Origin of the sequence: Stackebrandtia soli, assembly GCF_965137155.1 — a bacterium.
In the GTDB taxonomy this organism is placed as follows: domain Bacteria; phylum Actinomycetota; class Actinomycetes; order Mycobacteriales; family Micromonosporaceae; genus Stackebrandtia; species Stackebrandtia soli.
Genome location: NZ_CBCRZX010000020.1, coordinates 2,510 through 58,869 on the forward strand (window position 1 = coordinate 2,510; position 56,360 = coordinate 58,869).

Genomic DNA, 56,360 nt, shown 5'->3' on the forward strand with positions numbered 1-56,360 from the left:
GGCGCGCCGGGTGGCGCGCCCCACGCCGTCAAGCGGCGACGCGGTATCCGGCCTCGGTGACGGCGGCGGAGATCGCCGCGTCGTCGGCGGGGCCGTCGGTGGTGACGGTGACCTGCCCGGTGGCGACGTCGACCGCGACGGAGAGGACTCCGGGTACGCCGGTGACGTGCTGGTCGACGGTGTTGGCGCAGCCGCCGCAGGTCATGCCCTCGACGGTGTAGCTGGTGACGACGCCGACGGGCGTCTCGGTCGCGGTGGCGTCGGTGGCGGTCGTCTCACAGGTCTGGCACATGGCATCTCCCACATTTCTCGGATACCCCCCTGGGGTATCTCCTGGACGTCCTGAAGTTAACACCCCGACCGACTCGCCCGCAAGCGTTCGGCCGCGTGACGCCCATCATACCCCCTAGGGGTATCCACGCGTCGCCTGGAGATCGACCGATTTGCCCATGTCACGGGCTTGCCGGGCATGGATATGGTGGTTTCGCCCGCAAGAATCAGAAGAGAGTTGTCCCGGTGGATGCCATGACCACGGTGTTCCTGATCATGGGCAGCGTCGGAATCGCCGCCCTCGTCCTGTCGATCCTGCTCGGCGACCTGTTCCACGTCGACGTCGCCGACGGCGTGTTCTCCCTGCCCGTCGTCGCGGGCTTCGTCTCCGCGCTCGGCTTCGGCGGCATGATCGGGTCGTATCTCGCGCCCGGCTCGAGCAGCGTGCGGGCGTTCATCGGCGTCGGAATCGGCCTGCTGTTCGCGGTGCCCGCCGCGTGGCTGACCTGGCGACTCACGCGCGCCGCCATGCACATGCCGACCGACACGACCCCCGACCAAGACAGTCTGTTGGGGACCATCGGGGTGGTCGTCACCCCGATCACGGCGGAACGTCCCGGCGAAGTCCGCGTCCTGCTCGCCGGCCAGCCCGTCAAACTGCGCGCCCGCGCGGAAACCCCGATGGAACAAGGGACACAGGTCTTCGTGATCGAGGCGGAGTCGGCCACGACCGTACTCGTGGAACCGACGACACCGGCTCTGCCGACCAGCTGAAACACACGTCAACAGAAAGCACGGAAAACATGGAACCGTTCTCCTGGGCCATCATCGGCCTGGTCGTCCTCGCCTTGATCCTGGTGTGGTTCGTCCTGTCCCGCATCAAGGTCGCCGGCCCGAACGAGGCGTTCATCGTCACCGGCCGCAAGGGAAAGAAGACCGTCACCGCCGACGGCACCATCGCCACCGACCTGTCCGGCCAGAAGGTCGTCATGGGCGCCTCGGTGTTCGTCCTGCCCGTCGTGCAGCGGCTCTACCGACTCGACCTGTCGAGCCGGAAGATCCACGTTCGGGTGGCCGGTGGCGTGTCGAAGCAGGGCGTTCGCATAAGCGCGGAGGGTATCGCGATCGTCAAGGTCGGCGGCACCGTCGAATCGATCCGGGCGGCCGCCCAGCGGTTCCTGCACCAGCAGTCCGAGATCGAGGAGTTCACCGAGCAGGTCATGTCCGGCGCGCTCCGCTCGATCGTCGGACAGCTCACCGTCGAGGAGATCATCCGTGATCGGGCCGCCGTCGCCAGCAACGTGGCCGACGAGGCGGAGAGCTCGCTGACTCACCAGGGCCTCGTCCTCGACACGTTCCAGATCGAGGACATCACGACCGACGGCAGCTACCTCAACGACCTCGGTCGTCCCGAAGCCGCCCGCGTCGCCAAGGAAGCCGCGATCGCCGAGGCCCAGGCGAGGCAGGCGTCCGAGCAGGAGCGCATGCGCGCCGAGGAGAAGATCGCCGAGTCGGAGCGAAACCTCGCGCTGAAGCGCGCCGAGGTTCAGGCCGAGATCGACGCCGCCAAGGCCAGGTCGGCCGCGGCGGGACCGCTGTCCCAGGCCGAGCAGGACCAGAACATCCTCCAGGCGCAGCAGACCGTCGCCGAACGCAACGCCGAGCTGAAGGAACGCCAACTCGACACCGAGATCCGCAAACCGGCCGACGCCAAGCGGTACGAGATGGAGACCGACGCCGAGGCGCGCAAGAACACCGCGATCCTCGACGCCGAGGCGCGTCGTCAGGCCGCAGTCGCCGAGGCGCAGGCCGAGGCCGAGACCGCGCGACTGCTCGGTGAGGCCGAGAAGGCCCGCCGTACCTCGCTCGCGGAAGCCGCCGCGATCGAAGGCGCCAAAGAAGGTGAAGCCGAACGCGCCCGCCGTGAGGCGATCGCGGAGGCCGTGATCGCGGAAGGCGCCGCCGAGGCGAAGGCCGTCCTCGCGAAGGGACAGTCCGAGGCCGAGGCGATGCGGGCCAAGGCCGACGCCTTCGCGCAGTACGGCCAAGCCGCCATCCTCGACCTGCTCATCAAGGTGCTCCCGGCCGTCGTCGAGCAGGCGTCGAAGCCGATGGAGTCGATCGACAAGCTCACCGTCATCTCCACCGACGGCGCGTCGAGCCTGACGAAGAACGTCGCGAGCAACGTCGCCCAGGGCCTCCAGCTCGGCAAGGACCTCACCGGGATCGACCTGAGTCGTCTGCTCGGCGACCTCGGGCTGCTCAGCGACGACGCCGAGACGGCAACGGTCCCCAAGCAGACCGAGAAGAACCCCGACGACGTCAAGGTCATCGACGCCGACTGACCCGGCCGAGCGCGTGCGGGGCGACCGACGCCGCCCGTTCGCTTCGACCGGGAAACGAACGTCCGGCTACTCGAACCCTTCAGCACGTGCTCGACTTCTCCGGCCGACCCCCTCCGAGTTACCACCCGGAGGGGGTTCCGCTTGGTTGGTTAAACACTCCGCTTGGTTGGGCAAATTGCGAAAACGCGCCTGTTTCCGACATTTGCCCAACCAAGCGGAACTTTTGCCCAACCAAGCGGAGTGGGCGGGGGGAGCCGTGGGCGAAGGCGAGAGGCAACGGAACCGGGGAACAGGTGCGGGAACGGAAAAGGAAGGCGGGGCAAGGCGTTGAGGCGTGGCTGGACCGTCGGTGACGGCGCTGAGATCGACTGGCTCGTCGAGCTCACCGGACCGGAGGTCACCGGCTTCGATCCCGGTGGCACGCCCGACGGGCTGTGGATTCTCAACGCGATGTACGAGAACGAGACCCCGAGCGCACGAACCCATCACGAACGGCACCGGGCCGACTTGGCCGACGGTACGACCGAGCCATGGAGATTCGGCTCGTACGACGAGAGAGACCACCCCGAACTGATCGTGCCGGGTGGCGGTCTCGGCTGGTCGGCACATCCCGGTGCCGGATGGCGGCGGCTCCTCTGGAGCGAACTCGCCGAGCGGATCGGCGACCCGATCGTCCCGCCGGGCCTGTATCCCTCGTATCGGGCGTTCCCGTCGGTGAGACGGGACGGGTCCTGGCCGGAGTCGATCCTGCCGCCCACCGAGGGCAGCATGGATCGGGACAGTTTTCGGCGACTGGCCACCGTACTGGCGCGCTTCGACGACCCCCGGACGACGGTGTTCGCGCACTACTGTCCTTGCGTGACAGGCGAATACGACGAGTACCGGGTATACCGCGGTCGGCTCGGGGACCTCGACGCCCTCGAAGAACTGAACGGTGAGTTCGGGCCGTCGAACCTCTGGCCGGCCGATCGTGCCTGGCTGACTTACACCGACTACGACCTGTGGGGCACCAAGGTTTCCGGACCGCCCGAACTCCTGCGCCTGATCGACCAGGACGACGTACTCGAGACGGTCCGCCTGCCACTGTCCGTCGACGGTTGAGACGAACTGGACCGACGACTCGCGGCGTCGGTCCAGTCGGATTTTCCGCGTTACTGGCCCGTGCGGCCGTCGACGCGCTCGCGGATCAAGTCGGCGTGTCCATTGTGTCGAGCATATTCCTCGATGAGATGGATGAGCACGTCTCGCAGCGACACCTCACCCTTCGGGTCGACCATCCCCATGTCCGGGGCGTTCGCCACGAAGGCGTCCGTGAACTCGCATTCGGTGCGCCACTTCGCCCACGCCTCGTCGACGACGACGGGGTCCGCCACGGCGCCGTTCCAGTCGGCGTCGCGGTCCTCCGGATCGAAGTACAACCGGGGGATGTCCTGACCGTCCATAATGCGCCGCATCCAGGAGTGCTCGACGTCGGCCATGTGCCTGACGATGCCGAGCAACGACATCGTCGACGGCTCGACGGACCGCTTCGCCATTCCTGCGGCGTCCAGTTCGGAGCACTTCAGTTCCAGCGTCAGTCGCTGTGTGCGCATGTACTCCATGATCGTCGCGCGTTCGTCCCCGAGCGATACGGCGTCGCTTTCGCGGGGATCGTCCTCGGGGTCCACCCACATGTCGGGGTACTTGGTTCCAGCCATAACGGTCATGCTCACCTACCGAGGATTCCCCCGCAAGGCGTTTTCGCAAGTCAGGATTGCCGGGACGCGATCCCGCGATCCGGGTTGACCGGTCGGCGAGAGCGTTCCGGCTGGGCCCGGCCGAGCGGGCGGGCGTCACGACCCGAAGCCGTCGGGCCCGGATCGCCCCGATTCCAGCACCAACGCCGGGGATGGGCCAGGCGGGTTGGACGGAACATTCCGCGATCCGCGCTCACCGATCATTCGATCCATAAAAGACGGATGAACGACGCGGCGCGGACGCCGCGAACCGGGCTAACGTGATCGCATGGACCCGCACCCCGACCCCTCCGCCGCGCTCGACGCGCTGCTCACGGCGGAGATCGACGACGCCCTGCCACCGATGCTGCCGTTCTGGGGACACACCGCCCGAGCCGACCACCCGGGGCAGTGGGTGCTGAGCCAGTGGTGGCCTGTCGACTTCGACGTCCACGGAGTGCGCTACCACCACGCCGAGGGCTACATGATGGCCGAGAAGGCCAGGCTCTTCGGCGACGACGCCACCCGCGAGAGAGTCATCGACGCGCGAGAACCGTTGCACGCCAAGCGACTCGGACGTCTCGTGAGCGGTTTCGAGGAGGAACTGTGGATCCGGAATCGATACGAGATCGTCGTCGCGGGCAATCGCGCCAAGTTCGGGCAGCACCCGGACCTGCGCGACTATCTCGTGTCGACCGCTCCCCGCGTCCTCGTCGAGGCCAGCCCCGTCGACCGGATCTGGGGCGTCGGACTCGCGCCGACGGACCCGGCCGTCGCGACTCCCTCGGCCTGGCGCGGCGAGAACCTGCTCGGCTTCGCCCTGATGGCGGTGCGGGACGCGTTGACGTCCGAGACAGACGATCCCTAAGGGGTCATCCGGCGACACCTGTTCAGTTCCGCGCGTCCCCCGGGGACACGAGCCGAGTCTCATAGGCCAGGACGACCGCCTGAGCGCGATCACGCAGGTCGAGCTTCGCGAAGATGCGGGCGACGTGCGTCTTCACGGTGGCCTCGCTCAGCGTCAGCTCCTCCGCCAGCTCCGAGTTGGACAGTCCGCGTCCCATGAGCGTCAACACCTCTCGCTCCCGAGGCGTGAGCGCGGTCAAGTCCCGGTGGATCACTCCCGAACCCGAACCGGACGCGAACCGCTCGACCAGGCGACGCGTGATCGACGGCGCCAACAGCGCGTCACCCGTGCAGACGAGCCGCACCGAGGCGGCCAGATGCTCCGGAGTGACGTCCTTCAGCAGAAATCCGCTCGCTCCGACGGCGAGCGCGGCGTAGACGTACCGGTCGAGGTCGAAGGTCGTCAGCATGATGACCCGGCATTCGGGGTGACGGGCGAGGATGCGGCGGGCGGCCTCCAATCCGTCCATGGTGGGCATGCGGATGTCGAGGAGGGCGACGTCCGGGCGGACCCGGTCGGCCACCGCGACCGCCTCGACTCCGTCGGCGGCCTCGCCCACGACGTCGATGCCCCGCGCTGTCAGGATCAGCCGGAAGCCCGTGCGCACGAGGGCCTGGTCGTCGACGACCAGAACACGCGGCGAGGGTGCGTCCATCATGGCCGCCCCAAGGGAAGTCGCGCCCGAAGCCGGAATCCGCCGCCGAGTCGACGCCGGGCGTCGAGGTCACCGCCGTAGACGGCGACGCGCTCGTGCAGGCCGATGAGGCCACGTCCCGCCCCATCGACGGAGGGTCGTGACGGTGCCGAGCCCCCGGTCAGCACGCTGGGACCGGTGTTGAGGACCTCGACCCGCAGCGAGTGGTCCGTGTATCGGACCGTCACCTGCACCGGCGATCCTCCACAGTGTTTCAACACATTGGTCAGTCCCTCCTGGATTATCCGATACGCGGTCATGTCGATCCCGGCGGGCAACGGTCGCGGTTCGCCCATCACCCGAGCGCCGATGTCGAGACCGGCGAAGGAGAACCGGTCGACGACGACGCTCGCGATGGGGCTCGCGGCATCCGTGACCGAACTCAACACCCTGGCGAAGCGGCACGAGTCGGCACACGTGGTCGTCCAGGTCGACGCACGACCGGGAGAGGCCGCCCCGGGGTACGAGAACGAGGACGTGGAAAGGCTTCTGGCGTCGCTGCCGGGCGCGTCGAACGTCACCACGAACGCCCGCGTCCCGGCGACGACCATCGGATTCGCCGATGTGGACACCTGGTTCATCCGGGGCGACTCCTCCGACATGGGGTTCACCGAACAGCTCGTCCACGGACGCTGGCTCGACGACGCCGACGACGCCGTCGTGACGTCCAGTTTCATGACGAGGAACGACATCGAGCTCGGTGACGTGCTCACCGTGCAATGGGAGGGCCGCAGCACGACGGTCACGGTCGTCGGCGCGATCGTCGGCAGCGCCAACCAGGTCGTCTACGCCGACTGGGACACGATGGACAGACTCGGCGTCGACTCGGGACAGTTCGACGCGGGCATGCGGTACGAGGTCCGGCTCGACCCGGGGACCACGACCGAGGAGTACGTCGCGGCGGTGACCGAGGCGGATCCGAACCTGTACGCGGAATCGATGGATCAGACCAGTTCGTACACGGTCACCATCATCGGCCTCTCCACCGCACTGACCATAATGCTCGGAGCGAGCGCGGCCCTCGGCGTCTTCAACACCGTCGTCCTCAACACCCGGGAACGCCGCCGAGACCTCGGGATGCTCAAGTCGATCGGAATGACGCCACGCCAGGTCGTCACCATGACCGTCTCCTCGATGACGACGCTCGGCGTCCTCGGTGGAGTGATCGGCCTCTGCCTGGGAGTACTGGCGCACCGCCTCATCGTCCCGGTCGCGGCCGCCGCCGCCCGATCGAGATTCCGCCGTCACTCGTGGACACATGGAACGCACCGACGCTGACCGGGCTCGCCCTCGCCGGGGTGGTGATCGCCGCGCTCGGCGCCTGCGTGCCCGCCCGATCGGCCGCGCGGCTGAGCATCGCGGAGGTGCTTCGTAGCTGATGACGGCGCGACGTCGGGCCGGTCTCCGAGACGGGGACCGGCCACGACGTGCGTTCACGGCCGTCCGCATCGACCGATCGGTTGATTCGGCCGTCATCACCTCGCCGTCCGAAACGAAGCCCGCCAGTCGATTCGATTGCGAGGGAACCGAACGACGCTTGAGCCATGGCAATCATCGACGTCACCGACCTGACGAAATCGTACTCAGGAAAGACCATTCTGGACGGAGTGTCGTTCTCCGTCGAACAGGGCGAGATCTTCGGGATCCTCGGCCCCAACGGAGCCGGGAAGACCACCGCGGTCGAATGCGTGGAGGGCCTGCGGCGCCCCGACGGCGGAACGATCCGCGTCCTCGGGCTCGACCCGCACCGCGACCGCACGATCCGCGAACGCATCGGCGTGCAGTTGCAGCAGACCCAACTGCCCGAGAACATCAAGGTCGCCGAAGCGCTCGACCTGTACGCGTCCTTCTACGGCAAACCCGCCGACTGGCGTCGGCTGCTCGACCAATGGGGCCTCACCGAACACCGCAACGCCCGATTCGGAAAGCTGTCGGGCGGCCAGAAGCAGCGCCTGTTCATCGCCTTGGCGCTCGTCGGCGCCCCGACCGTGGCATTCCTCGACGAGCTGACGACCGGGCTCGACCCGCAGGCGCGCCGGGCGACCTGGGAGCACATCAAACGCATCCGCGACACCGGCGTCACGACCGTCCTCGTCAGCCATTTCATGGACGAGGTCGAGGAACTGTGCGACCGGGTCGCCGTCATCGACCGGGGCCGCGTCATCGCCGTCGACACTCCGACCGGGCTCATCGAGCGAGCCGGTGGGCGCCAACAGATGCGGTTCACGCTCCCGATCGACGCCACCGGCGACCCGATCGCGCTGTTGGCGGACCTGCCCGGCGTCTCCGAGGTGTCCGTCGACGGACGCCACGTCACCGTCGCCGGCACCGACGACTTCGTCACCACCGTGACGGCGAGCCTCGCCCGCCACGGGCTTCCCGTCACCGAACTGCGCATCGACAGCCGTTCCCTCGAGGACGCCTTCATCGCGCTGACCGGCCACTCGCTCACCATCGACCAGTAAGGACCCGCCATGACCGCCCTGCTCAAACTCACCACGATCGAGACCAAACTCCTCGTACGGGACCCCGGTTCGCTGTTCTCCATGCTCATCCCCCTGTTCATCCTCGTCATCTTCGGCAGCTCCATACAGGCCGGTGACACGGTGCTGCTGCCGATGACACTCGCGATCGCGATCGGCATGGTCGGCCTCTACCTGCTGCCGACGACGCTCGCGACCTACCGCGAACGCGGCATCCTCCGCCGACTCTCGACCACCCCGCTGCGACCGATCAACCTGCTGATCGTCCAACTGGTCCTGCAACTGGTCCTGGCCCTCGTCGCGTGCCTGCTGCTGCTCGGCGTCGCGGGCGGCGTCCTCGGAGTCCATCTGCCGCCCCGGATGCTCGGCCCGGTCGTGTTCTTCCTCATCGGGACCGCCGCGATGTTCTCGATCGGACTCCTCATCGCGGCCCTCGCGTCGAGCGGACGGACCGCGAACGGCATCGGCGTCCTCATGTACTTCCCGATGGCGTTCCTCGCCGGGCTCATCCAGCCCGCCGATCAGATGCCCACCGTCATGGCCAGGATCGGCGAGTACACTCCTCTCGGCGCTTTCCGGCTCGGTCTGCAGGAAACATGGGCGGGCGGATCGCCCAGCATTCCGCTGATCCTCGTCCTGACGGCGTACACGGTGATCCTCAGTACCGCCGCCGCGCGGTTCTTCCGGTGGGAGTGACAGTGACGACGATCGGGCGCCTCGACCGTTGGGAACGCCACCTCGATCTCCAGATCCGGCTGACACCGTACGTACTCCTGGTCGTCTCCTTCGGGCTCTACTGGCTCACCGAAGACGAGACCTGGGACCACCGGTTGACCACCCTGGGGATCACGACGGCCGCCGCCGCGTGGGTCTCGGCGGAAGGACGCGTCAAGTGGAAGAGCGTCTACATCGCCGGACTCGTCGTCCTGATCGCCGCCCTGTCCGCGCGCGGCGTGTGGTTCGCGGGCTTCTTCGGCTTCATCGGCTACCTGCACTCGTGGCGGTATCTCAACGGGCCGTGGCGTTTCGTCGGAGTCGTCGCGACCGCCGCCGTCAGCGTCCCCGCGTATACCGGCGGCCTTCCCGACACGATTCCCGGGATCCTCACCTACCTGCTGTTCACCGCCGCCATCACCGCGCTCGTCACGATGTTCAGCTTCTTCGGCGACGTCACGAACGAACGCAGCTCCGAACGCAAACGGACGGTCGAGCGCCTGGAGGAGGCGCTCCGCGAGAACGCCGGCCTGCACGCGCAACTGCTCGTGCAGGCCAGGGAGGCCGGGGTGCTCGACGAGCGGCAGCGCATCGCCGCCGAGATCCACGACACCCTCGCGCAGAGCCTCGCCGGTATCGTCGCGCAGATTCAGGCCGCGAACGGCGCCGACGACTGGCGCCCGCACACCGACAAGGCGCTGCGGCTGGCTCGCGCCGGTCTCGCCGAAGCACGACGCACGGTACGCGCGGTCGGCCCGGCTCAGCTCGACGCGGCCCCGCTCACCGGCGCGCTCGGTGAGATCGTCGAGCGCTGGACTGAGGGAAACCCCGGCCGGGCCGGGTTCACGGCCACGGGAACCGTTCGCGATCTGCACCCCGAGATCGAGGCAGCGCTGCTCCGAATAGCCCAAGAGGCCCTGAAGAATGTCGCCAAGCACGCCGGAGCCGCCCGCACCGAACTGACCCTGTCCTACATGGAGGATGTGGTGGTGCTGGACGTCTGCGACGACGGCATCGGCTTCGACCTCGAGAACGCCCCCGACACCGGCGGTTTCGGCCTGGTGTCGATGCGCAAACGCGCCGAACGCCTCTCCGGAAGCCTGACCGTCGAATCCCACCCGAACGACGGAACCGCCGTCTCCGCGACCCTCCCCGCGATCGCCCGAGAGGACCCCCATGCCTGACACGCCGATCCGGATCCTGATCGTCGACGACCACCCGGTCGTCCGCGACGGATTCAGAGGCATGTTCGCCGCCGACTCCGACTTCGAGGTCCTCGGCGAAGCGGCCGACGGTGCCGAGGCCGTCGAGCGCGCCAGGACGCTCCGACCCGACGTCATCCTCATGGACCTACGCATGCCCACTATGGATGGCGTCTCGGCCATCCGGGAGCTCGGCCGACTCGGCGTCCCCTCGAAGGTGCTCGTCCTGACCACCTTCGACACGGACAAGGACGTCCGGCCCGCCATCGAGGCCGGAGCCACCGGTTACCTGCTCAAGGACACCGGCCGCGACGAACTGATCCGGGCCGTCCGCGCGGCGGCGCGCGGCGAAACGATCCTCTCCCCCTCCGTCGCCACCCGGCTCGTCAGCCAGGTCCGCGCGCCCGCCGACACCCTCAGCGCGCGCGAGATCGAGATCCTCGAACTGATCGCGCGGGGCGCCACCAATCGGGAGGCGGCCAAACGCCTGTTCATCAGCGAGGCCACCGTCAAAACCCACCTGCTGCACATCTACACCAAGCTCGGCGTCAACGACCGTGCCGCCGCCGTCGCCACGGGCTTCCGCCGGGGCCTCCTCGACGTCAACGACACCCCCTAGCCCCCACACTCCGCTTGGTTGGTTAAACGTCTCGCTTGGTTGGGCAAATGTTCGAAATAGGCGTGTTTTCGCAATTTGCCCAACCAAGCGGAACTTTTGCCCAACCAAGCGGGCAGTGGTTCACCGGATTGGCCGGGCTCACGTTAGTTGCCGACCGGGTTAGGGCTCGTCGACCTGACTGAACCGGAAGCGGATCATTCGGTCTGTTCCCACCCTGAGATAGGCGTGGCCGGGGGCGTCGGGGAGTTCGTGCGCGTCGGCCACACCCATCACCATTTTGGACTCGTCCGCGGAGAGGGTCCGCATTCCGATCCGGTACCGGAGGTAGCCGTCGAGGCCCCGAATTCGAAAGAAGTCGAGGTGGTCCGTGGCCAACAGCATGTGAACGCCGAGCGACCTGCCCAGCCGCCCGATGTTGATGAGCGAGGACATGAAGTCCGGGTTCTCACCAATCAGATCGGAGAATCCGTCAATGACGATCAGCAGGCTCGGCAGTGGATTGAGGGGTTGCCCGGCCTCTCGGGCGTTCTCGTACTCGGTACGGGTCGCGAAGTTCCCTTTGGCGAGCAACTTCTGACGCTTGTCAAACTCGGCGTAGATGCCGTAGTCAATCCAATCCAGCATGGCCGGCTGCCATTGAAGATTGCGGACGATCGCGCGGATGTGCGGAAGCCGTTCGAACCGTTCGAAACCGGCCCCGTCCTTGAAGTCGATGAGCAGGAAGGTGACCTCTTCGGGAGTGTGCGAGACCGCCAGCCCGCTGACGATTCCGCGCAACGCCTCTCTCTTTCCGCAGCCGGGGGTCCCTATCATCATGCCGTGGGGCCCCATGCCGTTGTCGCTGTATGTCTTGAGGTCGAGCTCGAGAGGTTCACCCTCAGGAGTCAGGCCGATCGCGACACGTAGGTGCCGCTCCAACGGCTTCGGCGCGAGATCGGCAGGCTCGTGAGCACTGCGCACGTCCGCGTTCTCCTGATGTTCCACTGTGACCCTTCCCGGTCGGGGCGAACGACGCCGCCAATCACGGCGTTCGATCGTGAATGGTGGGGCGGTCCGGCCTCAATCGCTCCCGGCCGACTGCGTCGAGACGGGAACGGCGGACGCCAACCGGACAGCCTCCGCGACGACGAGCCGGCCGGCACGTGGCCCCACGGACGTGACGGCGTCGACCAGATTGAACTTGAGGCGTCGCAACACGAGCCGCACCGCGGGCTCGGCGTCGAACAGTTCGAGGAACCCGGCCTTCACGCCTTCCCCGACCTTGAGAACACACAGCTCGATGTCGTCCGGAAAGTCCTCGGCCCAGTCCGGCACATCGATCAGACCGTCGACGACCTCGACGCCCTCGGCCGTGCCGGGCTCGAGATCGACCACGGCGATGATCACGCCGCCGCAATTGCCGTACGACCCGGCGCGGACCCTGATTCCCCGGATCGGCAGTGCGCGCAGCAGCTCGTCGGCGGAGGTCATGCGGGCAATCATAGGGCGGGACGTCAACCGGGACAACGCAAAGGCCGTCCGCGCGAAGCACTCGCCGTACGACTTCGAGCCCTCGGTCCGCCCGGAACGAATCGACTCCGACAGGGCGATACGACGTCAGCACGAGTGCGCCCCAACGACGAAAAAGCCGGTCTTCACATGGAAGACCGGCCTTGACCTGGTCGGGATGACAGGATTTGAACCTGCGACCTCTTCGTCCCGAACGGAAACGATCGCTGTTCCGACCGGATTGCCCGTCATTTCAGAAGTTCTCGTACCACGTCGGTTCGTTCACTGTCGTTCAGGGTCGGATGTGGAGTTAGGCCACCCGTTAGGCCACCAAAGACGGGGAGGCTCCGAGTCACGGTCGATCATCGACGTTTATTGTGAACTGATCGATTCACCCCGATCGACGTCGTGATATGTCGAGGAGACTCGGCTATTTCGCGTTTCCTGCATGTCTTGCCCCCCATCGTTCCCCGTTCGGCGCTCTACGGGCTTCTGAGGACGTTTTACCTGGTAGATAGGCCTCTCTTTTGGCTTGCATGGAAGTGCGAGGCGCCGATCGGGCGCCGCATTACACCAGGGAAGTGTTGCGGGGCAGGCGATGGCGGTGCTCGTCGTGGATCGTGGACGATGGTGTGATGAGTCGTGGCTTTGTGTCGGGTGGGGTTCGTCGTGTGCTGGTCGGTGTCGGGTGGTTGCTGGCGGGAACGCTCGCGTTGGCGTTCATCGGCGCGGTCGGCTGGGCGACGTGGCAGTTGATCAACGCAAGCATCGTCGACGGTTCAAGCAGCCAGGAACCGCCAGCCGGGCAGGCGTCGGGGAGCGTTGAGGAGATTCGGACGGTCCTGACCGCGATGGTCGGTGCTGGCGGTTTGATCACGCTGATCGTGATGATCCGCAAGCAGTGGAGCGAGGAACGCACCTCCACCGCGACCCGTCATGATGCCGACGAACGCCGCATCACCGACCTGTACAGCCAGGCCGTCGAACAGATCGGACACGAGAAGGCCCCCGTCCGCCTCGGCGGTCTCATCGCCCTCGACCGGTTGGGGCGCAACCACCCTGCGCACCGCCAGGACGTCGTCGACGTGTTCTGTGCCTACCTCCGCATGCCCTACACCCCGCCCGCTCCCGAGACCACGATTAACGAGGGCGGCCCGTGGTACGAGCGGAGCGTCGAGGCGTCGCCAGCCGACGAGCACGAGGTGCGGGCCACCGCCCAACGCCTCCTCGCCGGCCACCTGAAGGACCCGCGTACGAAGCGGCGACGCTTGTTCAAGCATCGGATGCCCAAGGCATCCGCGACGTTCTGGACCCCCGACCTCACCCGCATCGACCTCACCGCCGCCACCCTCATCGACGCCGACTTCGAGCGATGCCAGTTCCCGCTGGCAACGTTCACCAGAACCCGATTCGTCGACGTCACCAAGTTTAGTGAGGCGACGTTCACCGGGGACGCCTGGTTCGGCGAGGCGACGTTCACCGGGTACGCCGGGTTCGACAATGCGACGTTCACCGGGGACGCCTGGTTCGGCGAGGCGACGTTCACCGGGTACGCCTGGTTCGGCGAGGCGACGTTCACCGGGTACGCCTGGTTCAAAAAGGCGACGTTCACCGGGGACGCCTGGTTCGGCGAGGCGACGTTCACCGGGCACGCCGGGTTCCACGAGGCGACGTTCACCGGGCACGCCGGGTTCGAAAAGGCGACGTGCGATAAGACGATGAAATTCATTGAATCCAGGTTCGCCGGACACACCGACTTCACCAGCCTCGTGCTCGGTAGGAAGGCAACACTGAGCCTGGAACAATCGACGGCCGTGCTGACTCCCCCAACAGACGCGGAGTCGGAACCCGAACAGCATGTATGGCCGCAGGGCTGGCGCCTGGTGCCGTTCCCGGCCGGTGAAGGTGAGAAGGGCTGGGGTCGTCTGGAACCCGCGCCTGAGGACGCATCTTCCGATTCGGCCGTACCGGACGTGCCCTCGCCGCGGCCGCCTGTGGCGGAACAAGATACTCCGGTCGTCTGACGTCGCCCGGTCTTGCCTGTACCAGAAACACCACAACCGTGTTGTGGTGAACAGGAACTGACGTCGACGCATATCGTCTCTACTCTCCAGTGAGGCCACCGAATCAGCTGGCTCGGCGCGGCCTACGGAGATATGTGCGAGCGATCGACCAAGCACCTTCGGGATAGCCTGCTCGGCCCTCCACGACCTTCTGAGACTGTTTTGCCTGGTAGATGCCCGTGTCAATCCTTCTTCTGCTGCCTGTTTCAGAGTTACCACTGCTCTGCGAAGGTGGCCCGTTGACAATGCTGACAAAAGTGACAGAAGTCTGTTGTTGCAGGTCAAGGCGGGTGTGTTCGCGTTGACAAAAGTGTGACAGAAGTCAGGGCGTTGACAGAAGTCAGCTTGCGGGTGGTATCGAACGGAGATCACTAGGCAACTCGTAGAGTGAAATGATGGACAGTCGAACCAGGATCCCCAGTCAGCGTTCCTCCGTCATCGCGTTCCAGGATCTCCAAGCTGAACGCGACATCCTGCGAGCCATGCTTGCGCACGTGAACCGCGAGAACGCGGGCAACACACTTCAAGTCAGCGACTTCAGCCACGACTTGCACCGCATCATGTTCGACTTTCTCTCGAATATAGACACGAACAAAAAATGGTTGAGCCCGTCAGACGTCATCATGGCCCTCAACAAGGCAGATCTCCTCGCTACATGCGGCGGCGAGGAGACTGTTCAGGATCTCCTGGAAGGGAAGCCATCACAGTCTCTGAAATCGGCGTTGGCCTCAGTACACGGCGCTGCGCTTCGTCGAAGGCTCGACCACGTCGCCACGGTTATTGCCGACGGTCTAGCCGATGAAGATGCCGATCTCGAACGGCTGATCGACACAACGACAGCGGAATTGACGGCCGCCGGAGACCCCACGAGGAGCACCGCTGGTCCAACGGTGCTCATTGATCTGCTCCAGTCGGCCCTCGATGAGATCGAAGCTGTCGGAGAGGCTGGCCGCGCCATGTCTGGAGTTCCGACAGGATTTGCCGACCTCGATCGACTCCTCAACGGACTGCAGCCCGGGCAGCTCATCATTGTCGGCGGACGCCCGGGCATGGGAAAGACGACGTTTGCAATGGACGTTCTTCGTCACGCCTCACTGCGACATGGACAAGCTGCGGCTATGTTTACTCGGGAACTCTCCAAGACCGAAGTCACCATGCGAATTCTGTCGGCCGAGACGCGAGTGCCACTCCACGTCCTTCGATCCGGCGGCCTGTCCGAGGACGACTGGACCCGCCTTGCGCGGCAGATGGGTGAGATCGCCGCAGCTCCCCTGTTCATTGAGAAGGACATCAGCACCATCGACGAACTTCGCGCGACGGCTCGTCGCCTCATGAGCCGTCTGGACTTGCGGCTTATCGTGGTCGACTACGTACAGCTCTACCACGAAGGGCGCTGGGATCGATATCGCGAGGCGGCTGGACTGAGCAGAGCACTAAAGAGCCTAGCGATGGACCTCGAGGTGCCCATTGTCGTGACCAGCCAGCTCAACCGTAACCTCGAGTCCCGCACAGACAAGCGTCCACAGCTGTGGGACCTACGCGACACCGGCACTTTCGAAGAAGACGCCGACGCCGTCATCTTTGTCCATCGCGAGGATTACTACGACAAAGAATCCCTTCGCGCAGGCGAAGCCGATCTCATCGTCGCGAAGCACCGTAACGGCGCAACCGACACCATCACCGTCGCCGCACAGCTCCACCTCAGCCGCTTCGTCGACATGGCCGTGTGAACCGGCTGGCTTTTGTCAACACCCCGACTTCTGTCACACTTTTGTCAACGCGAACACACCCGCCTTGACCTGCAACAACAGACTTCTGTCACTTTTGTCAGCATTGTCAACAGGGGCAGTCTGGCAGTGCTGCATCGGACCTGGCAGCCCACGCCGACGATGACAACTTAGTGCCTGACTGAGAACCCACTAATCCCATCCGCCGAGGGCTTCAGGGCTGGCGTCTGGAACGTTGGCGGAGGCAAAGGTCCGCAGGGTTGGGGGCGCCTTAAACAGATCCCAGCGATAGGTGGATCTCAACCCGACCCGTCCATGGCCGGTTTGCTCAAGCGCCAGTGGATTTCCCCTGCCATGAACTGCTGACCGCGGTTGGGGCGTTGAGAGCTACACCAGGTTCAGCATCATTCAATGGCCAAATTGTGCGTATAGGGTGCCTTGGGTGGGTTCCCGCTCCACGGGACATGATGACTGGGTTGGCGAACAGAGAGGGAACCGTGATGTCTGAGCCTGATCCGAACGATGAGTGGTGGACGACCTCCCAGGTGGCGGCCTTTTGCGGGGTCTCAATCTCCGCCATCAGCGGGTATCGACGGAAGAACCTCATGCCAGCGCCTGATGAGACGTTCGGTCGCACGCATGTCTGGCGTCCACAACGGATCATCGATTGGCAACAGCAGCGACCTCGGCCAGGCGTCGGGGGTCGACCAGTGAAGCAAAAAAGTCCGACAGAACGGGAGAGCAACGATGACCACAGTGGCTGAGGCGAAGGCGATCGCGGAAAACCTGCTCGCCGAGGTTCTGCCGCGCCGGTGGGCGCATGTTCAATCGGTTGGTGCGCATGCCGGCTGTATCGGTCTGAAGTTGCTGGAAGAAGCGGACGCCGAGACCGTCGAAGCGGCTGGCTGGCTGCATGACGTCGGTTATGCGCCAACGATCGCGATCACCGGGTTTCACCCGCTCGACGGAGCACGTCATCTTCGCCAGATCGGCGTGAGGACAGACATCGTCGACCTGGTCGCTCACCACACTTGCGCCGTCAGGGAGGCTCGACTACGCGGCCTTGAGTCCGAATTGCTCGCTGAGTTTCCATGCGGTGGAGAACAGAGCCTCATGCGTGATGTCCTTTGGTTCGCCGACCTCACCACCGGGCCGGACGGGCGGCGCCTTGCGGTTTCCGATCGCTTTGACGAGATCATCAGCCGGTACGGGCCCGAAGACCTCGTGACTCGATTCATCACCGACGCCCGACCGGAACTCACGACGGTGACAGACCGGGTTGAATCCCTGATCAGCCAATGTACGGCGCGCGGTTAGCGAATCCGTGTTCGATGCGAAGGCGCATTGACGGGTTGATATCGAGGTCATCCAGGTTGCTCTCGGATACCCAACGAACCTCACTTGACTCATCGCTCGTCGTGAGGGTTCCCCCAACAGGGTCGGCACGGAAACAGAGCGAGAATTGTTGACGGACCTCGCCATCGCTGTACTCGACGACGTGGTGTGGGGACGAGTAAACGCCGACAATCGCTGTGACCCGAACCGAGATTCCCGTCTCTTCCAGCGTCTCTCGTTCCGCAGCACTTGCGACAGTCTCACCAAAGTCTTGAGCACCACCGGGTAGCGCCCATAGGCCGTTGTCGGTGCGTCGGATCAACAAGACACGATGGTCTTTGTCCAGTACAAAGGCTGTTGCGGCGACCACAATGCTGTTCGCGCGGGGAGCGTTGGGATTGTCGATGTGCTCGATCCGCCCCATCACGACTCCAGGATGCGCGTTGATTCGGACCTCACTCGGTTGAAACTGCGCATGTAGGTGGCGAACAACTGCCCGGTGCCGAGCCTTCGGAGGTGGTGTACCGGCGCGTGAGCGGCTGGAGATCCGTAGACGTGTGTGTTCACGAACATGTCGTCGTCGTAGACGTAGATGCTGTTGTAGAGCGTCGACGCGTGGAATCCAAGGTGGATCGCAGGTTCGTCTGCAAGCGGGCGATAGAAGGCGAGGACGTTCCGGATCTTTGCGGCGAGAGCATCGCCGATCCCTTCGTCGGTTCCGCGGATCGCGACGGCCTCCGAGTCGGGATCGCCCATCAGGATGACGACTTCGGTGCCCGACCGTGCCTTGGTTCGGAGCTTTTCAACGAGATTGGGATCGGTCTCGGGTAGGAACAATCCCGAGTAAGCGAGTATCAGAATCCGTTCGCGAGCCTGGTCAAACGTGCGACTCCACAGGTCGATCGGCACGGCGGACCTATGCGGGTAGGTTCGCAGAATTTCGGAGCGGGCCACTTCTGGTGCGTCCTCGTCCGAGATCGCGGTCGGCCACAGGACGCTTTCAAACTCATTGACGAGCCGCGCGACGTCTGTCCTGTATCTCGGGTATGGGATGCGGCCGGTGAGCCACCTGCTCACAGTCTTGGGGTCAACGCCAAGCTCGTTCGCCAGCCCTGCAGGCGAGAACCCAGACCGTGCAAGTGCGTCACGCAGGCGATGGTTTGCACCCATGGGTCTTCTCCAATGGCGGGACGTCTTGGGACGACTTGACCGTACCGTGGACGTCCAGGGATGTCCACAGTTGCGGTGTCGGCGTCCCTGCCCGGCGGGAGATTCTTAGTTCATCAACAACCACTTCGGAAGAAATCCGGAGGGGGCGGTTGCAAAGTATCAACTGACTTGATACTGTCATCTCAAGTCAGTTGATACTCCAGCTTGATGGATTTACCGGGGCGGAGCTCTGTCTACGGGCAGGGCGAAACCTCACGTGTTTTTTGACATCTGAATCGTGGACCAAAAAGGACAGCACCTATGACCTGCGGATTCTCCGAAGGTTCGCTGTTCCTGGCTAGCCCTACCTAGTGGCGCCTTCGACTAGCCGGTCGTTGCGTGGCGGGTGCGATTCCCGTGTAGGGCGCTGACCGACCCCATTCGAGGGTCGGGTGAAGAAAGGACAGTCAGTAATGGACAAGTTCGACAAGGGCGTCACCGAAGTCGCTACGGCGATGTGCCGCTCCAAGCACAAGGTTCTCGACGCGCCATGCACGGCGTGTCTGATCAGCGCGGCTCGCGCCGATGAACGGATTGTTGTTGAGACCGCGGTTCGCGCGGTCGCGGCGCCGGCGGTGCTGGCGCGAGTAACGTCGATGCGTCGGATGCGCGCGGCCGGCATCCGGGTCAGCGAGATCATGGCGCGCCTCGGCGCGACCTACAGCGAGGTGTGGACTGCGCTTCACGCGTGGCCGGGTGAGGCTCCGGCTCGCCCGATCGTGAGCCGCCGCCCGATCGCCTCCCCGATGTTCGTGGGGGTGGCGGCGTAATGAGTCTGCTCTCTTCTATTCCACGGCCGCGCCGAGGTGGCGCGGTCACCACGGCTCCCGCGCCGGGGCTGCTCGCGGCCACGGCGGAACTTCGCCGAGCAGTCGACGGTTTCGCCGACGCGTACAACCTGTTCCACCCGACGACGATCACCGCTGAGGCTGCCCGCCAGGTCTTCGCCGACTTGCCGGCCATCCACAAGCACATCGACACCCTCGAAGCCAAGCTGCGGGGCGGTGCCTGATGCGCTTTACAGCTTTCTCTTGCCCCGCTGACCGAATCGAGTTGACCGCGCGTTTGCTTCGGCTGGCGCTGGAACGGTCGGTGGCTTTGTCAATTGTCACCGCTGATGGCGGTTACGTCGATCCTGTTCTGGCGCACCGCATTCAGGCCGATCCGGCACGTCTGACGGCTCGTCTGGCTCGCGCGGCCCGGATGGAGGTAGCGGCGTGACGGCGATCGACGACATGCCGACGACCGAACTGGTCGCGTTCCTCCACGATGCCGCGTACTGCCTCGCCGGTCCCGCCGATCACGCGGCGATCGATCTTCTCGCTGGTGCGGGGTTGTGGGCGGCGAGTCGCGGCCTACGCCCGGCCATCAGCACGACCGGAACGGTCGACTGGCGGAAACTTCGTCGGCTCGCCCGGGCGGTTTCCTCGAGTGGGGAAGCCGCGGTGGTCGACATCGCCGCGTCCCTGACCGCCAACACGCAGATCAAACTCCGCGACGCCCTGTCGGCCCTCGACGACGGCAACCTCGCCCTCGTCGCCACCGCCGTTGGCGGGATTCGACGGCGAGGCCCGATCGGGGGCTGGGCATGATCGCCGCCCTTCTCCGTGCGGGTCTCGCCGCGATCGTCCTCGCAATCGTCGTCGGCATCGCGGGCTACATCAGTGGTTCCGCCTGGACGATCGTCGGCGCGACGCTGACGCTCATCGCGGGCATGGCGTGTTTCGCGGTCGGTTTCCAGCGCGCTGTCGCGGCCGCTCCGCCGGTCGGCGGCGACGACGACGGCGAACCCGACCAGCCCTAACCCCCTCTCAATTCGGATTCAAAGGAGAACCACAGTGAACATTCGACACCTGTTGCAGGGCATCACGTCGCAGTTCGACGCGATCAGTCCCCGCACGAAACGCGTCCTCGCTCTCACAGCCTTCATCGGCGGTCTCTGGGCCTTGGGGTACGCGACGGCGACCACGGACGGCCCCGGCGGTGTTGTTGGCGCGGTCGCGCTGATCGTCGGTATGGTCGGCCTGGTGCGGTCGGCCCGTCGCGAGGCCGAGGGGCGATAGCGATGACGACACTCCTCAACGGCCACACGAACACCATGTCCATGCCGGGTGCGGTGCTGCTGGGCCAGCCCCGCCAACCTGAACTCGTCATTGAACCCGCCCCGGTGCCGGTGCCGGTCGAGGCGCCGGTGGTGGACGCTGTCCCTCCGGCCCTCGCCCCAGTGGTGGCGCCGGTCGAGTCCCCTTCCCGGTGGCGCCTGTGGCGCGGCAAGAAGAACCGGTCCGCGCCGCCTGCCCGCCCAATCGCACCGGTCGTGGAGGCCGCGCCTGCGGTTCCCGTGGTGAACGCGACACCGAAGCGCGTCTCGGCGCGGAAGCAGCGGCGGGCCGAGCGGCTCGCTCGGATGCAGGCGGCGGGTGTTGAGCCGCTGGGGTTCTGGGGTCGGCTGGGTGCCGTCGCGGTCGCGGTGGGCGCCCTCGGGATTGGCGCGATCGGGTTCGTCGCGTCGTTCGCGAACGTCGAGGATCAGATGGTTCCCGCGTTCGGTTCGGACTCCGCGTGGCTCGTCCCTGCGGGCATCGACCTCGGTATCGCGGTGTTCATCGGCCTCGACATCCTCCTCGCCAAACGGAGGATGCGCCTGTCCTGGTTGCGGTTCATCCCGTGGGGCCTCACTGCGGTGACGATCGGCCTGAACGCGGCCGGGCACGGAGGCGTCGGTCTGATCGCCCACGTCACGCTCCCAGCACTGTTCATTGTCGTCGCCGAAGTCATCGCCCACGTCGTTCGCGTTCTCGCGGGGATCGCCGCTGGTGAGGTGCGGGAGGGCATCCGGTTGCCGCGCTGGGTCGTCGCCCCGGCAGAGACGGTTCGCCTGTGGGTGATCATGGCTCGCGACAGTGACGTCGAGACATACGCCGACGCTCTCGTCATTTACAAGCGCCGCGTCCTCGCTGGTGCCGCCCTGCGCGGCGTCTACGGCGTCGCATGGCGGGTGAAGGCTCCGCTGGAGTTGCGCACGCAGCACCGTCTCGGCGACCTGACCGCCGCCGACGTCCGCCCCATCGACGCCGCGACCGCGAAGCCGACGAAGGCGATCAAGCCGGTGCCCGCGAAGGCTCCGAAACCCGCCAAGCCGACGAAGTCCGCACGGTCGGATGTGTCGGACGCCGACCTCCTCGCCCGTATCAACGAGTTGCCGCAGGACGCCGACGGGCACGTCGCCGTCAAGGCCGTCCGCAAGGCCACCGGGATCGGTGTCGACCGTGCCCGCCGCCTCCTCGACGAAGCCGGACTCCTCAAACCCAAAACCGCCTAGACCGTGTGGACGCGGTGCGGGCCGCGTTGCACCGCGGCCCGCCCCTTCCCGAATCACTACGTACCAGCAGAAACACGAGATTAAGGAGTGTATGTCATGGAAGAGAAAGAGACTCTGGAGTGGATGACCGTGATCGTTCCGGCGGCGATGGTGTTCATCGGCTGGCGGTACGCGTCGCGCGGCTGGTGGGCGATCATCCTGTGTGGGCTTGGCCTGATCGGTCTGGCGTCGCAGGTGTCGTGGATCGAGTCGATCGCTCTCGGCGCGGTCGATGTCATCAAAGCCGCTGTGACGGCTGGGTTCGACGAGATCGGGTCCTGACATGACCGCGATCAACAACACGAGTGATGTGCCTGCCCCGTCGGGGCAGGCCCCCACCACCGAACCCGCCACCGTTCAGCGTCGTGGCCGTCGCCCCGCCGGGCACGACGTCGACGACATGGCCGCCGAGACGGCCGCCCCGAACCGCCGCCAAACCACGAAGCTGGTGACGCCGAAGAGGATCGTGATCGTCGGTGTCCTCGCGGGGATCGCCGCGATGGCGATGACCCAAGCGGGTGTGCCGTGGCCGGTCGTGCTGCTCGTCGTCTCCGCCGGAATCGCCACCGTGGTCCTGTTGGGGTGGGCGCGATCCCTCCGCACCACCAAGAACCACCGCCGCAACAACAACCACCGGCCGAACGGTCCCGCAGGACCGAGCGGACCGGGAGCGGGGCCCGGCGGCGGTCGTCCGCAGGGGCCGGGCGGCGGTAAGCCGAATGGCGGCAAGCCCAACGGTCGACCGCAGGTACCGAATGGCGGCAAGCCTAATGGGAAACCGCAGGGGCCGAACGGAAAGCCGAACGGTGGTAAGCCGAACGGGAAGCCGCAGGGGCCGGGCGGTGGCAAGCCGAATGGCCAGCCGCCGGGGCCCGGCGGCGGTAAGCCGAATGGCGGCAAGCCCAACGGTCGACCGCAGGTACCGAACGGCACCAAACCGAACGGCGGCAGGCCCAACGGGAAACCGAACGGGAAGCCGAATGGGCCGCAGGTACCCCACGGTGGCAAGCCGAACGGTATGCCGTCGGTACCGAACGGCAAACCCAATGGGAAGACGCCGAAGGCTCCGAAGGCTCCGAAGGTACCGGGGTCGAAGGATCGGAAGCCGTTGCGGGAGAAGGTCCGTACGGCTGCTGGGAAGGCGAAGACGTTCGGCCGGGGTACTGCGAAGGCAGGCAAGGCGTTCGGTCGGGGTACCGCTACGGCTGCGAAGGGTACCGCCAAGGGCGCGCGTGGTGCGGGTTTCGTCGTTGGTGTTGGCGCGGTCGGTGCGGCGAAGGTCGCGGGTATGGGGTGGCGCGGTACCCGTAGTGCGGGTGCGTGGGTCGCGTCGAAGGCGCGGTTCTTCGCCACCGGTACCGATCGGCGTCCGGGTGAGGATCGACCGGACTGGTCCGATGGCACGAGCGACTTCTATTTCATCGACCCGGTGACCGGGTTGCGTCCCGACGGGACGCGGGTACCGCCGAGTGAGTACGAGCAGCGTCGCCGTGCCGAGGCTTTGGCGGACATCACCGCTGCCGCGACCAAAGTCAATGACACGTTGCGCGACACCGGTACCCGGCCCGCTGACACGGGGCACACCGTCAACACCGCCGCGCCGCGCCGTCCCGAGCGGCGTGCGTGGATTCCCCTCTCTACCGATGCCCGCCTTCAACCCACCCCACCACCGCCATCCGCGCCGTCCTCGGTGGCATCGGAATCGATTCCTCGGCAGGCGATTCCGCTGCCGGCCACCGCATCACCGACATCGACCACATCTTCAGGAGGACCCATGCACGTTGCTACTCAGCCCACGGTCGAGGCCGCCACGGGCATGGCCGCATACCGGCCCCGGAATCTTCTCGACATCGTCAACATCGCGTACTCGTCACCGGATGCTCTCCGCGCGATCGCGATGGCATTCGACCGCCTCGGTGCCGCCTCCGCTGACTCTCCCGCTGGCGGAGCTGTTGCGGAGAAGTTCCGCGACGTCGCCGCCAGGCTGCGGTCGGCGGCGTCGGCGGCGACCGAGATCGCCGCGACGGTCGAGGTCGAGTGCAAGCACGACCTCGAGCGGATCCGCAACCCCCGCCCCAACGAGCACATGGCCGACGTCACGGCCAACCAGTCCTGAAACCCCTGCACCACACCGAAAGGAAGCCCACCATGTTGTCGATCGCTGGTCGCGCGAACCGCGACACGAAGCAGGCCGCCGCGACCGGCGGTCGTCAGATCACCCTCGCCGACGTCCCCGACCCGAAGGAACCCGTGTTCGGGACGGAGGAGTGGGACGCCGGCGCCTGGACCAACCCCGTCCTCGCCGCGCCCGTCGTCTACGTCGTCGGCGGCATCTCGTACATGACGGGGATCGGGTGGGGGTGGCCCGCGATTGCCGGTGCGGTCCTCACCGCGTCGTTCGCTGGTGCGGCGATCAACCGCGGCATCAAGAAACTCGGCGTCATGTACACATCGGCGTCGGTGCTCGCCGCGACCGCGTGGACCACCTACGCCGCACGGGTTCCCACCTTCGACATCTTTGACCTCGGAGGGACGACACTCACCCACCTGATCGCGTTGGGCGTGATCACGTTGCCGCTGCTGGTGGTGTGGTCGATGCTCGTCCGCGACGCCGGGCGCGCCCGTGTCACCGCCTACCAGAAAGCGCGCGCCGTCGAAGCACGTCGTGACGCGTGGTCGGAGTCGCTGGCCGCCGCCGGCGTCAAGGGCTGGACCCTCCAGAAGGAGTCGAAGTCCGAGATCGCGGTGTCGGCGTTGATGCGGATCGCGCCTGGTGGGACGACGTTCGCCGACGCCCGCTCCCGCCGCGACGCTCTCGACATCGCGTTCCGGGCTCCGTTTCCCGGAGCGGTCCGTGTCGAACGCCCCCAAGGAATCAAGGACGTCAGCATCGTCCTCATCACGAAGGCGTTGAAGTCGGCGTTCGCCGAGCCGATTCCGATGCCGCCCGTCGTCGACGAGCCCCGGTCGATCCTCGATCCCCTCGACGACGGACTTCACGAGGACGGCGAGGTCGGCGCCCGTGTTCACGCGTACCAGACCGTGGCGACGATCGGTCGCCGCGACGCAGGCAAGAGTGGCCTCACGAACGTCCGCATCGACCGGTACCTGAGCTGCAAGGACGTGATCCTGTGGGGCGTGGATTTCAAGAAGGGCCGGTTCACCGCGCCGTGGCTGGCGCCGTACGCCGTCGGCGACGTCGAGGCTCCCGCGTTCGACTGGGTCGTCAGCACGCCCCAGGCCGTCCGGGACATGGTCGACGCCCTGCACCGCATCGGTGATCACCGCGCCGAGCACGGCTCCGGAGACAAGGTCGCCGTCAGCGCGGCGACTCCGGCGATCCGACTCATCATCGACGAGATCGCCGACCTCACCGGCAACCACGCGTTCGCCGAGGTCGCCCGCCGCCTCGCCCGCGTCGTCTCGAAACTGAGGTCCGAAGGGATCGACATCGACTTCGCCACGCAGCGCGGCACCGGATCATTCCTTGGTGACGTCGGCCGCGACCTGCTGTCGCAGTCCACGATCGTCGACCTGCTGCAAGTCGATTCGGCGACGGAGATCTACAACGCCATCACGGTGCCGTCGGCGACGCTCGAATTCGTCGACCCGACGCGTTTCGAGGAGGCGGGCACGGTCGTGACACTCGCGAAGAAAGCCCGCATGGCGGCGAGGCGTGCCTACTACCTCACCACCGACGCGATCCCGGCCCGCTCGGCCCAGTACTCGACCTGGCGGCCGGTCCTCGAACCCGGCGCCGCCGCAGCCGCCGGACCCGCCTACGCGCGCCGCTGGTCAACACCCGAAGCCCGCGCCCTCCTCGTCAAAGCCGCCCGCGACGCCGGACGCGACTTCGCGCCCCGCCACGCCACCAACCCACCAACCGCCGCCGACCGTCAGGAGGAACCCGCCCGCGAACACGCCACCACCGCCACCACCACCACCACGAGCACAACCGCGACCGCGCCCACCGCGACCGAAGGAGACGACTTGGGTCTTCGTGACGACTTGATCGACGACCACGGCAACACCGACGGCAACCGCAAGTACGTCCTGATCTTGGGGCGGATGATCCTGCACGCCGCCCGCTCGATCATGGACGACAGAGGCGCCACGGCCCTACCGACCCGCGATCTGATCGACGCTCTCGCCGTCATCGACCCGGACAAGTTCGGCGACCTGACACCGAAGTCACTCGCCGCCGCCGTCAAGCACTACGGCGTCTCGTCGACACAACTCGGCGGCGCTAAGAACCCCAAGGGCTACCGCCGCGCCGACATCGCCGAGGGCATCAACCGCAGCCCCGACGACGCATAGCGGCAACGGTTCATCCGCTATAGCGGGTCGCTCAGCAGGTCGACAACGATCCGCTATCCGACCATCCGCTATCGACCCGCTATAGCGGCACCACCACCGCCCTGACCACGCATCTAGCGGCAAACACCACCAACACAGCAGAACCCCGTTATCGGGGTCCTGAGGGCCGCTGCGCCCAAAAACAGCCACCCGCTACCCGACCCACCCACACCCGCTACCAGCCACACAGGAGACACCATGGACACGCTCGTGTTCAGCGACATCCACTACCACCTCGACCGGCTCCTCGACCCGACCATCGATCCCAACAGCATCGTCATCGACCCCGCCGATATCGGCGTCGACGCGATCGCCACCCTCGGCCACATCGCGTTCCTCATGGAGGGCGCCGCCGGCGACACCGCCCATGCCGGGCTCGTCGTCGACGCGTGGACGGCGATCGCGATGCCGGATGGCGCCGAGGTGTGGGAGTCGCAGATCCACGACGGTGATCGGGCGTGGGTGCCTGGTCTCGTCGACCGGCTCCACACCGCGATCACCAGCCCCGACCGGTCGATATGGACGACGGGCCGCATCGCCGCCGCGATCGCGACCGGCCCCGACGCTCCTAGGCTCGCCCCCGCCATCCTCGCCGCCCACGCCGCGATCAACCACGCGACCAACCTCACCGACCGCATCGGCCACCTCCGCGAGGACCTGACCGACCTCAACGACAGCCGAGAACTCGTACAGGAACAACGCGACGCAGCCGAACTCGCCCTGGAGAAGGTCCAGGACGAACTCGACGTTCGCCACGCCGGTGACGCCGAGGTCCCCGAACTCGACCGGCAGATCGCCGCCCTCCGGACCGACTTGCCGCGCACCGACACGAAAGCCCAAGTCGTCGCCGCAGGCATCGGCGCAGCGATGGTCGCGGCGATCCCGCACCTCGACACCCTCACCGGAACCGTCCCGATTGCCGCCGCTGGTGTCGCCGCGATCGCGGGCCTCGCCGCTCTCGCGTGCGCGGGAGCGGCGCTGTGGCCCCGCCCCGAACCGGACGACGAGAAACCGACCGAACTCGTCGCGGTTCGCCGTCGCGAACACCGCAACCTCGACCGGATCCTCAGCCTGAAATTCCGGCTCATTCGGATCGCTTACGGCGCGACCGCGACCGCCGTCATCAGCACCCTCACCGCCATCACGGCCACGTTCCTCCACTAGCCACACAACACAACAGACAAAGGGAGATACCCATGGACGACTGGTGCTACGCCTGCGACAACGACTGGGACGACTGCGAAGCCTGCGAGAACTGCGAGATGCACGAGTGCGTCTGTAACCAGTGCACGTCCGGCGGCGAGTGGTGCACGTGCGGCTACATCGGCTGCCCCAGCGTCGACCACTGCTGGGACTGCTACCAGCACCTCACCAACTGCGTCTGCTGACACCTAACAGGGTCGCCGGCGCACCGCCGGCGGCCCCCACCCCAACAGAAGGAGAACGGACATGTGGGGCAGTTTGCAGACCTTGACCGACGCGCCGGATGCGCGGATCCTCGCCAGCGACGACCTCGTCGCCGATTACCAGCTCGACTGGGCGATCGACTGGGACGACCTCGACCGCGACGACGACGGGACCCCGATCCTCGACGGGCACCCGCTCATCGACGTCATCGACGCCACCTACCTCGACGAATGCCTCGACGACGGCGACGACATCTGGACCCAGCTCACCGCGAGCATCGTCCGCGTCCTCATCGACGAGAACCCCGACCTCGGATACGACATCCGCGACGGACTCGCTCTCACCATCACGCCCGACGGCGGTCTCACCGTCGCCATCGACCTTCCCGCACTCACCGCAGCCGCCGACACCGGCCGCGTCTACGACGCCGCGCCCGTCGCGATCCTCGACAGCCTCATCACCGGCACACCCATCAACCTCGGCGCCGAAGCCATCCACCTGTCGATTGAGGAAGCCCGCGCGATCGGTGCGGCCCTCGAAACCATCGCCGAACACCACCAGTGAAGGGCACTGACATGTCGACCATGACTCCCACAGTGCCGCTCGTCGGCGATGCCCTCGACGCGTATGCGTTTCGGGTGGCTGCGGCGATCGGGTCGGTGATGACCCTGACTCGAATCGAGACCGATGGTGGCGTGCGGATCCACGCCCGCGACGACGACGCCCTCATCGTGCTCCAGTACGCCGTCGTATCCGCCGGCCCCGCCCGGACATCGATCCCGGCATGGTCGATCACCGTCACGACTCCCGGCGAACCCGCCACCGTCGCGAACTCCGGATGCCTCGCCGACTCACCGGACCACGTCGCCAGTCTCGTCATCACCCTCGTCCGTCAGACCCGGGCCGAGGCCCTCAACACACTCCACGACGACATCACCAACCCCGACGCCTGAAAGGACACAGCATGAAGGCCTTGACGTTGCATCAGCCGTGGGCGACCGCGATCGCCCACGCCGGAAAGACCATCGAGAACCGCGGCTGGTCGACGGACTATCGGGGGCCGCTGGCGATCCACGCCGCGTCCCGCCAGCCCGACCCCGACACCGTGGCGTGGTTCTACGCCCGCCACGCCATGCCCGCCGCTCCGCTTCCGACCGGGGTGATCGTCGCGGTCGCCGACCTCACCGATGTCCACCACGCCACCGACACCGCGTGCTCCTGCGACCCGACCTGGGCCGAACCCGGTGCCTGGCACTGGGCCCTGGCCGACGTCACCGCCCTCGACAAACCAATCCCACACCGAGGCGCGATGCGGTTGTGGACACCCACCGTCGCCCTTCCTACCAACCACTGACTCCTACCAGAAAGGACACACTTCATGACCGTGACGATCACCGACAGCACGATCACCAGTGACCGCACGACCGACCGGGCCGACCTCGCCGAGAACGGCCAGTGGGTGCTGTCGTGGATGCCGACCCGGCGCATCCACCACCGGCCCGCCCGTGAGGCCATGGTCATGGCCGACCGGCGCCTGTCCCAGCTCGGACCACGTCAGCTGGCCGATTACCTCGTCCTCGACGAGTTTCAGGTCCGCCGCCTCCCCAGTTCGGCGCCATGGGGACGCGACGCGGCCGCCGCGATCGCGGCCGACATCGACACGATCCTCCCCACACTCGGAACGGTGCCCGACGTCGGCTCAGTCCGTGCCACGACCGTCCTCACCGAACGGCTCGGCATCGACGTCACCGGTGACGCCGTCACCGAACTCGGGGCACAGGGGCATCTGCCGATCGTCGGCGACTACAAGGGCCACGACGTGTTCTGCGGTCGTGCCCTAGAGACGTTCGACCGGCCCGACCTCATCGGCCCCGCCGAGGAGACAGGCCGGATGCTGCTGATCGACGACGTCGCCGCCGAGCTCGGCGTCCGCAGGTCCGACGCCGACCATCTCGTCCGAGCGGGACTGCTCACCGTCCACACCGCCACCCAGACCCGGTGGGGAACCTGGATCTACCGCTACCGGCGAGGTGACGTCCTCGCTCTCCTCGACGACTCCCGTATCGACTGGGACACCGTCCGAACCACACCACGAGGCCGACGCTCACCCCTGGCCGCCCTCCCCACCGCTACGACCGCGTAAACGAGACTGCCCCAGCCGTCTGACCTGGAAGTTTGTCGGCTGGGGCCTCCCAGAGAAGGAGAACCACCATCATGGCACGTAAGAAGAAACCCGAAACGGACCCCGTGTACGCCGCCGAGCAGGCTGTCCTCGGCGCCGTCATGCTCGCCCCCGACGCCCTGACGACTGTCCGCGCTGTTGGCGTCGCGGACGATACGTGGAGCGAACCGCGCCACGCGATCGTGTGGCAGGCGATCACCGCGACCGCCGACTCCGGAGCCCCGGTTGATCCGATTACCGTCGTTCACCGTCTCCACGACACTGGTGAGCTTCGCCAGGCCGGTGGGGCGCCGTACGTGCACGATCTGATCGCCGCGTGCCCGACGCCGGCGTCGGCGGAGCATTACGCCACGATCGTCTCCGACGCCGCCACGCGACGCCGGGCTGAAACCGCCGCCGTTCGGATTGCCGAAGCCGCACGCCGACCCGACGCTGACCTCGCCGCGATCGTCGACGCCTCCCGCGCCGACCTCGACGCCCGGTCGGGTAGTGGGGGCTGGCCGGATCCGATTCCGCTCACGGCTGCGTCCGTTGACTTGCCCGCGTTCCCGACTGCGGCGTTGCCGGAGTGGGTTGCGGACATGGTTGAAGGCGTCGCGGTCGCGACGCAGACGCCGACTGATCTGGCGGGTTCGCTCGCGTTGGCGACGTTGGCGACGGCGACGATGGGTCGGGTGGTCGTTGAACCGAAGCCGGGCTGGCGTGAGCAGGCCACGTTGTACACCTGCGTCGCGTTGGGGCCGGGGAACAGGAAGTCTGCGGTGTTCGACGCGATTGCCGCGCCGATCCACGCCGCAGAGAAGGCCCTCACCGAGGAGACTCATCAACAGATCATCGAAGCGCGCGTGGAGAAGGCGATCGCGGTGCGGGCCGCCGAGCAAGCACTGGCGGCGGCGGGGAAGGATGCCGGCGATCCTGATGCGGTGAACGCGGCGAAGCGCGCGGCGATCGAGGCGGAGGAACTCGTCGTCCCCGCCGAGCCGCGGCTGGTGACGACTGATGCGACTCCCGAGGCCACGAAAACGCTTCTGGCGCAGCAGGATGGGCGGCTTGCGGTCCTCGACGACGAGGGTGGGATCTTCACTCAGATCGCCGGGCGATACAGCGGCACGCCCGACCTCGACGCGTATTTGAAAGGGCACGCGGGTGGACAGCTGCGGGTCGATCGGAAGAGTTCGGCGCCGGAGTTCGTGGAGCGGGCCGCGTTGTCGATCGGGTTGGCGGTTCAGCCGGATGTGATCCGCGACGTCGCTCGGGTTCCGGGTTTTGAGAGCCGTGGGCTTTTGGCGAGGTTCTTGTGGAGCCTGCCGACGTCGTTGGTGGGGCGGCGCCTCACGTCACCGCCACCAGTCGCACCCGAAGTTCGTGATCGCTATACGCGGCGGGTTCGTGATCTGGCGATCGCGATGTGGCACACCAAGAGCGACGCCGTCCTCGAACTGACGCCGCGTGCCCTCTCTGCGGTCGCGGCTCTCGAGGATTACCGCGAACCGCGCCTTGGTGCTGATGGTGAATGGGCGCCGATCCTGTCGTGGGCGAACAAGTGGACCGGAGCGATCCTGAGGATCGCGGGCCTGCTGCACATCGCCCGCAACCTCGACACCGGCTGGCGCGGCACCCCCATCGATGAGGACACCATTGACGCCGCCTCGATCATCGGGCACTACTACGCCGACCACGCCCTCGCCACGTGGACCCACATGGCCACAGGTGCCTCCGGACACGCCACAAAGGTTCTGGCCTGGCTCCAACGACACGGCCAGGCCGAGGTGACCCGCCGGGACATCCACCGGTCAATGTGCCGACAGCTGACGATCGACGAACTCACCAACGCACTGCGCATTCTCGACGCCCATGGCCACATCCGTATCGAACATCCACCAGCAGGTCGAGGACGACGCCCCGCACCCCGCATACACCTCCACCCGAGCCACATCGGAGGCGCCCGATGACTCCGCCGATGACCGCCGTCATCCAGCCCTTCTACACCGTCGAGGAAGCCGCCAGCCTCCTGCGGATGGCCCGTACTGAGTTGTTCCACGAGATCCGCCGTGGCCGGCTCAAGTCCATCACCTGCGGCCGTCGGCGCCGCATCCCAGCCGAATACCTCGCCAAGTACCGCGAACTGCTCATCACCGAAGGAACGGAGACCGCATGACCGCCAAGCAAACCGACGACAAGCAGCGCGACCATCGCGGCCGCCGCGGTGAGGGCACTATCTACTGGGACGAAAAGAAGAAGTGCTACCGCGGTGAGCTTTCACTCGGGTTGAAACCAAACGGCAAACGGAACCGCCCGATCGTGTATGGCCAGACGAAGGCGGCCGTACGCGATGAGTTCGACCGGCTCCGGAAAGAGCAAAGCCAAGGCATAAGGACGTCGGCCACCTACACGGTGAAGGAAGCCGTCGAGGAATTCCTCCGACGGGGCCTTCCCGGCCGTGATTCGGGTACTCGAGCGAAGATCGAGATCCTCGCGCGCAAGCACGTCATTCCGAGTGTGGGAGGGGTAGCGGTTTCGAAGCTGACAGCCGATGACGTTGACGACTGGCTCGCGAACAAGGCGACGACGCTGTCGACGCGGAGCCTCTCCGAGATCCTGGCCGTCCTACGGCGGGCTCTCAAGCATGCACAACGTCGTGACCGCCTTGGACGAAACGTTGCTGAACTGGTCGAACTTCCAGAGGGGCAGACCGGTCGGCCGAGCCGGGCCCTGCCGATCGAAGGCGTCATCGCGCTGCTGAATGCCAGCCGTGGGCGGCCGTTTCATTCCTACCTGGTCCTGTCGTTGATGACTGGTGTACGTACCGAGGAGGCGCGGGCGTTGACGTGGAAGCACGTCCACCTTGAACAGATCAGTGAGGTGCCTCCACACGTCGAAGTGTGGCGATCCGTGCGGCGGGGTGGGGACACCAAGACCCGGAAGTCACGGCGATCGATCGAACTGCCGGTCTCGGTGGTCGACGTGCTCGTCGAACATCGGAAGACGCAGGACATGCTGAGATCGGCTTCCGATCGATGGGAGGACAACGATCTGGTCTTCTGCACGCGGCATGGAACGCCGTTGGACGCCGCCAATGTGCGCCGTAGCCTGCGTGCGACGCTCAAGGCAGCCGGGCTTGATCCGGTATGGACGCCGCGCGAACTGCGGCACAGCTTCGTCTCGCTGATGTCGGCGGCCGGCGCGCCAATCGAGCTGATCTCACGCCTCGTCGGACACACCGACACGAGCGTGACAGAAGCGGTCTATCGTCATGAGCTCAAGCCGGTGATCACCGGTGGCGCCGAGATCATGAATCGTCTGTTCGGGGCGGATTCCGCCGGATAGGCCACCCGTTAGGCCACCCGAGCATCGAAAAGGGCCGGTATCCGCAATCGGATACCGGCCCTGACCTTGGTCGGGATGACAGGATTTGAACCTGCGACCTCTTCGTCCCGAACGAAGCGCGCTACCAAGCTGCGCCACATCCCGATGGGTATTCAATTATTGCTGGTCCGTGGTGCCGCTGGCAGCTTGGTAACGCGCAAGCGCGCTACGCTCTACCATCGTTGCGACTCGTCGCCTCGCCGCAGAATGCGCCATATCCCGATGGGTATTCGGTTCTGCTGTTCATTCGTGCTCGCCCACGTTAACCGCAGGCGGAAGCAATCGTAACCCACCGGTCGATCGGGGCACCATCGGGTATCCCGCCGTCGGCGCGCCGTTCGTCCCGAGCGAAGCGCGCGGTGGAACGACGCGCCCGTACCCACCGCCACGACCTTCGACCATGGACGTCGGGAGCCGATCCCTATCCGGCGCTGACCAGCGTCAGGACGCTCGCCTCCGGGGGGCACGCGAACCGAACCGGGGCGTACGGGCTCGTGCCGAGACCCGCCGAGACGTGCAGCCACGCTTCGCCGTATCGGTTGAGGCCCTTGGCACGGCGACGATCGATACCGCAGTTGGTGACGAGCGCGCCATAACCGGGAACGCACACCTGACCGCCGTGGGTGTGCCCGGCGACGAGAAGCTGATAGCCGTCGGACGCCATCTGGTCGAGGACGCGCGGCTCCGGCGAGTGCGTCAGACCGATCGTCACGTCCGCTTCGGGCGCGGGCCCCGCGATGAGGTCGTAGTCGTCGAGATCGAAGTGCGGGTCGTCGACGCCGCCGAGACCGACGGTCCGCCCACCGGCGGTGAGCGTCGTCCGCGCGTTGTTGAGGTCGACCCAGCCACCCTCGACGAGCATCGATCGCAGGTCCTCCGTCGGCAGGTCATTGCCGTAGCGGTGTTCCCGGTTCGGGTTGAAGTAGGTGAACGGGTTCTTCGGGGTGGGCCCGTAGTAGTCGTTGGAGCCGAAGACGAACACGCCCGGGAAGTCGAAGAGCGGTTCCAGGGCGGCCGCGACTGAGGGCACCGACTCGGCGTGCCCGAGGTTGTCCCCCGTCAGCAACACCAGATCGGGGTCGAGGGCCGCGAGCGACCCGACCCAGTCGATCTTGCGATGCTGACCGGGCGTCAGGTGCAGGTCCGAGATTTGAAGCACCCGAAGCGGTTCGGAGTCGGGGGCGAGGATCGGCACGTCGAATCGGCGCAACGTGAACCGATTCCGCTCGATCAGCGACGCGTACGCCAACGTGGCGGCTCCGGTCGCGGCTATCAACCCGGCGGCGGTAATAACGCTTCGCTTCCTCATACCCCCCACGGTAGTTTGTTGAGCCATGAGCACTCTCAAGGCCCGCCTGGAAGCAGACATGACTCGCGCGTTGAAGGCACGCGACGAGCTCGTGTTGAACACCCTGCGAATGACGTTGACCGCCGTCAAGACCGCCGAGGTATCGGGAAAGCAGTCACGTGAGCTCACCGACGACGAGGTGCTGAAGATCATCGCCAAACAGGCGAAGCAGCGCACGGAGGCGGCTGAGGCGTTCGACGCCGGGGACCGACCGGAGCAGGCCGCGCGCGAACGCGCCGAGGGAGTGGTGCTGGCGGAGTACCTGCCGAAGCAGTTGAGCGACGACGAACTCTCCGCGCTCGTCGACGAGGTGTTCGCCACCGAGGGTTTCACCGGCCCGGCCGACATGGGCAAGGCGATGAAGGCGGTGCAGGCGAAGGTCGCCGGCCGCGCCGACGGCAAGCTCGTCGCGGGCCTGGTGAAGGCGAAGCTGACCGGCTGACGCGCCGGTCCGAGACCAACGAGTAAGGCCCCCACCAAGAGCCCGGTGGGGGCCTTACTCGTTTCGTGGTCAGAGATTGGCCGGGGATTCGTAGGAACGGCCCCGAATGCCGCCGGTACGGCGACGCGATGGCGCTGTCGGTTCGGCGGGAACCGGCTCGGAATCCTCCAGCGTGGACGCATCAGCACCGTCGCGATCGGACTTCGAGTCGATCGACACCGGCTCGGCGCGATCGCGCTCGACCTGCGGCGGAACGTAGACCTGCCGTTCACTGGCGAGCGCGGAGGTACGCGGCCGCTGCTGGTGGTTGTGTCGGACCACCCGCAACCGCAGGTATCGGACGAACGCGAGCAGCAGCCCCAGGGAGACGGCGAAGCCGAACCAGAATCCGGGTCCGACGAGGACGACGCCGAGCAGTTCCAGGAGGCTCACCGCGATCAGCACGAAGAGGACGCGGCGGTGCCGCCTCCTCCACCAGGATCGCAGTTGCGCCTGGGACACTGCCATATCTCGACGCTCCTCGTCCCGTCCAGAGCGCTCCAAGAGTACCGACTTGGCCTGTTGGGTTCCGCAACGCTCCCAGCCGCCCGGCGTCGCTTCGCGAGCCGTCGCGGGCTCGGGATCGTCGGAGGCGGCGTCGACCTCGTCTTCATCCGATGTGGATCGTTCGGCGGTGGCGTCGTCGTCATCTCGGCCACCGCGTTCGAGGACCCGAGCGGAGGAGTTCTCCCGGTCTGCGGCGAGGCGCTCGTCCGCGTCGTACCGGCGGACGAGGGCGGGCGCGAGCGCGAGCAGGCCCGCCCCGGCGAGAATCGCCAGCAGCACCGACGTCGGCATGGTCTCCTCCTTCGTGTCACCAGAGGCCGGCTCGTTATCCGGCGGTTCGGCTACGGCGCCGGAACACCATCGGCCAACGTCGCCGAAGCTCCCCACTCCGTGCTCCAGCGCGCCAAAGGCGTCGAACACCGGCATGCGGGAACTACTCCACCTTGCCGAGTGACGCCCTGACCCTCGGCTCGCACGGCCCGAGATAACAAGACAACGTCTAGAGACTACGCCCTGCCTTGTGGCCGGTGCCGGTTTAATCGGCAAAGCGGTGCCGGGGACACGTCCATTAAGGGGATATCAATGATCCACTGAGGTCTATCAAGGAGTCTGATCGGCTGCGGCGCGCCGTTGCTGCGTCCAGTGCGCGAGAACACCGCCGGGCGGCACGTCCTCCACCGTCATGGCGTAGCCGACGTGGTCACGCCAGTCGCCGTTGATGTACAGGTAGGACTTGAAGTGTGACTCGACTCGGAAGCCGAGCTTCTCGACGACGCGCATGCTCGGTCGATTGTGCGGTTGGATGTCGACGCCGATGCGGTGCAGTCTCCCGGCGGTGAACGCGTGGTCGCACACGAGGGCGAGCGCGGTCGGGGTGATGCCGAGTCCGGCGTGGCCCTCATCGATCCAATAGCCGACGTGCGCGGAGCACAGTGCCCGGCGGACGATGTTGCCGACGGTCATGCCGCCGACGACCCTGTCGTCGTAACAGACGGCGAACGGCCAAGTCGACCCGACGCGTGCCGAGCGCCGGAACTCGCGGTACAGCGCGCGGAAGCCGGCGGGCGAGTTCGCCGCGGACCATGTCGTGTTGGCCGTCGGTTCCCAGTGCGCGAGCCAACTCTCGTTGGCTCTGCGGACGGCGCTCCACTCCACGGCGTCGGCGCGGCGGTACGGCCGCAGTGTGACGCGATCGCTCACCAAGGTCGCGGGCCAACCGGGGTTCATGTCATCGATGCCTATCGAATAGCAGGACGTCGACGGTCGCGCCCGCGGGCGCGGTCGTGACTTTTTCTCCCAGCACCATCAGACCTGTGGCCTCGGCCAGGCCGGACAGAGTGTACGGGCCGCCTGGCAGTGGTGCCACGGTGTACCCCCCGCCGCGCCGTTCGGCGACGTGCACCGGCCGGAACTCGCGGAAGTTCGACGGCGAGGTCACCGTTTCCATGAGGTTGGCCTTGACGCTGGGCCGGAACACGGGCTCGGCGCCCGCGAGGCGCAGGATGATCGGCCGCGCGAGCACTTCGTAGGCGATCATAGCGGCCCCGGGATCGCCTGGCAGACAAGCGATCGGGACCTCTTCGGGCCCGACGGTGCCGAAGCCCATCGTGCTCGGCGGATAGACGGCGACCGGCGAGAACTGGACGGTCTTGTCCCGCCCGAAGGTGCGACGCACCATGTCGCCGGGGCCGGTTCCGGTGCCTCCGGTGGTGATGACGAGGTCGGCGCGGAGGATCTGGTCGTCGAGGACCGTCCGCAGTGCCTCCGGTTCGTCGTCGCAGATCCCGACGCGGTAGGCGTGGGCGCCCGCCTCGGACGCGGCGGCGGTGAGCGCGTGCGAGTTGACGTCGACGAGTTGGCCGGGCTGACTGACCCGGCCGGTGTCCATGAGTTCGTCGCCGGTGGCGATGACGACGACGCGGGGCGTCGGTCGGACGACGATGTCGCCGACACCCGCCGCCGCCATCAAGGCGACCAACTGCGGCGTGACGTGTTGTCCATTGTGCGCGAGTATCGCGCCGGTCTCCAGCTCGCTGCCCGCGCGACGCAGCCCGTGACCGCGCTTGGGAGCCTGCGCGACCTGGACGGCGGCCATGCCGCCGTCGGTCCAGCCGAGCGGAACGACCGCGTCCGTGCCGACCGGGAGCGCCGCGCCCGCGGCGACGGCGAAGCAGGTGTCGGCGACGAGACGCACCGGCCGCCAACTCGCGGCCGACACGTCGCCGAGCACCTTCAACGCGACCGGCCGCTGCGGAGTCGCGGCGACGACGTCCTCGAAGCGGACGGCGTATCCGTCGACCGTCGCGTGATCGAAGGCGGGCAGCGGGCCAGGCGCCGTGACATTGGCGGCGAGTATGCACCCGCACGCCTGCGTCAAGTCGAGATCGATCGGCGGAAGCGGGCGGACTCGCGCGAGCGAGGCCGACAGGAATTCCGCCAGTGACATTGGTTCGCCGTTGTTGTCCACAGTTAACCCCCCATGTTCGCGGTCAGCACGGCGCGCTGCTGCGCGTCGTCACCGACCCTTGCGCTGTGCGACAAAATCAATCAGCCAATCCTTGAACGACGCCAGGTCGTCACGCTGGAATGCCAATTCGACGATCGTCTGCAGGTACCCACCGGGTTCGCCGGTATCGTGGCGCTTCCCTCGAAAGATGATGCCGTGTACCGGTACGCCGTCGGCCAGCAAACGCGCCATGGCGTCTGTGAGTTGTATTTCGCCTCCTCGGCCGGGAGGAGTCTCCCGGATGGCATCGAAGATAGCCGATGGCAACACGTAACGTCCGATAAGGATGAGATTGCTGGGTGCCTGGTCGACCTCGGGTTTCTCCACCAAATCGGTGACGGTGACGACATCGGGATCGTCACCGCGTTCGACGGCCGCGACCCCGTAACGGTTGACGTGTTCACGCGGCACTTCGAGGAGCGCCAGGACGACGCCGCCCGTGGAGGCCTGTAGGTCGATCATGCGCGGCAGCAGCTTCTCGCCGGGGTCGGCGAACTCGTCGGCCAGCATCACGACGAAGGGGCCGCCGTCGATGTGCGCCTCCGCGTAGGACACCGCGTGCCCAAGACCGAGGGGTTCGGCTTGGCGGCAGGTGTAGATCTCGGCGAGGTCGGCGGGCTCCATGATGGCCTTCAGCCGGGCGTCGTCGCCGCGGTCGATCAGGCGTTGTTCCAGGTCGGGGCGCCGATCGAAGTGGTCGACCATGGAGGTCTTGCCGCGACCGGTGACGAGGAGGACATCGTGGATGTTGGCGGCGGCCGCCTCCTCGACGATGTGTTGGAGGACCGGTTTGTCGATGACCGGGAACAGTTCTTTGGGGACGGCCTTGGTCGCGGGGAGAAACCGTGTGGCCATGCCGGCCGCCGGGATTACCGCCTTGATGACGCGCTTCTTCCGTTCAGTCTGGGGCATGCAGCGAGCCTAACCGTCCAATAGGTGATCGCCCTGCCACCCGCCAGGTGTCCCGCCCGGCGGCCTTCGCGCTGTACAGGGCCTCGTCGGCTGCCGCGAGCACCACGGTCCCGTCTCCTCCGTGCTCGGGATATGCCGCCACGCCAAGCGAAACCGTTACCCGGATGCGCTGTGGGGACTGTCCCTCCTCGACGGCGGGAAGCTCCACCGGTTCGTCCCTCACGGCGTGTCGCAATCGCACCGCGACCCGGGCCGCGCCGTCGGCGTCGGCTTCGGGGAGGAGCACGACGAACTCCTCACCGCCGTAGCGGAACGCGAGGTCAACGTCGCGGATCTCGGAGTTGATGCGGCGGGCGACCTCCGCGAGGACGACATCCCCGGCGGGGTGCCCGTAGGTGTCGTTGACGGCCTTGAACTTGTCGAGGTCGATCGCGATGACCGCCGCGCTGCGGTGGAAGCGGCCCGCCCGTTCGATCTCGCGAGAGAGGGACACCTGGAGGTAGCGGTAGTTCCAGAGCCCGGTCAACGGATCGGTGAGCGACAGGCGTTGTGCCTCGCGGTGAGACAGGACGTTCCCGACGGCGACGGCGGCCTGCCCCGCGAATGTGCCCAAAGTGGAGACATCGGCGTCGTCGAAGGCGTCGCCGCCCGCTCGGTCGTACACGGCGAGGACTCCGAGGGGGCGACCGACCTCGCTGTCGGCGCCGACGGCCATCACCGGGACCGCGATGAAGGTGTCGCCACGTGGTTCGCCCGGAGCCGGTTCGACCTCGCAGGTGTCGACCCTCCCGTGCGCGGCGACGCCCCGGGAGGCGACCTGCCCCAGCAGTCCCTCGCCGAGACGGACGCTCAGCCGGTTGACGTCGACACCCCGCTCGGTCATGCCCTGCCCGACGTGGCCGACGATCAGGGTCGGGTCGTGCGGGTCGGCCAGGAGGACGATCCCGGCGCGGGCTCCCGTCGCGGCCATCGCGGTGTCCACGATCATCTCGAGCATCCGGCCCAGGTCGAGCGTGCTCGACAGGGTCTCGCCGAGCAGCGTCAACTGGCTTCGGAGCTGGTCGCGGCTCGACGTCAAGGCCGAGACGTAGCCCTGGGTCTCGGCGGCCATCCGGTTGAAGGTCCGCGCCAGGGTGGTCAGTTCGTCGTTGCCGCGCACCGGAACCCGAACACTCAACTCCCCCCGCGCGACCGACTCGGCGCCGACGACCAGTTCCGTCAGCGGCTTCGTCGTGGATCGGGCCATCCAGGCCGCGGCGACCAGGGCCAGCCCCGCCGCCGCGGCGACGCCCGCCGCGAGGAACAGGTACAGGGTCCCGTCGACGACCGGGTGCACCGACAGCACCAGCCGCAGACCGGCGGCCTCGTCCGGGTCGACCCTGCGCACGATGACGGTGTGTTCCCCGTCGGTGTTCTCGCCGTCCGCGCGAGCCGACGCCGCCAGTCCCGCGAGTCCCGAGTCGGCGTCACCGTAGCTGGTCAGCGGCTCCGACCTGGCGTCGTCCACCGTGACGTCCGCACCGGCGACGCCGGCCAGACGCCCGATGAACGCCGCGTCGATCGGGACCGACGCTACGACGCTGCCCTGCATGCGTCCGTCCTCGGCGTAGACGGGCACCCGAGCGGCGAGGGTGTCGACGACCAAGGCCACCCGTGACTCCTCGGGGCCGCACCACGCGGCCCGCGACGTCGACGGCCGTGGGGCACCGACCGACAGCAGCGGCGACTCGTCGTCGGAGCGCACCTCGATCGCGGACACCGCTTCCAGGCGAACGGCCCGTTCGGCGGCGCGACCGAGCGTCTCCTCGCCAGCGCCGAACAGCAACGCCAGTGAGTCGGCCGCCGAGGTCAACCGCTGGCAGGACGCGCCGATAGCGGCGATCGCGGCGTCGTCGGCGGAATCGAGCCGATCCTGCAGCCGATCCGACTGCACGGTGTCCACAATGAACGCGACGAACAACGCGGCGACGAGCACGGGTCCGAGTACGACGGCGAGGAAGGCCGCGGTCAGCCTGGAACGCAAGGACATCGCCGCACCCCTTCCCGTGTCGCGGTCGTCAGCCGTCACCGGCGACCGTCGCCACGCCTTCGGTTCCACACCGCCCGAAGCGACCCACCGCTGAAGCCTCATATTCGAGTTTCTGCGACAGTGACCCTCAGCTACGACATCCGCAGCGTTAGCCGACCGACCGCAGTCAAATCCTGACCGAACGTGGGAGATCCGATGGACTGTTCTACCGACCCGCCGAACCGGACATTCGACGCTAAGGAGACATTGCGCGGCCGGATACTGACGCGGCGTCGCACGATGACACCCGTCGACCGCGACGAGGCAAACCTCGCGATACAACGAACAGTGATCGTTGACCTACCCACCGTGCTGTCAAGCACTGTGGCAGCCTACTCACCCCTGCCGACCGAGCCCGGCGGGACCCGCCTCGCCCACGCTCTTCACGAAGCCGGCTTCCGCCTGCTGTTGCCCGTACTCCGCGACGACCTCGACCTCGATTGGGCCGAGTTCACCGGCGAGCTCGCGACGACCCGCCGTCGGCTCGATGAACCGCCCGGCCCGCGACTGGGACCCGAGGCCGTCCGCGAGGCGTCCATCGTCCTCGTCCCTGCGTTGGCCGTCGGCCCCGACGGCGCGAGGCTCGGCCGCGGCGGGGGGAGCTTCGACCGGGCGCTCGCCAGAGTGGCGACGACGACCCCCGTCATCGCGGTGCTGTTCGACGGAGAATGGCCGCTACCCGTCCCATCCGAACCTCACGACGCGCCCGTGTCACACGTCGTCACACCGAGCGGTGGCCTGACCCCGGTCGGCGACGTGCGATAGCGCACATTCGGGCGACACCAGATCACAAAATGCCGCCCTGCGGTGGCCGTTCATGGGCGAATGGCGCACAATTGGCACTCGTAAGACCAGAGTGCCAAGTTCGGAGGAGCACCGTGCCCACCTATCAATACCGTTGCACCGCATGCGGCAGCGACCTTGAGGCCCACCAGTCTTTCAGCGATGACCCCCTGACTGACTGCACGGCCTGCGGTGAGGCGGGGGTGCTGCGCAAGCAGTTCGGCTCGGTGGGTGTCGTGTTCAAGGGCTCCGGCTTCTACCGCAACGACGCCCGACGCGAATCGTCCTCGACGGCGTCGAAGGACACGTCGACCAAGAAGCCCGCCGAGAAGAAGACCGAATCGACGTCGAAGTCGGAGACCAAGTCCGAGACGAAGAAGTCGGACTCGCCGAAGAAGGCCGCGTCGACCACGAGCGCGTGAACGCGCCGCCACCGATCCGCCTCCGCTCCGCGAGCGGTGAGAAGTGAGTCCTGGACATTCCTCCCGATGGGGGATCCAGGACTCGCGCTTTGCCCGGGGGACGAAGTCGACGGACCGTCGACGTTCGGCGATGGGCCACACCACTTCCCGGCACGGACCCACCACGTCCGCTCAGGGCGCGGTGGGTCCGCCCGGAGCTCGCACGCGAAGTTCCCACGCGTCCTGACGAGTGGACGGCGCCCGCCGGTCGGCGGGNNCCGTCGTCGTACGGGGCCGTCCGGGCTTCCGATTCGGAGGGAAGCGGGTTCCCGATCCCGGCCTAGCTCAGTTCGGTCTCGGCATAGACGGCCATCGCGTCGCGAATGAACGCGGCCGTTCCTCCGCCGTGCTGGTCGTAGTTGGCGGTGAAGCGCGGGTCGTCGACGTACAACTGGCCGAGCCCCGCGAAGTGCTCCGCCGAGACGCGCCGACCCCGCGAACCGCCGCTGACCCAGGCGTAGTGCCGCGCCGTGATCGCCTGCGCGCGTTCGCCGTCCGGGGCCTCGCCGTCGGCGTGCGCCTGAGCGAAGGCGGTCGCGATGTCGAGTTGTTCCTGCTTGAACGCCTCCTTTTCGCCCTCCGACAGGCCGCGCCACCAGCGGTCACCCTGCTCGTAGGCGTCGCGCCCCCACTTCTCGATCACCTCGTCCTTGTACTGAGTGTGATCGAAACCGTCGAGTGCTTCCTTGGCCACGATGGGCCTCCCTTGTTCCACATTGGTCAATGTCGTGCGAACGGACCGAATCTGGCGCCCGATGCGGTCACGTTCGCTTTCGAGCAGCGCCAAATGGGAGCGCAACGCGGTCGCCGCGTCGGACTGCCCGGCGATGACCCCACCGATGTCGGTGAGACCGAGACCGAGGTCCCGCAACAACAGGATGCGTTGCAGCCGGACGAGACACGCCTCGTCGTAGTAGCGGTAGCCGTTCGACGCGACGCGGCTCGGTTCCAGCAGGCCGATGGCGTGGTAATGCCGCAGCGTCCGGCTGGTGATTCCCGCCGTCCGCACGATGTCGTTGATCGACCACTCCATGCCGTCGACTCCTCCCATTCACTCGATGAGACCACCGTAGAACTTGACGTAACGTCAAGGTCAAGGCTTTTCCGGACGTACTTTCGCGCTTTTTCCGAGGTGTCGCAGACGTATGCCATCATCACCGGCATGTCGCCACCCTCATCAACCACAACGCCCCCGGCAGGGGCCACGCTGCACTGGCGCCCCACGCCGTCCGGCCACGAGATCGCCCTCGACGGTTCGACTCTCGTGTGCCGCAACTCGAAGGGTCGCCTGCTGAAGGCGGTCCCCCCTGCCGTCCGGAAGAGCGCCGAAGCTACGGAATTGTTGGCGCTGCGCGAGTTCCTGGAACGCCATGAACGCGAATGCCTCGCGACGGTCGAGACGTGGATGCTCGGCGCGTTCGCGATCCCCGTCGCGTTGCTCGCGGACCTGTGGCCGGACCCGTCCTGGCGCGCGGCCCTGACGGACCTCGCGGTGACGACCGAGCCGTCGGCCGAGCCCGGACTGCTGCGCGAGCTCGGCTCGGGACGTGTCGGCGTCGTCAATCTCGACGCCGAGACGGAGTGGTTGGAGACCGAGAAGATCCACATTCCGCACCCCGTCCTCATCGAGGACCTCGCCGATGTGCGCGAGTTCGCCGCCGAGCTCGGGATCGCCCAGTCGGCGTCTCAGCTGACGCGCGACGTACACGCGAAGCCGGAGTCGGTCTCGGGCAACACCGTCCGCGACTACGCGAACGGACAGTTCGACTCCCCCAGCGAACTGCGGGCCCGCGTCGCGCGTTACGGCTTCGCCATCCGCGGCAGTTACGCGATCTGTCACGCCAGCGACGACGGAGTCGAGTTGCAGGCGCGCTTTTGGATCGGCGATTCGTCCGACTACTACGAATCGGTCACGGGTGACCTGTTGTGGGTCGGTTCCGACGAGCGGACGGTCCCGTTGACGGCGGTCGGTCCGATCGCCTGGTCCGAGGGAATCCGAATGGCCGAACTGATCTACGCGGGAAGGAAGACCACCCAATGAGTGACGCCCTGTTGCGAGCGGGCCTCGCGCCGCTCGACGGAGACACCGGTCAGCCGCTGTCGGCCCGCACGTACGAACACCCCGGGCTCGGGGATCGTCCCGTCGTCCGACTGGTCGGCGAGCGCGTCGCCCCAGCCGAGGACGGAGCCCTCGCGTACCTGGGCTTCGGCGAACCGACCGTGTCCGCCCCGCGCTCTCGCACGGTCCTGCATGGACTTGAGTACCCGGCTTGGGCCCTCGTGAACGACCCTGCCAACGGACAGGTGGCGCTGGGCGCGCTTCGGGAGATGGAGCGCGCCGCGAAGACGGCCGTCGGTTCCCCCGCGAAAGCCGAGCGCTCGTTCATCGTCATCGCGAACAAACTGCCGCACACCCATCTGCCGAGTTTCTACGAACAGGCGGGGCGGTTGTTCACAGGTGCCGGCCGCGCCCATTTCGCCGGCCGCATGTTCGGCCGCGCGCGCGAGAACGAGGCGGTCTACGCGCTGCCGATCGACGAGAGCCTGCGCCGTGAGTCCTATCTGGAATTCGCCCTCGCGGGGGCGCTGACGGTCAAGGCGCTGACGTCCTATTTCGACGAACTGTCGGCGAAGCACTCGGCCACACACGCCAGGGACGTGTTCGCGGAGCTGGCCATCGGTCGAATCCGCGGCGGCCAGCCGCCGTGGGCAGCGATGTCGAAACAGTGGCGTCGCCTGAACACCGAAGCGGGAGAGAACGCGGCCGAGGCCGAACGGCGCCTGTTCGCCGAGATCCTCGACGCTCCGGTCATGAAGTCGGCGCCGGTGGCACTGTGGAAGGAGAGCCGGTCGACGCTCGTCGAACTGGGCACCCGGGACGCCAAACACCGGCGGACGCTCCTCCACCTGTTCCCCAGCTCGCAGACGTACAAGACCGCCGAGCACCACGCGTTCATCGACTGGTGGCTGGAACTGCTGGAGGACATCGGCGGCCCCGCCGCACTCGACACCCCGGACGCGGCCGTCAGCTGGCTGGAACAGTTGGGCTCCAAGTTGCAGGGGCCGCGCAGCGGCATGGCGCCGTCCAGGGTCGCCGGGTGGGTCGAACAGCTCGCGCCGCTGTGCAAGTCACCGGTCAACCTGGGCGGTTCCCGATACGCGGCGGTCAACATCGATCTCGTGAGTCTGTGTCTCTCCAACGGCATCCAGGTCGCGCCGCCCATCGCGAACAGCAACCTCAATCTGGCCGCGTGGAACGTCAGCGGCACGACGGACATCGCCCCATTGATGGAGGATCCGCACTTTCGCAAGCTCGTCTCGAGGGCCTTGAGCACGTCGCGAGGCGACGTGGTCGGCGCGAAGAAGCTTCGTCCGGCCGTCCGCGAATGGCTCTCCGATCTGCGCGAGGAAGGTGAGATCGGAGGCGTGCCCGCCGCCATGGTCTCGGTCAACGCCTATCTGAAGGCCGGCGGCGCCACCGACCCCGAGTTCATCCCCAAGGTCACCTCCGTCGATCTGACCGCCGCCGTCCGTCGATCACTCCACATGGGCCTCATCGACGAACTTCACTGGCCCGACTTCGACGCCGCGGTCAGGGAACTCGGGACCTCGGTCCAGGTGACGAGCAGCTGGCCCGTTCTCGTCGTCTACAACATGATCAAGGCCATCGCGATCGGACCACAGGGGAGGGTCGCCGAGCACGAGTTGCGACTGCCCGCCGGGCGATCCAAGCAATCGCCCATCGTGCGCTACTCGGACGGCGCGTTCTTCGTGGCATGGCGCGAGAACAACGATATTCGTCTCTATTGGAGCAATGAGCCGGAGGCGGTCCATTCGTCGACCGCCCAGTACTGGGACAGTCGCGGCGTCCGGGGCTTCTGCATGCTGGACGCCGACGGCGCCCGACTCACGTCGAACGGCCCCCAGCGACGTGGTGACCGGTGGATGGCGCCCTCGGCCGACTTCCTCAGCGACGGAACGAACTACTGGGAGACGCGTTCCCACGGGGTCAAGGGCGTGGACGGTTGGGTGAACCGACTGCCGAACGCCCCTTGGCCGCGCGCGCCGCTCACCTCACCAGGCAAGTGGGACCCTCAGCTCAGCAGCCTCGCGCCGCTCCAGCCGGGCATGGCGGAGACACCGCTGGGCACCGACGGCGGCCTGATCGGGTTCCACGTGGCGCGACACCCCAACGGGATCTCGGTCACCGGCATGGACGGGCGACACGCGTTCAGTTCACGGTGGACGGAACCATGGGGCGTGCTCGACATCCCCGAGCGTTCACATCGGATGGTCGTCGACGGGACGTCGCGTCACAATCTGACCGATGAGGACGGTCATCCGTTCACGTTCTCCACCGGCCTGATGCCGCCGACGGCGTTCTGGCACTTCCTGCGCGCACGTGATCCGAGGACGTCGAGGCTTCTCCGTGACATCACCGACGAGCAGGTCGCCACGTTGATCGCCGCCGCCGAGAAGCCCGCGACGAAGGAGACCGAACCGCCGTCGGAACCGACCCCGTTGGACAAGGCGATCGCCGAACTCGGGATCACCGACGCGGCGCTGGCTCGCGGCGTGTCGAGGCTCGTGCTCACCGCTCGGGACGTGATCGACCGCCGAGCCCTCGCGCTCGATCCTCCGAAAACGCAAGAGCAGGCACCGCTGCCGGTGGACGAGACCACCGTCTCCGTTGAGGCCTTGGCGCCCGCCGTGACGGGCTTGGAGGGACGCTACTCGCGCAACGCGACGCTGGCCACCACCACCAGGGTTCTGACGCTCTTGCTCACCGGCGCGACGGACATCGTCACGGCCCGGTCCAACAACATCAGCGAGACCGGCCTCGACGCGCTCAACCGACTCGCCGTCCTCGCGGTGCGCGGTGTCAGCCCCATCTACACGGATGAGACCCGGGCGTCGGTGCGTCAACTGTTCGTGAACCTGTCGACGAGCCCCCTTCTGTCGGGGAACGTGCGTTACGGCGTGGTTCAAACGGAACAGCACATCCAGCGAGGCTCGGCCGCCTCCGGATCGTTGTTCGCGACGCTCAACGCGCGAAGGATGAACGGGATGCCCCATCTCAGTTTCATCGAGATGGGCGAGCCGGAGCGGCCGGTGGAACCGACGACGATACGGACGTTGACCCCGACCTGGGGCAACCCGGAACGACTCGCCGAGTACGCCGCCGCCACCAAGTCCACCCCGGTCATGGAACTAGACGAGGAGGCCGTCGCGACGCTCGCGGGGCGCACCGGTCTCGGCCGTTCGGCCGCGATCCTGCTCCTGGTGGGGCTTCCGAACTTCGAAGCCTACGAAAAGGACTTCCTCGGAAAGGAGATCCGCGAACAGCTTGGGATCTCCACGAAACAGGCCACGGCCGCTCAAATCCGGTTGGCACCCGTCCGGAATCAACTGTGGGCCAACATGTACGAACGCGCCCTCGACACCGACGCGACCCTCGTCTTCGATCAGCGCCGGTTCGCCGATCGGCTCGCCGACGTCTGGATCGAGAGCCATGGGGCGTACCCGGAGATCTCCGACGAGGACGTGCTCCGTCTGGAGAAGCTCGGCATCGCCGGTCGGATCGGAACGATCCTGCGGCACCTCTCCGGAACACTCGACCCGTCCAGGCCGGAACCGGTCGACTCCTCACTCGTCGGGCTGCTGCACACGGCGCTGGTGTGGGCGTACAGCCGAATGCCCGGTGGCAGCGCGTACCTGTCGGGGTTCCCGGCCGTGTTGGAACGCGTTCGCGAGGCGCTGAAGGATCAAACGGTCACGCGGAGCTTGGGAACGTTCCCCACGTCCTCCTTCCCGGAGGAGCTGTTGACCGGAGACTGGGAACCCTCGACCAACGGCAGAGGCCAGCGGATGGACGCGGGGCTCATCGTCGCTTCGGCCTGGGGCTTCCAGTGGTCCTATTATTCGGTGAGTTTCCGGCCCGCGTTGTTGACCGATGACGTGTTCGGCGACACCCTTCGGGCGATGGACTCGCGCGGCGAGGTCGCCGAAACGGACTGGCTGCGCGGGGACGACGCGACGGCGTTCGCGGCGCACGCGGCGTCCATCCCGGCGGGACGTTTCGCCGCCGATCCACGAGTGAGCGCGCCGGACGTCGTCACCGCCGTGATGGACGCCCACGCGCTCGGCGAGGACGCGGCGACGCTGTATCTCCAGCTGCTCACCGTGTTCAACCCGACCGACCAGGACATTCGCATGTGGAATGATTGGAAGGCCGCACGTCACAAGAAGGCGATCACGGAGCTCGCTTCGACGGATCTGGTACTGGAGGCGAAGCGGGCCCGAGCCGGGCGTGGATTGTTCATCCCCGGTGGCTGGAAGACCGAGAAGGCACCACGCGCGCCATACGAGACGTGGAAGAAGAAGCTGTACCCGAACCCGGGCCACGCCCGGCTCACTCCACACACGACCTACACAGCCCTGTTCACGCGGGCGTGGGAGTTGGTGAAGTCGGGCGACGGCCCCAAGTAGGACGCCGACCCCGCCACCCTGGCCCGAGAAGCCGGGGTGGCGGGCCGACCGCCCTCGCGCGGCGGCGTCATTCCTGGCGGGCGAACAGTTCCAGGTGCCCGCAGTTCGTGCAGCGGAATGCCTCGACGGCGAGTTTTCCTCTGCCCATGGTCTTCGCTCCACCGAGGAAGCCGCGTTCGAGCGTGCCGGCGATCCATCGTCCGTAGCCCTGGGCGTTCTGGCCGCTATCGGCCATGAAGCCCGGTTCGAAGCTGGTACTCGAGCAACACGTGCAAGTCATGGTCATGGCGGCGAAGCTACCCCGCCAGTGCCATCGGGCTTCCCGCGCTCAGGCGTCGATCGTGGTCAGCCAGCGGGCGAACGGGTCACTCGGATCCTCGTCCTCCATCTCGGCGAGTGTGACGAGGTCCAGCGCCCGTTCGGGAATCGTCGTGTCGAACTCGGCGAGCAGCCAACGGCGGTAGGCGCAATCCGGGTCACGCGGGGTCTCGCCGTCGATCTCGTCGAAGGTGGGCGGGCCGGACCATTCGCGCGACCAGCACAACTCGTCATAGCCGATGGCGACCAACCTGAGGAAGTCGAGCGGCGTCTCACCGAGCACACAGACGGCGGTGGAGCCCGAGCCGGAACCCATGTGGACGATGCGCTGGCGACCGTCATCGTCGATCCACAGTGCCGCCATCGACCCGTCGCCTCCCGTCTGAGCGAAGACGCACACCCGATCGAGGACGGCGCGGTCGTCCGTCCCGAACCAGTGCTCGAGACAGTCGGTCCCGTCGGCACGGAACTCGATGTTGGTGGCGTACCCCGAATCGTCGGGAACGTCCAGGAATCCACTGAGGAATCCTTCGTGGTCCGTGACGGTCGCGTGCGTCTCGATCCAGCCGTACAGGCGGTCGAGTTCCTCGGGCACCGCCATTCCGGGGCCGAGGACCTCGGTCAACTGTCGCGTCAAACGGTTCATCGGTCACCTTCGTCGGCGGTCACGGACTCCCGTTCTACCCGATCGCGGCAAGTCGGCCGGAAGCGCGCGACAAAACGAGGGAGGACCGGCACGGCGCCAAGCCGGGGAGGTGAATTCTGCTGGATCGGTGGCTTGCGGGCCGTGCGGGTTGGTGGGTGCTCGCGTTTCCCGGCTTGGTGGGTCTTTCTTCCCGCCCGTACATCGTGTTCCGGTCGCGTACGTCGACCCACCAAGCCGAAAATGGGCGGTCGCGTCGGTGGCGAAGCGGTCGCGTATGGGGTGATGGTGCTCTTCGGGAGCTGTGTGTCTCGTGCCGCCGCATTCGGTCGGCGACCTGCCTCGCCACGAGCGCCGCACCGCGAACGAACGCCGATGTCCCCACGGCAGAACGCCGTCGGGTCCGCCGCCACACGGATCCCGACCGGTGCGTCCCATGCCGCGTACGCGGCGCCGATACCGCGTTCGCGCGCGACGGCAACGGTGAACGCTAGCGCCGTCGCCCGCACGCTCTAAGATCGCCAGGATGAGCTCCGCAGCCGTGGACGAGCGACCACCCGCCTCGACGCCCGCCGACGCGGACCCGGTGCCGCCGAGTCTGCGTCTGGCGTTGACTCCTCGTGTGCCGACGGATCGGCTGCGGGGCTGGATAACCGTCGCGATCGTGACGGCGTTCGGCGCCGCGCTCCGCCTCGTCGGCCTGACGCACCCGAAGGGCCTGATCTTCGACGAGGTGTACTACGCGCAGGACGCCCACCAGATGCTCGCCCACGGGGTCGAGTGGAATGTCGACGCCGCGACGGGATCCTATGTGGCGCATCCCCCGCTGGGGAAGTGGTGCATCGCGCTCGGCGAATGGCTCTTCGGCTACGGCGAGTTCGGCTGGCGGATCTCGTCGGTCGTCGCGGGCGTCGTCTCGATCCTGCTGGTCACGCTCCTGACGCGGCGGCTCACCGGTTCGACGATGCTCGGCGGGGCGGCGGGCCTGCTCATGTCGATGGACGGCCTGCACCTGGTGCTGTCGCGGACCGCGCTCCTCGACGTCTTCGTCATGGTGTTCGTTCTGGGCGCCTTCTACTGCGTCGTGCTCGACCGGGACGCCCGACGAGCGCGTTGGTTGCGCGCCTTGGAGAACGGCCTCGATCCGAGTAGGGCGCGCCCGCACCGCTCGGTGCGCTGGTGGCGCGTCGCGGCCGGTGTCATGTCCGGTCTCGCGATGGGCGTCAAGTGGAGCGCCCTGTGGTACATCCTGCTGTTCATCGTCCTCGTGTACGTGTGGGAATGGCGACTGCGGCGCACCGCCGGGGTGCGACACGCCGCCCGGGACACGTTCATCGACGAGACGGGTTGGATGTTCGTGTTCGGCGTGACGTCGATCGTGACGTACCTGTCGACCTGGTGGGGCTGGTTCGCGTCGGACAAGGGGTCGTTCCGGCATTGGTTGGCTGAGAACGGACACGACGAACCGCCCGTCATCGGCCCGTTGTACAACCTGTGGCAGTACCACCTGGACGTGCTCGAGTTCCATGAGACGTTGACGTCCGAGCACACGTATCAGTCCTGGCCGTGGGAGTGGATGTTCAACGCCCGGCCGGTCGCGTTCTTCTGGTCTTCCGATGTGGACTGTGGGGCCGCCCGGTGCGCGTCCGAGGTGCTGTTGCTGGGAACTCCGTTGCTGTGGTGGGCGTTCGTACCGGCGTTGATCGCGCTCGTCTGGTTCTCCATCGTCAAACGGGACTGGCGCGGCTGGGCGATCCTCGGCGGAGTCTTCGCGGGGATCGCTCCGTGGCTGATGTACCCCGAGCGGACGATGTTCTTCTTCTACACGCTGCCCGCCGAGCCGTTCCTGGTCATGGCGGTGGTGTTCGCGTTGGGGATGATCGTCGGCCCGGCGCAGGCGTCGCCGGAGCGACGTCTGGCGGGGGCGCTCGTCGTCGGTGGCATCGTCATCCTGATCGCGTTGTGCTTCGCGTACTTCTGGCCGCTGTACACGGGCCAGCCGATGCCGTACGACGACTGGCATCACCGGATGTGGCTCGACTCGCGGTGGATCTGACCCGCTCGGCGGGCACCGCTCGATAGGGTGCCTTCGGATGACGGGGGCTTTCGTATGCGTGTGCGGCTCGACTTTCCGGCGCCGATCCCGGTGGGGCACCGGATCGAGGTGACGACGTTCGCCGCGCCCCGGCCGGGCCCGAACGAGCCCGTCGGGGATCCGAGTCGGTCTCCCGTCGTGCACGATCTCGACTCCGGCATTCGATACGCCGACGAGGTGCACGTCAGCGGTCGGGGCCGACACGGAGGCTTCCTTCTCGCGCCGCGCGACGACCTGTCGGTCACGGCCGTGATCCGGGGACGGGTCACCGCGTGCACACTCGTCCATGTCTCGATTCACCCGATCCAACACACGGTGCTGGAAGTCGAACCACTCGACGATTTCGACTGACACGGCCGCCTCGTGCTCTCGCCGTGCGTTTCTCGTGCCGACGGCGCGCACCATTGCTGACAGCGGACGTCGCGGGCCACCCCCTCCCCCCAGGCTCGCGCGTCTCGCGCATACGGCGCTACTCCAGCACAGCCGCTCGCCCCTGATCGGACGAGACCGGGTCATTCCGGACTCAACACGGAACCGATCAGTGGCGAGCGGTCGTGTGCCCGGGAGAATCACGCCGGACCTCGCCCTTCTCGCTGACAACGCCCCAGTTCGCAGCGCCCGCGACCACGGACGCACATTGGACCAACGCCGGCCGGTGTAGCGGACCGCCCGGCATCGTCCGTAGAAGGTGATCCGGACGTGGTCGTCGAGACGTCGCGGCGATGAGGACCGTCGAGATCCTTCTCGATCTCGCTCGCCACCGGCGACACGACGAGAACACTTGGCGCGCCGACGTTGCGATCGCGCCGACGACGAGGAGCCCCCGGCCGGTCGAAGGCCTTCACTGTGGAGTCCTCGGCGCCGTACGACGCGCACTCCCGCGGAGCTCCTCCCGCGCCGCGAACATCTGGCGCCAATGTGTCAACGCGCTACGGCGTGTCAGCCCTGGTGCACGTGCAGAACGGCCTAGCATGTGGCGCGGGATCGTCCCCATTCCCGTACCCGGCTCACCCACAGGCGGGTTCCCCGTCTCACCGAGGACTAATCACTATGGACTCTGTCGCGGATCCACTCCTCATCGATTGCCCCGATTGCAATGGAAACGGCGCGGTCCTGCACGACTGTCCGTGCGCGGCCATCGAGAACTCGACGGACCTCGACGACTGTCCACACTGTCTGGGGACGGGCGATCTGTCGGGTGACTGCCTCAGCTGCGACGGCGGCGGCAGATCCCGGGCGCAACTCGTCCTCACCATGATCAATCTCGATCTGTCGACGATCGCCTCCGCCACGATCATCCCCGGCGTTCTCGCCGCCGTCGACGCCCCACCGAATCGACGCGGTGCCGAACTGGCGCTCGACATCGAGCCGACCCTCCACGAACTGGCGGACCGCGTCGGCGGGATCTGGTGCAAGGAACTCGAACCGACCCAGGCCGCCCGAGCCAGACCGATACCGCTCGACTGTTCCTCGGACGATCCGATCTCGGTGCGGCTCGCCACCGAGGCGAGGGCGCTCGCCCGACACGGCGCCAACCGCCACTGGATCTTCACCGCGCACACCCAACCACCGGAGAACCCGCCGCCGGACGTGGCGCTCGCCCGCCTGTGCCGCCTCGCGGACCTGCTGTGTCTCGACCTCATCGTCCAATATCAACCATGGCTCGGTCCCGACCGGGCCCCGATCCTGCGACGCTGGGACCTGCGCCTCGCGCTGCCGGGCCAGCCCCTTCCGCACGGGCACATCCTGCCGGACGCCCAGGACGACCCGGCGGCGCTCATCGGAATGGCCGATCCCGGCACGCTGCTGGCCCGCCTGCACCCGCTCGGGCAGCGGGCCGACCCCGACACGACACCGGCGCACCGCATCCGACCTCGCGGCGCCGCCGTCACCGACGAGGCGATCGGCACCGTCGACGCGCTCGTCGAACGGGTGCGAAACGCCATCGAGGTCGACGGCGGCGGCGCCGGGGTCTGGCGCGACGGCGCCTGGCACATCTCGGGTGTGCGCCGCAACGGAGAGACGACGGTCGTACGGCCGCGATCGCGGGGAAGGCTCGCCGAACAGGAGATCCTGCTGTGGGCGTTGACGGACCCGCCGCCGGACCCGTCGTACTGGGGGGAGCCCATCCCCGGCCAGGACTGCCCCACCTGCGAATCCGGCACTCCGTGGGCCGTCTGCCCGTGCCGAGACGCCGACGGGCAGTCCGACCCGGGCTGCCGCCACTGCGGCGGTGGCGGTTCGCGGCCCGTCGCGCACTGCCACACGTGCGAGGAGACCGGGCGGCTCCATCATGGAGCATCCATCACGATCACCGACCTCGACGGCAAGGCCGAGCATCTGCATTGGACCGTCGACGCCGACGCCTCGTTCACGCCGTACGAGTCCGCCGAACTCCCCGACGGCTACTGCGGCTACCGCCTCGACCAGCATTACCGCATCACGGAACTGTTGCGGCGGCGCGACATCGACGGCGCGGACGTGTCGCACGTCCCGTACGGGTTGACCGCGACGTCCCTGTTCGACGGACGATTCGTCGGACCGTGTGGAATGGACGCCCGAGAGCTGACACTGGGCTTCGTGACCGCGGCGACCCGGGGCCAGCCCGGCGGTCGCAGTTTCCTCGTCGTGACGCCCCGCCGGTATCACTCGCTCAGCGGTCTGGCTCAGATCTGCTTCGGACTCGGCTACGAACTGTACGTGTCGCTGTGCGACACGCGTGGGGCTTCGCGGACGTCCCCGCTCGCCCCGCCGGGCGCCCAACACTGGAATGTGGACATCACTCCCCCGCACCGTCAGAGCGGGTCCCGAGATACGGCGGCCCGGTTGGACACGGCGATCGCGACGGCGAAACGCCTCCTCATCGAACGCGCGGGCGAGCAACCCCACTCCGCCACCATGGGGCTGCCCGCGCCCCAGCAACCCGTCCCGGCGACGACCGACCTGGACACGCTGGAACCCCTGCTGACGGAACTCGGTGGCCGCTACGACGAACCACCACGCCTCATCGTCGCGCGCCTGGCACCCGGAAGCGTGCGCATCACCCACCACAGTGGCAAGGACGACGACGGGGAGATCCTCGCCGACGCCGATTCGGTCGCGAGCGCACGGGCGCTGCTCTGAATTCGAGCCGAGCGCACCGGCCCGCCTAGCTCCGCTGCGCGGAAGTCACCTTCCACGCTTGGTGGCACTGCCGCTCAGACCGCGGAAAGCCTCGGAAACGGCCACCCCGGCCGGAGCGAGAAGACGGACGAGGCGAGCACCGACCGAATGAGACCACACCGCCCGGCCGAAAACCTCGACTCGACGTCGAGAAACGTCTCCGGCCAGGTGAGACCACCTTCGGCTCGGCTGGGGCCGAGTACGAACGGATGGCGCCCTGCGGTGACACGCCTCACAATGACATTGCCCCGACGCGACGTCAGGGGTGGATCATTCGACGCATGCAGGAACTCGAAGTGGGTGAGGTCGCCGCGCTGACGGGGCTGACCGTGCGGACGCTGCACCATTACGACCGGCTCGGGCTGGTCGTTCCCGCGCGGGACGCCGTGACGGGCCATCGGCGGTACTCGTCCGTCGACATCGAACGGATCTATCGCGTGCAGGCGTTGCGGCGCTTGGGTTTTCCGTTGAAGGACATGCCCCCGCTACTCGACGGGGACGCCGGTGAGCCACTGATCGACGTCGTCGACGGACAACTGCGCCACACCCACGCCGAACTGTCCTCGCTGCGCGCGCACGCCGACCGCCTGTCGGCCGTCCGCGCCGTCCTCGCGCGCGACGAAACGCCGGAGCGCGCCGACCTGCTATCCCTGATTGCGAGCACCACGATGCTGCGTCCCGAACTGCGCCACGACTACGCGAACCAGGCCAATCGTTACGACTCGACCAGGGGCGCGAGCCCTTCCATTCTCGACGGTCTGACGCGATACCTGAGTGGGGCGCCCGGCCCCGTCCTGTGGGACATCGGGGGCGGAACCGGCAACTACGCCGTCGCGATGCGCGACGCCGGTTGGGATCCCACCATCGTCGACGTCAGCGCCGACATGCGGGAGGAGGCCGCACGGAAGGGCCTGCCCGTCATCGCCGCCGACGCGACCGCGCTACCGAGCGTCGACGGCACCGTCGACGCGGTGGTGATGGTGTCGATGCTGCACCAGGTCGACGACTGGCGCGCGGCGCTCGCGGAGACGGCCCGGGTGCTCCGCCCCGGTGGACGGCTGGCGGTGATGGTGCTGACCGCCGACCATCTCCGGGAGGTGACGTGGGCGTACGACCTGTTCCCGAGCATGCGTCGCTTCGCGGT

Annotated in this window: 56 protein-coding genes, 1 tRNA gene and 1 pseudogene (1 of these 58 cut by a window edge); 40 read left to right on the top strand and 18 right to left on the bottom strand. The window is 67.0% G+C overall.

All coding sequences use genetic code 11. The features are described from left to right. Window positions 1-28 precede the first annotated feature (28 nt). Window positions 29-292: a heavy-metal-associated domain-containing protein gene (locus ACM9NP_RS13195; RefSeq protein WP_415646961.1), complete on the bottom strand. Its 264-nt coding sequence runs from the start codon at window positions 290-292 to the stop codon at window positions 29-31. Window positions 293-525: 233 nt separating this feature from the next. Between ACM9NP_RS13195 and ACM9NP_RS13200 the strand changes: the two genes are divergently transcribed. The 3 genes from ACM9NP_RS13200 (at window position 526) to ACM9NP_RS13210 (ending at window position 3,716) form a co-directional block, all read left to right on the top strand. Next, window positions 526-1,044: an NfeD family protein gene (locus ACM9NP_RS13200; protein ID WP_415647032.1), complete on the top strand. Its 519-nt coding sequence runs from the start codon at window positions 526-528 to the stop codon at window positions 1,042-1,044. Window positions 1,045-1,073: 29 nt separating this feature from the next. Further along, window positions 1,074-2,615: a flotillin family protein gene (locus ACM9NP_RS13205; RefSeq protein ID WP_415646962.1), complete on the top strand. Its 1,542-nt coding sequence runs from the start codon at window positions 1,074-1,076 to the stop codon at window positions 2,613-2,615. Between the two features lie 327 nt (window positions 2,616-2,942). Then, the gene (locus tag ACM9NP_RS13210; RefSeq protein ID WP_415646963.1) at window positions 2,943-3,716 is read left to right on the top strand and encodes a hypothetical protein; all 774 of its coding nucleotides are present in this window, start codon (window positions 2,943-2,945) and stop codon (window positions 3,714-3,716) included. A 50-nt stretch (window positions 3,717-3,766) separates the two neighbouring features. Here the strand turns inward: ACM9NP_RS13210 and ACM9NP_RS13215 are convergent, their stop codons facing one another. Beyond that, complete coding sequence (locus ACM9NP_RS13215; protein WP_415646964.1) at window positions 3,767-4,312, bottom strand: DinB family protein; 546 nt, start codon at window positions 4,310-4,312, stop codon at window positions 3,767-3,769. A gap of 307 nt (window positions 4,313-4,619) precedes the next feature. On the opposite strand from ACM9NP_RS13215, the gene ACM9NP_RS13220 reads away from it, so the two are divergent. Next, the gene (locus ACM9NP_RS13220) at window positions 4,620-5,198 is read left to right on the top strand and encodes an NADAR family protein (protein ID WP_415646965.1); all 579 of its coding nucleotides are present in this window, start codon (window positions 4,620-4,622) and stop codon (window positions 5,196-5,198) included. Between the two features lie 22 nt (window positions 5,199-5,220). Here ACM9NP_RS13220 and ACM9NP_RS13225 read toward each other — a convergent pair whose 3' ends face one another. Beyond that, window positions 5,221-5,895, bottom strand: coding sequence for a response regulator (locus tag ACM9NP_RS13225; RefSeq protein WP_415646966.1), 675 nt, complete (start codon window positions 5,893-5,895; stop codon window positions 5,221-5,223). After that, a pseudogene (locus ACM9NP_RS13230) lies at window positions 5,892-6,281 on the bottom strand (sensor histidine kinase); the annotation flags it as partial. The pseudogene ACM9NP_RS13230 and the gene ACM9NP_RS13225, both read right to left, overlap by 4 nt. Window positions 6,282-6,303: 22 nt before the next feature. Here ACM9NP_RS13230 and ACM9NP_RS13235 point away from each other — a divergent pair. The 6 genes from ACM9NP_RS13235 to ACM9NP_RS13260 all read left to right on the top strand — a co-directional run bounded on the left by ACM9NP_RS13235 (window position 6,304) and on the right by ACM9NP_RS13260 (window position 10,949). Continuing rightward, on the top strand, window positions 6,304-7,209 hold the full coding sequence (locus tag ACM9NP_RS13235) for an ABC transporter permease (RefSeq protein WP_415646967.1): 906 nt from the start codon (window positions 6,304-6,306) through the stop codon (window positions 7,207-7,209). Further along, the gene (locus ACM9NP_RS13240) at window positions 7,182-7,310 is read left to right on the top strand and encodes a hypothetical protein (RefSeq protein WP_415646968.1); all 129 of its coding nucleotides are present in this window, start codon (window positions 7,182-7,184) and stop codon (window positions 7,308-7,310) included. Before ACM9NP_RS13235 ends, ACM9NP_RS13240 begins: the two co-directional genes overlap by 28 nt. A 165-nt stretch (window positions 7,311-7,475) precedes the next feature. Next, window positions 7,476-8,396 (top strand): ABC transporter ATP-binding protein, encoded by a 921-nt coding sequence (locus ACM9NP_RS13245; RefSeq protein ID WP_415646969.1) that lies wholly within the window; start codon window positions 7,476-7,478, stop codon window positions 8,394-8,396. Between the two features lie 9 nt (window positions 8,397-8,405). Further along, entirely contained in the window at window positions 8,406-9,110 is a 705-nt protein-coding gene (locus tag ACM9NP_RS13250; RefSeq protein WP_415646970.1) for an ABC transporter permease, read from the top strand. Window positions 9,111-9,112: 2 nt separating this feature from the next. Then, window positions 9,113-10,312: a sensor histidine kinase gene (locus ACM9NP_RS13255; protein WP_415646971.1), complete on the top strand. Its 1,200-nt coding sequence runs from the start codon at window positions 9,113-9,115 to the stop codon at window positions 10,310-10,312. Next, entirely contained in the window at window positions 10,305-10,949 is a 645-nt protein-coding gene (locus ACM9NP_RS13260; protein WP_415646972.1) for a response regulator, read from the top strand. Before ACM9NP_RS13255 ends, ACM9NP_RS13260 begins: the two co-directional genes overlap by 8 nt. Window positions 10,950-11,108: 159 nt before the next feature. On the opposite strand, the gene ACM9NP_RS13265 is transcribed toward ACM9NP_RS13260, so the two are convergent. After that, entirely contained in the window at window positions 11,109-11,933 is an 825-nt protein-coding gene (locus ACM9NP_RS13265; protein WP_415646973.1) for an FtsK/SpoIIIE domain-containing protein, read from the bottom strand. A gap of 75 nt (window positions 11,934-12,008) precedes the next feature. Continuing rightward, on the bottom strand, window positions 12,009-12,419 hold the full coding sequence (locus tag ACM9NP_RS13270; protein WP_415646974.1) for a hypothetical protein: 411 nt from the start codon (window positions 12,417-12,419) through the stop codon (window positions 12,009-12,011). 653 nt (window positions 12,420-13,072) lie between these two features. On the opposite strand from ACM9NP_RS13270, the gene ACM9NP_RS13275 reads away from it, so the two are divergent. The 3 genes from ACM9NP_RS13275 (at window position 13,073) to ACM9NP_RS13285 (ending at window position 17,544) form a co-directional block, all read left to right on the top strand. After that, window positions 13,073-14,461 (top strand): pentapeptide repeat-containing protein, encoded by a 1,389-nt coding sequence (locus tag ACM9NP_RS13275; protein WP_415646975.1) that lies wholly within the window; start codon window positions 13,073-13,075, stop codon window positions 14,459-14,461. A gap of 434 nt (window positions 14,462-14,895) precedes the next feature. Then, on the top strand, window positions 14,896-16,230 hold the full coding sequence (locus tag ACM9NP_RS13280) for a replicative DNA helicase (protein WP_415646976.1): 1,335 nt from the start codon (window positions 14,896-14,898) through the stop codon (window positions 16,228-16,230). A gap of 744 nt (window positions 16,231-16,974) precedes the next feature. After that, a complete protein-coding gene (locus ACM9NP_RS13285) occupies window positions 16,975-17,544 on the top strand; it encodes an HD domain-containing protein (protein WP_415646977.1) in 570 nt (189 codons plus the stop codon). Here the strand turns inward: ACM9NP_RS13285 and ACM9NP_RS13290 are convergent. Together ACM9NP_RS13290 and ACM9NP_RS13295 are read right to left on the bottom strand one after the other, a co-directional pair. Beyond that, window positions 17,519-17,986, bottom strand: a complete 468-nt coding sequence (locus tag ACM9NP_RS13290; protein ID WP_415646978.1) for an NUDIX hydrolase — start codon at window positions 17,984-17,986, stop codon at window positions 17,519-17,521. The genes ACM9NP_RS13285 and ACM9NP_RS13290 overlap by 26 nt on opposite strands. Next, window positions 17,986-18,732 carry a helix-turn-helix domain-containing protein gene (locus ACM9NP_RS13295; protein WP_415646979.1) on the bottom strand — a complete coding sequence of 249 codons (747 nt, stop codon included), beginning with the start codon at window positions 18,730-18,732 and terminating at the stop codon, window positions 17,986-17,988. The genes ACM9NP_RS13290 and ACM9NP_RS13295 overlap by 1 nt, the downstream gene beginning before the upstream one ends. Window positions 18,733-19,184: 452 nt before the next feature. Between ACM9NP_RS13295 and ACM9NP_RS13300 the strand changes: the two genes are divergently transcribed. From ACM9NP_RS13300 to ACM9NP_RS13385, 18 genes are all read left to right on the top strand, one after another. Beyond that, entirely contained in the window at window positions 19,185-19,541 is a 357-nt protein-coding gene (locus ACM9NP_RS13300; protein ID WP_415646980.1) for a hypothetical protein, read from the top strand. Beyond that, complete coding sequence (locus ACM9NP_RS13305; RefSeq protein ID WP_415646981.1) at window positions 19,541-19,783, top strand: hypothetical protein; 243 nt, start codon at window positions 19,541-19,543, stop codon at window positions 19,781-19,783. The genes ACM9NP_RS13300 and ACM9NP_RS13305 overlap by 1 nt, the downstream gene beginning before the upstream one ends. A 205-nt stretch (window positions 19,784-19,988) precedes the next feature. Further along, window positions 19,989-20,363 (top strand): hypothetical protein, encoded by a 375-nt coding sequence (locus ACM9NP_RS13310; protein WP_415646982.1) that lies wholly within the window; start codon window positions 19,989-19,991, stop codon window positions 20,361-20,363. Beyond that, entirely contained in the window at window positions 20,360-20,575 is a 216-nt protein-coding gene (locus tag ACM9NP_RS13315) for a hypothetical protein (RefSeq protein WP_415646983.1), read from the top strand. Before ACM9NP_RS13310 ends, ACM9NP_RS13315 begins: the two co-directional genes overlap by 4 nt. Before the next feature lie 34 nt (window positions 20,576-20,609). After that, entirely contained in the window at window positions 20,610-20,834 is a 225-nt protein-coding gene (locus ACM9NP_RS13320) for a hypothetical protein (protein ID WP_415646984.1), read from the top strand. 2 nt (window positions 20,835-20,836) lie between these two features. Continuing rightward, on the top strand, window positions 20,837-22,093 hold the full coding sequence (locus ACM9NP_RS13325) for a DUF2637 domain-containing protein (RefSeq protein WP_415646985.1): 1,257 nt from the start codon (window positions 20,837-20,839) through the stop codon (window positions 22,091-22,093). Window positions 22,094-22,189: 96 nt separating this feature from the next. After that, a complete protein-coding gene (locus tag ACM9NP_RS13330; protein WP_415646986.1) occupies window positions 22,190-22,414 on the top strand; it encodes a hypothetical protein in 225 nt (74 codons plus the stop codon). 1 nt (window position 22,415) lies between these two features. Further along, on the top strand, window positions 22,416-24,248 hold the full coding sequence (locus ACM9NP_RS13335; RefSeq protein WP_415646987.1) for a hypothetical protein: 1,833 nt from the start codon (window positions 22,416-22,418) through the stop codon (window positions 24,246-24,248). Window positions 24,249-24,280: 32 nt separating this feature from the next. After that, window positions 24,281-26,449, top strand: coding sequence for a hypothetical protein (locus tag ACM9NP_RS13340; protein ID WP_415646988.1), 2,169 nt, complete (start codon window positions 24,281-24,283; stop codon window positions 26,447-26,449). Between the two features lie 237 nt (window positions 26,450-26,686). After that, window positions 26,687-27,652, top strand: a complete 966-nt coding sequence (locus tag ACM9NP_RS13345) for a hypothetical protein (RefSeq protein WP_415646989.1) — start codon at window positions 26,687-26,689, stop codon at window positions 27,650-27,652. A gap of 32 nt (window positions 27,653-27,684) precedes the next feature. Next, entirely contained in the window at window positions 27,685-27,876 is a 192-nt protein-coding gene (locus ACM9NP_RS13350; RefSeq protein WP_415646990.1) for a hypothetical protein, read from the top strand. 61 nt (window positions 27,877-27,937) lie between these two features. After that, window positions 27,938-28,459 carry a hypothetical protein gene (locus tag ACM9NP_RS13355; RefSeq protein WP_415646991.1) on the top strand — a complete coding sequence of 174 codons (522 nt, stop codon included), beginning with the start codon at window positions 27,938-27,940 and terminating at the stop codon, window positions 28,457-28,459. Between the two features lie 20 nt (window positions 28,460-28,479). Then, complete coding sequence (locus ACM9NP_RS13360) at window positions 28,480-28,848, top strand: hypothetical protein (protein WP_415646992.1); 369 nt, start codon at window positions 28,480-28,482, stop codon at window positions 28,846-28,848. A gap of 11 nt (window positions 28,849-28,859) precedes the next feature. Then, window positions 28,860-29,249, top strand: a complete 390-nt coding sequence (locus tag ACM9NP_RS13365) for an ASCH domain-containing protein (protein ID WP_415646993.1) — start codon at window positions 28,860-28,862, stop codon at window positions 29,247-29,249. A gap of 24 nt (window positions 29,250-29,273) precedes the next feature. Further along, window positions 29,274-30,038 carry a hypothetical protein gene (locus tag ACM9NP_RS13370; protein ID WP_415646994.1) on the top strand — a complete coding sequence of 255 codons (765 nt, stop codon included), beginning with the start codon at window positions 29,274-29,276 and terminating at the stop codon, window positions 30,036-30,038. 71 nt (window positions 30,039-30,109) lie between these two features. Beyond that, a complete protein-coding gene (locus ACM9NP_RS13375) occupies window positions 30,110-32,029 on the top strand; it encodes a DUF3987 domain-containing protein (RefSeq protein ID WP_415646995.1) in 1,920 nt (639 codons plus the stop codon). Next, window positions 32,026-32,235 (top strand): helix-turn-helix domain-containing protein, encoded by a 210-nt coding sequence (locus tag ACM9NP_RS13380; RefSeq protein ID WP_415646996.1) that lies wholly within the window; start codon window positions 32,026-32,028, stop codon window positions 32,233-32,235. The genes ACM9NP_RS13375 and ACM9NP_RS13380 overlap by 4 nt, the downstream gene beginning before the upstream one ends. After that, window positions 32,232-33,404 carry a site-specific integrase gene (locus ACM9NP_RS13385; protein WP_415646997.1) on the top strand — a complete coding sequence of 391 codons (1,173 nt, stop codon included), beginning with the start codon at window positions 32,232-32,234 and terminating at the stop codon, window positions 33,402-33,404. Before ACM9NP_RS13380 ends, ACM9NP_RS13385 begins: the two co-directional genes overlap by 4 nt. Window positions 33,405-33,471: 67 nt before the next feature. Here the strand turns inward: ACM9NP_RS13385 and ACM9NP_RS13390 are convergent. Together ACM9NP_RS13390 and ACM9NP_RS13395 are read right to left on the bottom strand one after the other, a co-directional pair. Continuing rightward, window positions 33,472-33,548: transfer RNA gene (locus tag ACM9NP_RS13390), tRNA-Pro, on the bottom strand. A gap of 316 nt (window positions 33,549-33,864) precedes the next feature. Then, on the bottom strand, window positions 33,865-34,752 hold the full coding sequence (locus tag ACM9NP_RS13395) for a metallophosphoesterase (protein ID WP_415646998.1): 888 nt from the start codon (window positions 34,750-34,752) through the stop codon (window positions 33,865-33,867). 25 nt (window positions 34,753-34,777) lie between these two features. On the opposite strand from ACM9NP_RS13395, the gene ACM9NP_RS13400 reads away from it, so the two are divergent. Continuing rightward, a complete protein-coding gene (locus ACM9NP_RS13400; protein ID WP_415646999.1) occupies window positions 34,778-35,233 on the top strand; it encodes a GatB/YqeY domain-containing protein in 456 nt (151 codons plus the stop codon). 69 nt (window positions 35,234-35,302) lie between these two features. Here ACM9NP_RS13400 and sepX read toward each other — a convergent pair whose 3' ends face one another. The 5 genes from sepX to ACM9NP_RS13425 form a co-directional block, all read right to left on the bottom strand. Next, window positions 35,303-36,070, bottom strand: a complete 768-nt coding sequence (sepX, locus tag ACM9NP_RS13405) for a divisome protein SepX/GlpR (protein ID WP_415647000.1) — start codon at window positions 36,068-36,070, stop codon at window positions 35,303-35,305. A 309-nt stretch (window positions 36,071-36,379) separates the two neighbouring features. Further along, complete coding sequence (locus ACM9NP_RS13410) at window positions 36,380-37,006, bottom strand: GNAT family N-acetyltransferase (protein WP_415647001.1); 627 nt, start codon at window positions 37,004-37,006, stop codon at window positions 36,380-36,382. A 1-nt stretch (window position 37,007) separates the two neighbouring features. Further along, a complete protein-coding gene (locus ACM9NP_RS13415) occupies window positions 37,008-38,225 on the bottom strand; it encodes a molybdopterin molybdotransferase MoeA (protein ID WP_415647002.1) in 1,218 nt (405 codons plus the stop codon). A gap of 69 nt (window positions 38,226-38,294) precedes the next feature. Beyond that, window positions 38,295-39,197: a UTP--glucose-1-phosphate uridylyltransferase gene (locus tag ACM9NP_RS13420; protein WP_415647003.1), complete on the bottom strand. Its 903-nt coding sequence runs from the start codon at window positions 39,195-39,197 to the stop codon at window positions 38,295-38,297. Then, window positions 39,184-41,226, bottom strand: coding sequence for a diguanylate cyclase (locus ACM9NP_RS13425; protein ID WP_415647004.1), 2,043 nt, complete (start codon window positions 41,224-41,226; stop codon window positions 39,184-39,186). Before ACM9NP_RS13425 ends, ACM9NP_RS13420 begins: the two co-directional genes overlap by 14 nt. Window positions 41,227-41,421: 195 nt before the next feature. Between ACM9NP_RS13425 and ACM9NP_RS13430 the strand changes: the two genes are divergently transcribed. Next, on the top strand, window positions 41,422-42,030 hold the full coding sequence (locus ACM9NP_RS13430; protein ID WP_415647005.1) for a 5-formyltetrahydrofolate cyclo-ligase: 609 nt from the start codon (window positions 41,422-41,424) through the stop codon (window positions 42,028-42,030). 113 nt (window positions 42,031-42,143) lie between these two features. Further along, a complete protein-coding gene (locus ACM9NP_RS13435) occupies window positions 42,144-42,470 on the top strand; it encodes an FmdB family zinc ribbon protein (RefSeq protein WP_415647006.1) in 327 nt (108 codons plus the stop codon). A gap of 319 nt (window positions 42,471-42,789) precedes the next feature. On the opposite strand, the gene ACM9NP_RS13440 is transcribed toward ACM9NP_RS13435, so the two are convergent. Then, window positions 42,790-43,542 carry a MerR family transcriptional regulator gene (locus ACM9NP_RS13440; RefSeq protein WP_415647033.1) on the bottom strand — a complete coding sequence of 251 codons (753 nt, stop codon included), beginning with the start codon at window positions 43,540-43,542 and terminating at the stop codon, window positions 42,790-42,792. Window positions 43,543-43,671: 129 nt separating this feature from the next. On the opposite strand from ACM9NP_RS13440, the gene ACM9NP_RS13445 reads away from it, so the two are divergent. Continuing rightward, window positions 43,672-44,550, top strand: a complete 879-nt coding sequence (locus tag ACM9NP_RS13445; RefSeq protein WP_415647007.1) for a DUF4132 domain-containing protein — start codon at window positions 43,672-43,674, stop codon at window positions 44,548-44,550. Beyond that, window positions 44,547-48,998, top strand: a complete 4,452-nt coding sequence (locus ACM9NP_RS13450; protein ID WP_415647008.1) for a hypothetical protein — start codon at window positions 44,547-44,549, stop codon at window positions 48,996-48,998. The genes ACM9NP_RS13445 and ACM9NP_RS13450 overlap by 4 nt, the downstream gene beginning before the upstream one ends. Before the next feature lie 67 nt (window positions 48,999-49,065). On the opposite strand, the gene ACM9NP_RS13455 is transcribed toward ACM9NP_RS13450, so the two are convergent. Further along, window positions 49,066-49,284, bottom strand: coding sequence for a hypothetical protein (locus ACM9NP_RS13455; RefSeq protein WP_415647009.1), 219 nt, complete (start codon window positions 49,282-49,284; stop codon window positions 49,066-49,068). Between the two features lie 42 nt (window positions 49,285-49,326). Next, on the bottom strand, window positions 49,327-49,962 hold the full coding sequence (locus ACM9NP_RS13460; RefSeq protein ID WP_415647010.1) for an SMI1/KNR4 family protein: 636 nt from the start codon (window positions 49,960-49,962) through the stop codon (window positions 49,327-49,329). Window positions 49,963-50,485: 523 nt separating this feature from the next. On the opposite strand from ACM9NP_RS13460, the gene ACM9NP_RS13465 reads away from it, so the two are divergent. The 4 genes from ACM9NP_RS13465 to ACM9NP_RS13480 form a co-directional block, all read left to right on the top strand. Further along, window positions 50,486-52,015 (top strand): dolichyl-phosphate-mannose--protein mannosyltransferase, encoded by a 1,530-nt coding sequence (locus ACM9NP_RS13465; RefSeq protein WP_415647011.1) that lies wholly within the window; start codon window positions 50,486-50,488, stop codon window positions 52,013-52,015. A gap of 54 nt (window positions 52,016-52,069) precedes the next feature. Continuing rightward, window positions 52,070-52,405 carry a hypothetical protein gene (locus ACM9NP_RS13470; protein ID WP_415647012.1) on the top strand — a complete coding sequence of 112 codons (336 nt, stop codon included), beginning with the start codon at window positions 52,070-52,072 and terminating at the stop codon, window positions 52,403-52,405. 699 nt (window positions 52,406-53,104) lie between these two features. Beyond that, the gene (locus ACM9NP_RS13475) at window positions 53,105-55,177 is read left to right on the top strand and encodes a hypothetical protein (protein WP_415647013.1); all 2,073 of its coding nucleotides are present in this window, start codon (window positions 53,105-53,107) and stop codon (window positions 55,175-55,177) included. Between the two features lie 320 nt (window positions 55,178-55,497). Further along, window positions 55,498-56,360, top strand: partial view of a MerR family transcriptional regulator gene (locus ACM9NP_RS13480; RefSeq protein WP_415647014.1) — the 5' portion only. The gene runs 322 nt beyond the window's last position; only the first 863 of its 1,185 coding nucleotides appear in the window; it begins with the start codon at window positions 55,498-55,500; its stop codon lies off the right edge, out of view.

Coding starts and splice junctions, on each gene's coding strand:
- ACM9NP_RS13195 (WP_415646961.1), bottom strand. CDS start 292: ATGTGCCAGACCTGTGAGACGACCGCCACCGACGCCACCGCGACCGAG.
- ACM9NP_RS13200 (WP_415647032.1), top strand. CDS start 526: ATGACCACGGTGTTCCTGATCATGGGCAGCGTCGGAATCGCCGCCCTC.
- ACM9NP_RS13205 (WP_415646962.1), top strand. CDS start 1,074: ATGGAACCGTTCTCCTGGGCCATCATCGGCCTGGTCGTCCTCGCCTTG.
- ACM9NP_RS13215 (WP_415646964.1), bottom strand. CDS start 4,312: ATGGCTGGAACCAAGTACCCCGACATGTGGGTGGACCCCGAGGACGAT.
- ACM9NP_RS13220 (WP_415646965.1), top strand. CDS start 4,620: ATGGACCCGCACCCCGACCCCTCCGCCGCGCTCGACGCGCTGCTCACG.
- ACM9NP_RS13225 (WP_415646966.1), bottom strand. CDS start 5,895: ATGATGGACGCACCCTCGCCGCGTGTTCTGGTCGTCGACGACCAGGCC.
- ACM9NP_RS13245 (WP_415646969.1), top strand. CDS start 7,476: ATGGCAATCATCGACGTCACCGACCTGACGAAATCGTACTCAGGAAAG.
- ACM9NP_RS13250 (WP_415646970.1), top strand. CDS start 8,406: ATGACCGCCCTGCTCAAACTCACCACGATCGAGACCAAACTCCTCGTA.
- ACM9NP_RS13260 (WP_415646972.1), top strand. CDS start 10,305: ATGCCTGACACGCCGATCCGGATCCTGATCGTCGACGACCACCCGGTC.
- ACM9NP_RS13270 (WP_415646974.1), bottom strand. CDS start 12,419: ATGACCTCCGCCGACGAGCTGCTGCGCGCACTGCCGATCCGGGGAATC.
- ACM9NP_RS13275 (WP_415646975.1), top strand. CDS start 13,073: ATGAGTCGTGGCTTTGTGTCGGGTGGGGTTCGTCGTGTGCTGGTCGGT.
- ACM9NP_RS13280 (WP_415646976.1), top strand. CDS start 14,896: ATGGACAGTCGAACCAGGATCCCCAGTCAGCGTTCCTCCGTCATCGCG.
- ACM9NP_RS13285 (WP_415646977.1), top strand. CDS start 16,975: ATGACCACAGTGGCTGAGGCGAAGGCGATCGCGGAAAACCTGCTCGCC.
- ACM9NP_RS13290 (WP_415646978.1), bottom strand. CDS start 17,986: ATGGGGCGGATCGAGCACATCGACAATCCCAACGCTCCCCGCGCGAAC.
- ACM9NP_RS13295 (WP_415646979.1), bottom strand. CDS start 18,732: ATGGGTGCAAACCATCGCCTGCGTGACGCACTTGCACGGTCTGGGTTC.
- ACM9NP_RS13300 (WP_415646980.1), top strand. CDS start 19,185: ATGGACAAGTTCGACAAGGGCGTCACCGAAGTCGCTACGGCGATGTGC.
- ACM9NP_RS13305 (WP_415646981.1), top strand. CDS start 19,541: ATGAGTCTGCTCTCTTCTATTCCACGGCCGCGCCGAGGTGGCGCGGTC.
- ACM9NP_RS13315 (WP_415646983.1), top strand. CDS start 20,360: ATGATCGCCGCCCTTCTCCGTGCGGGTCTCGCCGCGATCGTCCTCGCA.
- ACM9NP_RS13325 (WP_415646985.1), top strand. CDS start 20,837: ATGACGACACTCCTCAACGGCCACACGAACACCATGTCCATGCCGGGT.
- ACM9NP_RS13330 (WP_415646986.1), top strand. CDS start 22,190: ATGGAAGAGAAAGAGACTCTGGAGTGGATGACCGTGATCGTTCCGGCG.
- ACM9NP_RS13335 (WP_415646987.1), top strand. CDS start 22,416: ATGACCGCGATCAACAACACGAGTGATGTGCCTGCCCCGTCGGGGCAG.
- ACM9NP_RS13340 (WP_415646988.1), top strand. CDS start 24,281: ATGTTGTCGATCGCTGGTCGCGCGAACCGCGACACGAAGCAGGCCGCC.
- ACM9NP_RS13345 (WP_415646989.1), top strand. CDS start 26,687: ATGGACACGCTCGTGTTCAGCGACATCCACTACCACCTCGACCGGCTC.
- ACM9NP_RS13350 (WP_415646990.1), top strand. CDS start 27,685: ATGGACGACTGGTGCTACGCCTGCGACAACGACTGGGACGACTGCGAA.
- ACM9NP_RS13355 (WP_415646991.1), top strand. CDS start 27,938: ATGTGGGGCAGTTTGCAGACCTTGACCGACGCGCCGGATGCGCGGATC.
- ACM9NP_RS13360 (WP_415646992.1), top strand. CDS start 28,480: ATGACTCCCACAGTGCCGCTCGTCGGCGATGCCCTCGACGCGTATGCG.
- ACM9NP_RS13365 (WP_415646993.1), top strand. CDS start 28,860: ATGAAGGCCTTGACGTTGCATCAGCCGTGGGCGACCGCGATCGCCCAC.
- ACM9NP_RS13370 (WP_415646994.1), top strand. CDS start 29,274: ATGACCGTGACGATCACCGACAGCACGATCACCAGTGACCGCACGACC.
- ACM9NP_RS13375 (WP_415646995.1), top strand. CDS start 30,110: ATGGCACGTAAGAAGAAACCCGAAACGGACCCCGTGTACGCCGCCGAG.
- ACM9NP_RS13380 (WP_415646996.1), top strand. CDS start 32,026: ATGACTCCGCCGATGACCGCCGTCATCCAGCCCTTCTACACCGTCGAG.
- ACM9NP_RS13385 (WP_415646997.1), top strand. CDS start 32,232: ATGACCGCCAAGCAAACCGACGACAAGCAGCGCGACCATCGCGGCCGC.
- ACM9NP_RS13395 (WP_415646998.1), bottom strand. CDS start 34,752: ATGAGGAAGCGAAGCGTTATTACCGCCGCCGGGTTGATAGCCGCGACC.
- ACM9NP_RS13400 (WP_415646999.1), top strand. CDS start 34,778: ATGAGCACTCTCAAGGCCCGCCTGGAAGCAGACATGACTCGCGCGTTG.
- sepX (WP_415647000.1), bottom strand. CDS start 36,070: ATGCCGACGTCGGTGCTGCTGGCGATTCTCGCCGGGGCGGGCCTGCTC.
- ACM9NP_RS13410 (WP_415647001.1), bottom strand. CDS start 37,006: ATGAACCCCGGTTGGCCCGCGACCTTGGTGAGCGATCGCGTCACACTG.
- ACM9NP_RS13415 (WP_415647002.1), bottom strand. CDS start 38,225: ATGTCACTGGCGGAATTCCTGTCGGCCTCGCTCGCGCGAGTCCGCCCG.
- ACM9NP_RS13420 (WP_415647003.1), bottom strand. CDS start 39,197: ATGCCCCAGACTGAACGGAAGAAGCGCGTCATCAAGGCGGTAATCCCG.
- ACM9NP_RS13425 (WP_415647004.1), bottom strand. CDS start 41,226: ATGTCCTTGCGTTCCAGGCTGACCGCGGCCTTCCTCGCCGTCGTACTC.
- ACM9NP_RS13430 (WP_415647005.1), top strand. CDS start 41,422: ATGGACTGTTCTACCGACCCGCCGAACCGGACATTCGACGCTAAGGAG.
- ACM9NP_RS13440 (WP_415647033.1), bottom strand. CDS start 43,542: ATGGAGTGGTCGATCAACGACATCGTGCGGACGGCGGGAATCACCAGC.
- ACM9NP_RS13445 (WP_415647007.1), top strand. CDS start 43,672: ATGTCGCCACCCTCATCAACCACAACGCCCCCGGCAGGGGCCACGCTG.
- ACM9NP_RS13450 (WP_415647008.1), top strand. CDS start 44,547: ATGAGTGACGCCCTGTTGCGAGCGGGCCTCGCGCCGCTCGACGGAGAC.
- ACM9NP_RS13455 (WP_415647009.1), bottom strand. CDS start 49,284: ATGACCATGACTTGCACGTGTTGCTCGAGTACCAGCTTCGAACCGGGC.
- ACM9NP_RS13460 (WP_415647010.1), bottom strand. CDS start 49,962: ATGAACCGTTTGACGCGACAGTTGACCGAGGTCCTCGGCCCCGGAATG.
- ACM9NP_RS13465 (WP_415647011.1), top strand. CDS start 50,486: ATGAGCTCCGCAGCCGTGGACGAGCGACCACCCGCCTCGACGCCCGCC.
- ACM9NP_RS13470 (WP_415647012.1), top strand. CDS start 52,070: ATGCGTGTGCGGCTCGACTTTCCGGCGCCGATCCCGGTGGGGCACCGG.
- ACM9NP_RS13475 (WP_415647013.1), top strand. CDS start 53,105: ATGGACTCTGTCGCGGATCCACTCCTCATCGATTGCCCCGATTGCAAT.